This window comes from Tabrizicola sp. YIM 78059, from assembly GCF_004959785.1.
Taxonomy (GTDB): domain Bacteria; phylum Pseudomonadota; class Alphaproteobacteria; order Rhodobacterales; family Rhodobacteraceae; genus Tabrizicola; species Tabrizicola caldifontis.
This window is the reverse complement of sequence record NZ_SJZH01000006.1, coordinates 111,781-166,905: the sequence shown is the minus strand read 5'-3', so window position 1 is coordinate 166,905 and position 55,125 is coordinate 111,781. Positions and strand designations below refer to the sequence as shown.

The window sequence follows — 55,125 nt, the reverse complement described above, 5'->3', positions numbered from 1 at the left end:
AGAGCCGGCTTGACCGGATCGCGGCGCTCGGGCCTTCGGGGCGGCGCAGCGCCAGCAGGATGACAAATCCGGCAAAGACCCAGTAGCGGATCATGATGATCATCATCGTCGAGTATTCGGCCGCCAGGTGCTTGGCAAAGCCATCCTGGGCAGCAAAGGCGGCGACGGCGGCGACCATCAGCCAGATGCCTTTGGCCGGGTTCTTCGATGCGGGCAGGATGGCGGCAGTCATGATGCGTTGGTGGCTATCATGCGCCCCGTGCAGGGTGAAGGGGTGTCAGAGCCATCCCGCAGTCATGTGCCGCTTGCGGCCATAGCCCGGTCTGCGTGTAACGGTGAAGCCTGCGGCTTCCAGCGACCTGCGCACATGGCCGGCGGCGGTATAGGTGGCGAAGGTGCCCCCTGGGGAAGTGTGGCGTGCGACCTCGGCCATCAGGTCGGGCGACCATAGTTCCGGGTTCTTCGCTGGCGAGAAGCCGTCGAGGAACCAGGCGTCGGCCTTGCCCGGCCAGACTGGCAGGGTAGCCCGTGCGTCGCCGGTGACAATCTCGGCGGTAAGATTGGGGAAGCGCAGGATCCTGGCGCCCTGCGACCACTGCTCAAGAAAGGACGGTGCAAAAGCTGCAACTTCCGGGAAGTCCGCAAGCGCACGGGCGATTGCGCCGGCGGACAGGGGGAAAGCCTCGAAGCTGGTGTAGTGCAGCTGTTCCGCGCCGCGGTGTGCCAGCAGAACGGCCATGAGGTTCAGCCCGGTGCCGAACCCCAGTTCGGCGATGTGGAAGCCGTCGCGGAAACGGTCGGGCAGCCCGTTGCCCGACAGAAACACATGGCGCGTCTCGTCCAGCCCGCCGGCCAGGGAATAATAGGGGTCATCAAAGCGGCGCGAGACCGGGATCGTCCCGTCGCGCCAGTCAAGATCGGGTGTAGCCGGTTCGGGGTAGTCTGCGGCGGGCATCGGCGATAGTCCTTTCCACCGTTGCATGGTCGCGGGGCGGCGGAATGGCAAGGGTGGATGTGACGGTGCGGGGTGCGGGCATCTTCGGCCTGTCGATCGCGTGGGCCTGCATGGGGCGCGGTGCGCGGGTGCGGGTGATCGACCCCGGCGGGCCGGGGGCGGGGTCATCTGGCGGGCTGGTGGGCGCATTGTCGCCCCATGTTCCGGAGGCATGGAACGCGAAGAAGGCTTTTCAGCTGGAAAGCCTTCTGATGGCCGGGCGCTGGTGGGCGGGGGTCGAGGCGGCCTCGGGCCTGCCTTCGGGCTATGCGCGGCTGGGGCGTTTGCAGCCGCTGGAGGACACTGCGGCGGTAGAGCTTGCGCGGAGGCGGGAAGCCACGGCGCGTGTCTTCTGGCAGGGCTGCGCCGATTGGCAGGTGGTGCCTGCGACGGGGGCGCCGTGGGAACCTGCCTCGCCCTCGGGCTGGCTGGTGCATGACACGCTGTCGGCCCGGATTTCCCCCCGGATGGGTCTGGCGGCGCTGGTCGCGGCACTGCGCGCCAAGGGCGGCGAGGTGGTGACTGGCGAGGCAGAGGACGAGGGCGCGGTCGTCCATGCGACCGGGGTGGCGGGGCTGGATGCGCTGTCGGCGGCGCTGGGGCGCAGGGTCGGGTCGGGGGTAAAGGGGCAGGCGCTGGCGCTGCGCTTCGAGGCGCGCGGGTCGCCCCAAATGTTCGTCGATGGCCTGCACATCGTGCCCCATGCCGACGGGACGGTGGCCATCGGCTCCACCTCGGAAAGCCGGTGGATCGGGGACGGGCCGGATGGCCAGCTTGACGGGCTTCTGGCGCGGGCGGTAGCGGCGCTGCCGGTGCTGGAAGGGGCCGGGGTGGTGGCGCGTTGGGCAGGGGTGCGGCCGCGCGCCACCAGTCGGGCACCGGTCATGGGGCCTTGGCCGGGGCGGTCGGGGCATTTCGTGGCGAACGGCGGCTTCAAGATCGGCTTCGGCATGGCGCCGAAAGTGGCCGAGGTGATGGCGGATCTCGTGCTGGAGGGGCGCGACACGGTGCCTGAAGCCTTCCGCGTCGAGGCGCTGCGCTAGCACTGCTATGGCGGGCGGGGCGGGTCAGGGAAGCTTTGCCAGCTCCTGCACCGCCGTTTCCCGCAGCGCGCGCAAGTCGGCGATGGTCATGTCAAGCTCGGCGCGCTGGCGGTCCAGTTCGACCAGCTGCCGGTCGGCAAGTTGCAGCCAGGCCTCGAGCTGCGGCCGTTCGCCCTTTTTCCCGTAGATCAGCAGCCACTGGCGGATCTCTTCCAGCGAAAAGCCGAAGCGGCGGCCACGCAGGATCAGCTTCATGCGCGCCACCTCGCGCGGGCCGTAGAACCGCGCGCGGCCTTCCCTTTCAGGGGCCAGCAGCTCGATGTATTCATAGTAGCGCAGGGTGCGCGGTGTCACATCGAACCTGGCGCACATTTCCTTGAAGCTGAGCCTGGTCTCGGTCATGCGCTATCCTCCTGCCGCAAACCTAGGCTGACACCGGATCGGGTGCAACGACCTCGGCGGGCCTTGCGTTCCGGCCAGAGGGCGGGTTTCATGCCTGCACTCATGTCCGACACCGAAACCATCGCTCGCCAGTTCATCCAGGCCCTGCCGCATTCGCGCGCGCTGGGAATGGAGCTGGTCAGCATCGGCGAGGGGGTGGCGGTCATGGCGATGCCCTACAACCCGGAGCTGGTCGGCGACCCGCAGACAGGGGTGATCCATGGCGGCGCGGTATCGGCCCTGATGGATACCGCGTCGGGCACTGCGGTGATGTGCCATCCGCAGGCGGGGTTTTCCACGGCGACGCTGGACCTGCGGATCGACTACATGCGGCCAGCGACCCCAGGCCAGACAATCCGTGCGCGGGCAGAGTGCCATCATGTCACCCGGACAGTGGCCTTCGTCCGGGCGGTTGCCACGGATGACGACGAAAGCCGCCCCGTGGCAATGGCAACCGGGGCCTTCACCGTGGAAAGGGCCGAACGATGAAGCGGCCGGAGCCTGTCGCTGTTGTCAAGCAGCGCCGCGAGGGGCTGTTGCGCGCGCTGGTGGACGAGGTGCCCTACATCCGGTTCATGGGCATCCGGTTCGACCGGCGCGGGGATGAACTGACAGCTGTCCTGCCCTATCGCGACGACCTGATCGGCAACCCGGTGCTGCCCGCCTTGCACGGGGGGGCTACCGCAGGTTTCCTGGAGATCGCGGCGATGATCGAACTGGCCTGGAGCACGCTTTGGGAGGGGGTCGAGGCCGAGGGCGCGCTGCCTCAGGGGCCGTTGCGCCTGCCCAAGACCATCGACTTCACGGTGGATTACCTGCGCGCGGGTCTGCCGCGCGACGCCTATGCGCGGGCACGGGTGAACCGGTCGGGCCGGCGCTATGCGTCCGTGCATGTCGAGGCCTGGCAGGACAATCGCGCGCGGCTCTTCGCGCAGGGGACAGGGCATTTCCTGATGCCGGGCAGCGGGACGGCAAAGTGACCGAGGTCACCCACCGGCGCGTGTTGCGGATCGCCGGGCCGATCGTTCTGTCGAATGCCACGGTGCCCTTGCTTGGGGCGGTGGATACCGCCGTCATCGGGCAGCTGGGCGACCCGGCCAGCCTTGGGGCTGTGGGACTCGGCGCGGTGATCCTGGCGACACTCTACTGGGCGTTCGGTTTCCTGCGCATGTCCACCTCGGGCCTTGCGGCGCAGGCGGATGGGTCAGGGGACCGGGCCGAGCGTTCGGCGGTGCTGCTGCGGGCGCTTATCGTCGGCGCCGTCGCAGGGCTGGCGCTGGTCCTGGCACAGGTGGCGCTGTTCGCGGGGGCCTTCGTCATCGCGCCGGCGTCAGCACAGGTCGAGCGGCTGGCAGGCGAATACCTGTCGATCCGCATCTGGGGGGCGCCAGCCACGATCGCGCTTTATGCGCTGACCGGCTGGCTGGTGGGGCTGGGCCGGACACGGGGCGTGCTGGTCCTGCAACTGTGGCAGAACGGGGCGAACATCGGGCTGGACCTGTGGTTCGTCCTTGGTCTCGGCTGGGATGTGCCAGGTGTGGCGCTGGCAACCCTGATCGCGGAATGGAGCGGGCTGCTTCTCGCGCTGTGGCTGGCACGCGATGCCTTCGGCGCAGGTTGCCGCGAGGGGATCGCGCGGATCGGCCACCGGCCGGCGCTGCGGCGGATGTTCACTGCCAGCCGCGACATCATGGGGCGCACGGTGCTGCTGCAACTTTCGTTCACCAGCTTCGTGTTCCTGGGTGCACGGTTCGGCGATGTGACGCTTGCCGCAAATCAGGTGCTGATGCAGTTCCTGGAGATCACGGCCTTTGCCCTGGACGGCTTCGCCTTTGCCGCTGAGGCGCTGGTGGGGCAGGCGGTCGGCGCCCGGTCGGAACGCCAGACGCGGGCGGCGGGGCGGATCTGCATGCAATGGGGCATCGGCGGTGCGGCAGGCCTGGCGCTGGTCTTCGCGCTGACCGGTCCCTGGATCATCGACCTTCTCAGCACCTCGCCCGAGGTGCGGGTCGAGGCGCGCGCCTATCTGTCGTGGCTGGTGGCTGCGCCCCTGATCGGGGTGGCCGCCTGGATCTACGATGGCATCTTCATTGGCGCGATGCTGACCGGCGACATGCTGCGGGCGATGCTCTTGTCGGTCGCGGTCTATGCCGTGGCCCTTTCCATCCTGATCCCGGCCTTCGGCAACCATGGGCTATGGGCCGGGCTGATGGTGCTGAACGCGACGCGGACCGTGACATTGTGGCGGCTTTATCCGAAGGTGCCGGCCCTGGTGGCCGCGGGCTAGGGCTTGCCTTTGCCCGTATCTGCCTGCCATGATCCGGGCGCCACGGGGGGGAGACATGCGGAAATTCCTGGTCGTGCTGGACGACAGCCGCGAATGCCTGAACGCGATGCGCTTTGCCGCGCTCAGGGCCGCGCATACCGGGGGCGGGGTCACGATCCTGTCGGTCATTCCACCGGACGAGTTCCAGACCTGGGTCGGCGTGGCCGACCTGATGCGGGCCGAAGCGCGCGAGCGGATCGAGGCGCATTTCGAGGTCTTTGCGAAATGGATGCGCGACAAGCAGGGAGTGAACCCCGAGCTTGTCATCCGCGAGGGCGACCCGGTCGCGGAAATCCTGAACCTCGTGAAGGAAGATCCGGAGATCGGTGTCCTCGTTCTGGGCGCTGGCACCGACAAGTCGGGCCCGGGGCCGCTGGTCACCGCGATGAGCCGCAATTCGGGCAGTCTGCCGATCCCGATCACCATCGTGCCGGGCGACATGTCGAAGGAGAGGCTGGAAAGCATCACATGACGCGATCCCCTGCTGGACGTCCACGGGTTCGGCGGTTCCCTGCCTGGCAGGGCCGGGGACGGCGCGGATTAAGCGCGTGCTTACGGCAAACCCCTTCGGAAGGGTATAAGTGGTCCGCGACGGGGACCAGCCTGGTGTCCCCCTTTTGCCGGATTTCTGACCGATGACGACCGATCCGCGGGCATTCCTGCCCGGCCGCCCGACCCTTTCCCCCTTCACGCTGAACCTTCTGGTGTCGCTCTGGCTGCTGGCGCTGACGAACGGCACGTTCTGGGGCCATCTCTTCCGCATCTTCGATGGCAGACCGCTGACGGCGCTGGTCTTTGCCGGGGCGGTCTGGGCGCTGATCCTGTTGGTCATATCGCTTCTGGCGGTCCGTCGCGCGCAGAAGCCGGTGCTGGTGGCTCTTCTGCTGATTGCGGGGGTGACTTCGTATTACGTTGACAAGCTGGGCGTGGTCGTGGACCGCGAGATGATCCAGAACGCGATGACCACGACATTCGCCGAGTCGCGGCATCTGATCACGCCGGCCTTCCTGGGCCATGTGGCGCTGTACGGGGGGCTGCCTGCGCTTCTGGTCCTGTGGGTGCGGGTGCGGCGGGCGACGGTCTGGCGCGGGATCGGCGGTTGGGTGATGGTCACGGCGGGCGCGGCCGGCATGGTGGTCGGCCTGCTGTTCACCGACATGAAAGCCTATTCCACCGTGCTTCGTGCCGACAAGGAGCTGATGGGTTCGGTTCAGCCGCTGGCGCCGATGGCGGGCGCCCTGCGCTATGCGAAGATGATGTTCAAGTCGACGCAGATCGTCGTTCAGCCGACGGGGACGGATGCCCGCAAGGGCCCCTACCTGGCGGCAGCGGAGAAGCCCGTTCTGATGGTCATCGTGGCGGGCGAGACGGCGCGGGCGGCCAACTGGTCGCTGGGCGGCTACGGGCGGGAGACAAACCCCGATCTCGCTGCGCGCGACATCCTGTATTATTCCCAGGCCACAAGCTGCGGCACGGCAACGGCGACCTCGCTGCCCTGCATGTTCTCGCCCCTGACGAAGGCCGACTATTCCTACGAGGGCGGCCTGAGCCACGAGAACCTGCTTGATGTGCTGGCCCATGCCGGGTTCAAGGTGGAATGGTGGGACAACAACACTGGCCACAAGGACGTGGCGGCGCGCCTGCCATCGCGCACCATGACAGCGGCTGACGGGGCCGAATTCTGCCAGCCGGAATGCATTGATGGCGTGTTCCTTAAGGATCTCGCCGAAAAGGCCGCGACGATCACCGAGGATACCGTGATCGTCCTGCACCAGATCGGCAGCCACGGCCCCAGCTACTGGCTACGTTATCCGGCAGAGCGCGAAATCTTCCAGCCCGCTTGCCACACGCCCGAACTGACCGAGTGCACGACCGAGGAAATCGTCAACGCCTATGACAACACCATCGCCTACACGGACCATTTCCTGGGCCAGGTAATCGACCTGCTGGACGCGCAGGACCGCGTGGTACCGGCGATGTTCTACGCCTCGGACCATGGCGAAAGTCTGGGCGAGGGCGGGCTTTACCTGCACGGCGCGCCGGATTTCCTGGCACCCGACACGCAGACCCACGTGCCAATGGTTCTTTGGATGTCGGAACGCTTCCGTGCCAGTCTGGCGCTTGATGCCGCCTGTCTGGCCGATCGCGCGGAGCAGCCGGTGAGCCACGACAACATGTTCTCGACCGTTCTGGGCTTGCTGGATGTCACGACCACTGCCCGCGACGCGGTGCTTGATCTGGCCGGGCCCTGCCGAACCGGAGCCAGCGGATGAGCCAGCCGGAAAAGCCTGCGCGCAAGTCGGGGCTGGCGCATTTCTTTGCCGCTGCCGGCTATTCGGCGTCTGGTCTGCGGCGGCTGGCGCAGGAAAGCGCCTTCCGGCAGGAGATCGTGTTCATCGCTCTTCTCCTGGGGGTATTCGTCGTGATGGGGGCCAGCCTGCCGCAGGTGCTGGGCCTGCTGGCGCTGGGCCTGCTGCTGATCGCGGTCGAGGCGCTGAACACCGCGCTGGAGGTGCTGGTCGATCATCTCTCGCCCGATTGGTCGCAGTTCGCCAAGGATGCCAAGGATCTTGGGTCGCTGGCGGTGGCCTGCACCATTGGCGCAATCGTCCTTTATGCGGGCGTCGTGCTGATCTTGTAGGCAGGCGCTGCCGATGCACTGTTTGCATTGCTGCATTGCAGAAAATGGCCTTGGGGGAGATGCGCAGGTGGCCTACCTTGGCGGGCAGGGAGGAGCCTTGCCATGAAAGGCCCGCACCATGTCAATCCACCCTTTTCCGCGTCGACCCGCCGCGCCCCTGCCGGTGGAGCCCTATTACCAGCACGACCAGGCCACTGCGCCTGTCGTCCGCCTGCGCCCACTGACGGCGCTGGAGCAGATGTATGCCTATTGGGGATCTGACCGGGCATGACCCGGGCCTGAAGCCCGGTTGATTGCCCCGGCCGGGGCCATTCCGGGCCGGGGCCTCGCCTCAGATGGCGTAGCGCAGGATCGCGGCCAGCGAGGCCTTTTGCGGGATGCTGTCGCGGCGCACCGCCAGCACTCGCCCGCCCGAAGCCAGCACGCGGCCCGCGATCTCATCGACCACGCCATAGCTGTTGGCACTTTCCGTCTTCTCGAAGCTCACCTCGCCGGTGGTTTCGTCCACCGTGCCTGGTATGACCTCGTCGATGTCCACCAGAAGCGTATCGATCGCGCCGAAAGTGGCCGCCCGGGCGGCGCGGGCGATCTGCGTCGAGGCGCGGCCCTCGTTCTCGCGTGCGGAAAAAAGGTCATGCACCTCGCCGATGGCCTTGGCGTGCAGCGCGTCAAGGATGGGCCGCGCCTCTTCGGCCAGATCGGCGGCGGATTTGCGCACCGGGCTGGTCTTGATACCCTCGGCGGCAAGGTGGTCATGGCTGGAAACCGAGCGGAACATGGACGCCAGGGGTTCGGTTGCGGCCAGGATCAGGGGTTCCGACCGGCCCGACAGCACCGGGCGCAGCGCAGCATCCACCTTGCGGCAGAAGGCGCGCAGCAGAACGTTCTGCCCCTCGGAGCCGCCCTTGCGCTGCGAATAGCTGCGCGTGTTCACATTTGCCGTGCCCGCAGCCGAGGCCGCGTCCTTCGGCATGTCGGGAACCTTCACCTCCTGCGCGGGCAGGTCGGCAAAGACCTCGACCAGTCGCACCTCGTTTTCCGCCAGCGCCAGCACAAAGGCGTGCTGCTGAACCGACACCGCGCGGAGCAGCGGCTTGATGTGGAAGCGGTCGGACACCTGCACCATGTCGGTCAGGTGGTTCGGCAGGCGGAACGACCGCAGACTGGTGGGGGTGACGAAAACTGCAAGCGAATTGGCCTGGAACTTCCAGAACGCGTCGTCGTCCATAAGATCGTGGACCTGTTCCTCGATGGGCCAGAGCGTGCGCTTTTCTGTGCCCACGGCCTCGAGCTGTGCCATGGCCTGCTTCAGCAGATGGCCCAGTTCGATCCTGGCCGGGCCGATGTGCTGGGTTTCCGGCGTGGTGCGAAGATAGAACGAAACGGACGCCTCGCCCCGGTGGGCAACAAGTTTCCTGAGTTCCGGCGCGGTGGGAATATCGACGTAAAGCATGGATTCCTCTCTATGGTGCCCTCGGGATGTGGGTCCGGGGACGCCCGGCTTCAACCTTCTGCCCCGGTCGCCGGCAGAGCGCCGCCTTGACACGCGGGGGGCGCAAGCGCATATCCGAGTGGAACAGTCGGAGACCGCAGATGTTCATCCAGACCGAATCCACGCCGAACCCGGCCACGCTGAAATTCTTGCCCGGCCAGACCGTGCTGGAGCTTGGCACGGCTGATTTTCCCAGCGCCGAGGCTGCGGCGAAATCGCCGCTCGCCAGGCGCATCTTCGCGGCGGGCGGGGTGACGGGGGTGTTCTTCGGCAACGATTTCGTGACCGTGACCAAGGCCGATGATGTGGACTGGCAGCACATCAAGCCGCAGATCCTGGGCGCGATCATGGAGCACTTCCAGTCCGGCCAGCCCGTGATCGAGGGGGAAGCCTCGGGCGGCGGCCATGCCGAACACACGGGCGAGGATGGCGAAATCGTGCGGCAGATCAAGGAGCTTCTGGATACCCGCGTACGGCCCGCCGTGGCTCAGGACGGGGGTGACATCACGTTCCACGGCTTCGACCGGGGGATCGTCTATCTGCACATGCAAGGGGCTTGTGCCGGCTGCCCGTCCTCGACCCTGACGCTGAAGATGGGGATCGAGAATCTGCTGCGGCACTATATTCCCGAAGTCGTGGAAGTGCGCCCGGTCGCGGCCTGACCTTCCCGTGACGGCTGATCGCTCCCCTGCGGTCGCTTTTCGCGCGGCACCCCGCAGCGAGAGTGAAAACCGGCAAGAGGTGCTTCCCCTTCTGGCCTTCGATACCTCGGCCGCACATTGCGCGGCCGCGCTTCTGTTGCCGGGCCGGCTGGTCCTGCGCGACGAGCCGATGGAAAAGGGCCAGGCCGAGCGACTGATCCCGATGCTGGAAGAGGTTCTTGCCGAGGGCGGCATCGGCTGGGGCGACCTCAAGGCTCTGGCGGTCGGCACTGGGCCGGGAAACTTCACCGGTGTCCGCATTGCCGTGGCCGCAGCGCGGGGTCTGGCGCTGGGGCTTGGCATCCCGGCGGTCGGAGTGACGCGGCTGGAGGCGCTGGCCCATGGCCTGCCCCGCCCGGTGATCGTCATAGAGGATGCAAGACGCGGCCAGGTCTATGTCCAGCTTTTTGTCCCCGGCGGTTGCGGCCCGGCGCACCTGGCCGACCGGGTGGTGCCGGTCTGCCCGGCGACGGGGTCGGCGGCGGGGCCTGATGCGCTGCCCCCCGCCATGCCGCTGGTCGAGGCCATTGCACGGATCGCGGTGGAACGCGCCCGGACACCGCAGCCGCGGCCTGCACCCTTCTATCTGCGGGGGGCCGATGCCGCCCCGCCAGCCGATCCACCGCCAGAAATCCTGCCATGAACCACCTTTGCCAGGCCCGGGTGTCCCCCGCCCGCCTCCCCTTCGCGCAGGGGGGCGCCTCATGACCCCCGATGGGCTGGCCGCGCTGCACGCGCGCTGCTTCACCACACCGCGCCCCTGGGGCGAAGCCGAGTTCGCCGCCTTTCTGAACGATCCTCTGGCCTTTCTTCTGGTCGAAGGTGATGCGGGTTTCCTGCTGGGCCGTGCCGTCGCTGGCGAGGCAGAGCTTCTGACCCTTGCGGTCGCACCCGAAGCCCGCCGCCGGGGGCTCGGGCAGCGACTGGTCAGCAGGTTCCTCTATCAGGCGCGGCTGCGCGGCGCCGAAACCGCCTTTCTGGAAGTTGCGGCAGACAATGACCCCGCCAGGGCGCTTTATGCCCGCGCCGGATTCACCGAAGCCGGCCGGCGGCGCAGTTATTACCACGCGCCGGATGGGGTTGCGGTTGATGCGCTGGTGCTGCGGCGGGTGCTTTCGGATGCATCAGGCGCCGGCCCAATCTGACCGGACGGTCAAATTTCCGCAGCGTCCCGTCGGAATATCCCTTGACCGCCCCGAGCGAAGCGCCGCAATTTCTGGCGGAGTGCCAGTGTCGAGTCTTGCCCGTGGTGGGCGCGTCGGCCGCAAGCTGGCATGAAGGACAACAACAACCGACCGGGAGAATCCGATGACCTTCATGAAATCCCTGATGGGCGCCTCTGCCGTGGCGCTGGCCGCCGGCGCTGCGCTGGCCGAACCCGCAATCATCTTCGATCTGGGCGGCAAGTTCGACAAGTCGTTCAACGAAGCCGCATTCAACGGTGCCACCCGCTGGGCGCAGGAAACCGGTGGCACCTTCAAGGAGCTGGAGATGCAGTCGGAAGCCCAGCGCGAACAGGCGCTGCGTCGTCTGGCCGAAGCGGGCGCGAACCCGGTGGTCATGACCGGTTTCGCCTTCGGTGACGTGCTGAACACTGTGGCGCCGGACTTCCCCGACACCAAGTTCGCCATCATCGACATGGTCGTGGATCAGCCGAACGTGAAATCGGTCGTATTCAACGAACACGAAGGCAGCTACCTCGTCGGCATGATGGCTGCGCTTGCCTCCAAGACCGGCACCGTCGGCTTCATTGGCGGCATGGACATCCCGCTGATCCGCAAGTTCGGTTGCGGCTATGCGCAAGGCGTGAAGGCCGTGAACCCGGATGCCAAGATCATCATCAACATGACCGGCACCACTCCGGCGGCGTGGAACGATCCGGTGAAAGGCGCCGAACTGGCCAAGGGCCAGAAGGCGCAGGGCGCCGACGTGATTTATGCAGCGGCGGGCGGCACTGGCGTGGGCGTGCTGCAGGCCGCGGCGGATGAAGGCATCCTGTCGATCGGTGTGGACAGCAACCAGAACTACCTGCACCCGGGCAAGGTGCTGACCTCGATGCTGAAGCGTGTGGACAACGCCGTCTATGAAGCCTTCAAGGAAGGCGAAAACCTGGCCACCGGCGTCCACGTCATGGGCCTGGCCAACGACGGCGTAGGCTATGCGATGGACGAGAACAACGCCAGCCTCGTGACGCCCGAGATGCAGGCCCAGGTTGATGCTGCCGCCGAGAAGATCAAATCGGGCGAGATCGTGGTACACGACTACATGTCCGACAACACCTGCCCGGCGGCGACGTTCTGATCTGCCGGACACAGACTGACGGTGCCGCGCCGGTTCGCTGGCGCGGCACTTTTCGCAAGGATGCCTCGAAACCTGCGCCCCAGACGCGGCTGCATCCGGCGAACCACAGGGGGAAGCCATGGCTGCTGACGGCACCTACGCCATCGAACTGAAAGGCATCTCGAAGGCCTTCGGTCCGGTGCAGGCGAACAAGGATATCAACATTGCGGTGCCTCGCGGCACGATCCACGGGATCATCGGCGAGAACGGCGCGGGAAAATCCACGCTGATGTCGATTCTCTACGGCTTCTACAAGGCCGATGCGGGGCAGATCTTCATTGGCGGCAAGCTGACCCCGATTCCCGACAGCCAAAGCGCGATCCGCGCCGGGATCGGCATGGTGTTCCAGCATTTCAAGCTGGTGCAGAACTTCACCGTGCTGGAAAACGTGATCCTGGGGGCCGAGGACGGCCCGCTTCTGAACACCAGCCTTGCCAAGGCGCGCCAGGTGCTGGAAAGCCTGTCCCGCGACTACGAACTGGACGTGGATCCCGACGCGCTGATCGAGGATCTGTCGGTCGGCCACCAGCAGCGCGTTGAAATCCTGAAGGCGCTTTACCGCCAGGCTGACATCCTGATCCTCGACGAACCCACGGGCGTGCTGACGCCCGCCGAGGCCGACCACCTGTTCCGCATCCTCAAGGGGCTGAAGGAGCAGGGCAAGACCATCATCCTGATCACCCACAAGCTGCGCGAGATCATGGAGGCGACCGACAACGTGTCAGTGATGCGGCGCGGCACGATGGTCGCAACGGTCAAGACCGCCGAGACCAGCCCCGAGCAGCTGGCCGAGTTGATGGTGGGCCGCAAGGTGCTGCTGGAGGTCGAGAAGAAACCCGCAAGGCCGGGCGATGTCGTGCTGCGGGTCGAAGACCTGCGCGTGCGCGACGAACACAAGGTCGAAAGACTGAAAGGCGTAAGCTTCGAGATCCGGGCCGGGGAAATCCTTGGCATTGCGGGGGTGGCAGGGAACGGGCAGTCCGAACTGCTCGCGGCGCTTGGGGGCATGATGCGGGCGACCGGCAAGGTCACGCTCAAGGGACAGGATCTTCCGCTGTCCGGCCGTGGTTCGGACGGGCAATCGCGTCGCCGGGCAGGCATCGCCCATGTGCCCGAGGACCGGCACCATTACGGCCTGATCCTGGACTTTACCGCCTGGGAGAACGTGGCTTTCGGCTACTTCAACGCACCCGAATACCAGAAGAACGCACTGTTCATGGACAACAAGGCCCTGCGCCAGGACACCGCCCGCAAGATGCAGAAATACGACGTGCGTCCGCCGCTTCCCGATCTTGCGGCCAAGAATTTCTCGGGCGGGAACCAGCAGAAGATCGTGGTGGCCCGCGAGATGGAGCAGAACCCCGACCTTCTGCTTGTCGGTCAGCCGACACGCGGCGTCGACATCGGCGCGATCGAATTCATCCACAATCAGATCGTCGCCCTGCGCGACGCGGGCAAGGCGGTGCTTCTGGTCAGCGTCGAGCTGGACGAGATCATGAGCCTGTCGGACCGCATCGCGGTGATGTTCGACGGCAGGATCATGGGTTTCCGCGATCCCGACAGGACGGACGAGCGGGAACTGGGACTGATGATGGCCGGCATGGCCGGGCACGGAGAAGCGGCATGATGGTGGTCCTCTGTCATCCCCCCACCCCCATCCCCGCCCCGCGCAGGGAGAGGGAAGGCGCCCGGGACCGGCGCCCGAGCATCAGTTCCGGGGGGCGGCGCTGCCCGCTTCCCCACGTGGCGAAGGGCCGGCGAAGTGAAACTGCCCCCGCACGGATAGGGAGGGTCGCCTGATGGACCGTTTGCCGCGCTGGGCCGATGTGGTTCTTGTTCCCTTCGTCTCGCTGCTTCTTGCCGCGCTCATCTCGGCGCTGGTGCTTCTGTCCATCGGACAAAGCCCGGTGCAGGCGTTCAACGTCATGGTTGATGGCGCGCTGGGGTCGGCCTACGGCTGGGGCTACACGCTTTACTACACCACCAGCTTCATCTTTACCGGCCTTGCAGTGACCATGGCCTTCCATGCCGGCCTGTTCAACATCGGCGGCGAAGGGCAGGCACAGCTGGGGGGGCTGGGCGTGGCGCTGGTCTGCCTGGCGCTGCCGTGGCCGCACTGGACGCTTGCTTTGGTGGCCGCGACGCTGGGGGCGGCGCTGTTCGGCGCGGCCTGGGCGGCGATCCCGGCCTGGCTGCAGGCGAAACGCGGTAGTCATATCGTGATCACCACGATCATGTTCAACTACATTGCGTCCGCGCTGCTGGTCTATCTGCTGGTCGATGTGCTGCGCCCGGCGGGCCAGATGGATCCGGCCTCGGCCCGCTTTCCGGCCGGCGCCAACCTGCCGTCGCTGAACGAGATCCCGGGCCTGAACCTGATCTTCACCAAGGGTGTGCCTGCGAACGTCACGCTGTTTCTTGCGCTTGCCATGGCCGTCGTGGTCTGGGCGATACTGTGGCAGACGCGGCTGGGCTACCAGATCCGAGCCTTCGGCAAATCCGAGCCGGCAGCGCGCTATGCCGGTATCAACCCGGTCTACATCATCATGGTCAGCATGCTGATGTCCGGTGCGCTTGCCGGGATGATGAGCATCAACAACGTGATGGGCGAGGCCGAGCGGCTTTTGCAGAATTCGTCCGAAGGGGCAGGCTTCATCGGCATCGCGGTCGCGCTGATGGGGCGGAACCATCCGGTCGGCGTGGTGCTGGCCGCACTTCTGTTCGGCTTCCTCTATCAGGGCGGGGCGGAGCTTGGCCTCTGGACAAGCATTCCGATCGAAATGCGCATCGTGGTGCAGGGTCTGGTCATCCTGTTCACCGGGGCGCTGGACATGATGGTGCGGATGATGCTGACGCGGATCTTCGGCCTGTTCCGCAGCCAGAAACTGGGGGCCGCGTGATGGATTACAACACGCTTCTGCAGATCCTCGATTCCACGCTGCGCCTGGCAACGCCGCTGCTGTTGGCCTGTCTTGCGGGGTTGTACTCGGAACGCTCGGGCATCTTCGACATCGGACTGGAAGGCAAGATGCTTGCCGCCGCCATGGCTTCGGGCGCTGTCGCCTTCCTGACCGGATCGGTCTGGTTCGGCCTTCTGGCCGGGATCGGAGCCTCGCTGGCCTTTGCCGCCATCCATGGGCTGGCCTCGATCACCTTCCGGGGCAACCAGTTGATTTCCGGCGTGGCGCTGAACTTCCTTGCCTCGGGGCTGACCGTGCTGATCGCGCAGTCGCTGTTCAAGCAGGGCGGGCGCACCCCGCCCCTGACGGGCGATGCCCGGTTCAACCCGGTGACGCTGCCCTTTGCCGACGCGCTGCAAGGCGTGCCGATCATCGGCCCGTTCTATCACGAGGTGATCTCGGGCCATTCGCTGCTGGTCTATGTGGCATTGGCCATGGTGCCCCTGTCCTGGTGGGTGCTGAACCGTACGCGCTTTGGCCTGCGCCTGCGCGCGGTGGGTGAAAACCCGGCGGCGGTGGACACGGCTGGCGTCTCGGTTGTGGGGCTGCGCTTTGCAGCGGTGGCGATCACCGGTTTGCTCTGCGGGCTGGCAGGCGCCTACATGGCAACCGCGCTTCAGGCGGGCTTCGGCAAGGACATGACCGCAGGCCGCGGCTACATCGCGCTTGCCGCGCTGATCTTCGCCAAGTGGCGCCCGGTGGCGGCGCTCTGGGCCTGCCTGCTGTTCGGCTTCTTCCAGGCGCTGGCGCTGCGACCCGACGTGGTGCAGGCGGTGGTTCAGGTCAAGGTGCCGGTCCCCTTCCTGGATGCGCTGCCCTATGTGCTGACCGTGATCGTGCTGGCCGGCTTCATAGGCAAGGCGATTCCGCCGCGGGCGGGGGGGGAACCCTATGTGAAGGAACGCTGACACTCCGATCCGGGTTCCCTTCCTCTCTGTCCAAATATCCCGTGGGGGGCGGGGGGGGTGACCCCCGCAGGTCCGCCGTCAGCCGGAGGCACAACCGATGACCGATGCAGAAACGCTCGCCAGCCTGATCCGTGCCCGTGCCGGATCCGATCCTGTGCGACTGGGCCTGATCCTGGGCTCCGGGCTGGGCCACATCGCGCGTCAGGTGCGGGGCGTGGCGATCCCCTATGCCGATCTGCCTGGCTTTCCGCATGTCGGCGTCTCGGGCCACAACCCGAACCTGCATGTCGGTGATCTGGAAGGGGTTCGGGTGGCGGTCTTCGGGGCACGAGAGCACTATTATGAAAACGGCAATCCCCGGGCGATGCTGCTGCCGTTGCAGGTGCTCAGGGCACTGGGGGGCGGGGAGTTGATCCTGACCAACGCGGCCGGGTCGCTGCGCCCGGACATCGCCCCGGGTGACCTGATGCTGCTTTCTGACCACATAAACTACAACGGTCTGAACCCCCTGATCGGTGAAAAGACCGATGCGCGGTTCGTGCCGATGACGGATGCACATGACCCTGGCTTGCGGGCGGCCCTGAAGGCCGCAGCGGCGCAGCAGGGCCTGGTGCTGTCCGAGGGCGTCTATTGCTGGTATTCCGGCCCTTCCTTCGAGACACCGGCCGAGATCCGCATGCTGAAGCTTCTGGGTGGCGATGCTGTCGGCATGTCCACCGTGCCCGAGGTGATCCTGGCGCGTTTTCTTGGTCTGAGGGTCGCGGCGATATCCACCATCACGAACATGGCCGCGGGTCTGTCCGACGAACAGATCAGCCACGAACACACCAAGGCCATGGCCCCGCTTGGTGCGGCAAAACTGGAACGGATCCTGCGGGAATTCCTGCGCGGCCTCCGATGAGGCCAAAGCTGATTTGACTTCGCCGGCAAAGGCGCGCAAGCCTTTGATGATTCCGTCGCTTTCTGCCCCCAAGGGGCCGCCCCGATGCAGCTCTACCTTCCGATTGCCGAGGTTTCGGTCAACGCCTTCCTGATCCTGGGGCTGGGCGGGATCGTGGGGTTCCTGTCGGGCATGTTCGGGGTGGGCGGTGGCTTTCTGATCACGCCACTGCTGTTCTTCATAGGTGTACCGCCGGCCGTGGCTGTGGCTACCGGGGCCAATCAGGTCGTCGCCTCATCGGTCTCGGGCGTGATGGCGCAGCTGAAGCGAAAGGGTGTCGATTTCACCATGGGCTGGGTTCTGCTGGCCGGGGGGATCGCGGGCTCTGCCCTGGGCGTCTGGGTCTTCCGGCTGATGACGCGGGCCGGGCAGGTCGATCTTTTCGTGCAGCTGTCCTACGTCGTGTTCCTGGGGCTGATCGGCGCCATGATGTTCCAGGAAAGCCTGCGCAGCCTGCTGCGCGCCCGCAAGCCCGGTGCCCCCGTGCGCCGCGCCCATGTCCATTCCTGGGTGCATGGCCTGCCCTTCAAGATGAAGTTCCGCGCCTCGGGCCTGTATATCAGCGTGATTCCCCCCCTGCTGGTCGGCGCGCTGGTCGGTTTTCTTGCCGCGATTATGGGGGTCGGCGGCGGATTCATCATGGTGCCGGCGATGATCTATCTGCTGGGCATGCCCACAAAGGTCGTGATCGGCACCTCGCTGTTCCAGATCATCTTCGTCACCGCCTTCACCACGGTCATGCATGCAGTGACCAGCCAGACGGTAGACATGATGCTGGCGCTTCTGCTGATCCTTGGCGGCGTGGTCGGTGCGCAGATCGGCAGTCGTGTCGGCATGCGGCTGAAGGCGGAACAGCTGCGCATACTGTTGTCGCTGCTTGTGCTGGCGGTTTCCGTCCGCATTGCGGCCGACCTGCTGCTGGAGCCTTCCGAACTCTACTCTGTCACTGCGGGTTTGCTGCCATGATCCGCGCCCTGGCCCTGCTGCTGCTGCTTGCCCTGCCGGCTGCGGCGCAGCAAGAGCAGATCGTCGCCGGGATGAGCCAGAACCGCGTCTCGATCACCGCCGATTTCGACGGGTCGGAAATCCTGATCTACGGTGCGGTCAAGCGCGACGCACCGCGCCCGGAGGGTGTTGGCCCCCTTGAGGTCATCGTGACGGTCGAAGGACCGTCCACCCCGGTCACCGTGCGGCGCAAGGACCGGGTGGCAGGGATCTGGGTCAACAACGCCGCCGTCCGGGTGGACCGCGCGCCCAGCTTCTACGCGGTGGCGACCACCGGACCGCTGAATCACATCCTGTCCGACACCGACAACCTGCGCTACGCCATCACCATCGAACGTGCGATCCGTGCCGTGGGTATTACTGCCGAGGCCGACCGCGCGGGCGAGTTTCTGCTGGCCCTTCAGCGCGTTCGTACGAACGAAGGCCGTTACCGGCTTTTGCAGGGCAGGGTGGAGTTGACGGAAGAGACGCTGTTCCGCACCGATGTCGTCCTGCCTTCGAACCTGACCGAAGGGGAATACAAGGTTCGCCTTTTCCTGCTGCGCGACAGGCGGGTAATCGCCACCCAGGAACGGGTCATCGGAGTCAGGAAAGAGGGGCTGGAACGCTGGATCTACAACCTCGCGCAGGACCAGCCGCTGATCTATGGCCTTCTGTCGCTGGTCCTGGCACTGGTGGCGGGTTGGGGCGCCTCGGCCGCCTTCCGGCTGGTCCGGGCCTGACAGGCTGCCTCTCGTGCGACTGCGTCCCGGCCCAAGGGGTACAGGAAGTGCTGCGAAGTATGGCCCCTGGGTCAGCCCTTCTTCTTGGCCGGTGCCGCCTCCAGTGCGGCGATGCGATCTTCCAGTGCAGCGATTCGCGCCTCGAGTGCCGCGTTTTCCTCGCGCGCCTTCTGGGCCATCGCGCGGGCAGCGTCGAACTCTTCCCGCGTCACGAAATCGCGGTCGGCCAGCCAACGGTCGATGAAGCTGCGCATCGCCGTCTCTGCCTCGGCCTTCGCCCCCTGAGCCACGCCCATCGCGTTCGTCATAAGCTGGCTCATGTCGTCCAGGAACTTGTTGCGGCTCTGCATGGGTGTCTCCATAGGGCTTTGGCCCATATATGGCCCAGCGGTGCGGGGACACAAGCATGTCAGATGGCGACGGATCGCCGCCGGTTGACTCCGCCCCCCCGCCCCGCGACAAGCGGCTGAAGCCACCGGATGCACAGATGATCCCCTTTCCCGACCTTTCGCCCACCCTGTTCGAGATCGAGGTCTTCGGTTTCACCTTCGCGCTGCGCTGGTATGCGCTGGCCTATATTGCGGGCATCCTGTTCGGCTGGTGGATCATCCTGCGCGCGGTGCGAACGCCGCAGCTGTGGGCCGGTGACCCGCCGCTGACGCCGGAGCAGGTGGAACGCTTCCTGACCTGGGCGGTCGTGGGGATCATCCTGGGCGGGCGGATCGGCTATGTCGTCTTCTACGACCCCGCCACCTACATCGCCGAGCCCTGGAAGATCCCCCAGGTCTGGGAAGGCGGGATGGCCTTTCATGGCGGCTTTGCCGGGGTGGTGATCGCCGGCCTGTGGTTCTGCCGGCGGGAACGGATTCCGATGCTGTCGATGGGCGATCTGCTGGCATTGGCGGTGCCGGTGGGGCTGGGCCTTGGCCGGCTGGCGAACTTCGTCAATGCCGAGCTCTGGGGCAGGCCTACCACGTTGCCCTGGGGTGTGATCTTCCCTGGAGAGGCCGCGCAGACCTGCGAAGGCGTCATCGGCGTTTGCGCCCGGCATCCCAGCCAGCTGTATCAGGCGGCGCTGGAGGGGCTTCTTCTTGCCGTGGTCCTGACCTGGCTTTCCTTCCGCCGCGGCTGGCTGAAACGGCCGGGCGCGATCATGGGGCTGTTCCTGACCGGTTACGGCCTGGCCCGTTTCCTGGTCGAATTCGTCCGTCAGCCCGACGCGCAATTCGTTTCGCCTGGCAACCCGATCGGGTGGGCGGTGCAGGTGGGCAACTACGGGCTGACCATGGGCCAGTTGCTGTCGCTGCCGATGATCGCGGCGGGCCTGTGGTTCCTGGCCCGCGCCAGGCGCGCATGACGCCTCTTGCTCGCCTGCTGGTCGAACGTATCCGCGAGACCGGGCCGATCAGCGTTGCCGACTACATGGCTGAATGCCTGCTACACCCGGTGCACGGCTATTACATCACCCGCGAACCCTTCGGTGCGGCAGGTGACTTCGTCACGGCCCCCATGATCAGCCAGATGTTCGGTGAACTTTTCGGATTGGCGCTGGCCCAGGCCTGGCTGGACCAGGGCGCTCCTGCGCCCTTCACGCTGGCGGAACTCGGGCCGGGGCGGGGGGATCTGATGGCCGATGCGCTGCGTGCAACGCGCGGGGTGCCCGGCTTTCACGCCGCTGTCCGGGTGGTACTGGTCGAAGCTTCGCCGCGGCTGCGCCAGGTGCAGGCGAAGACGCTGGCGGCGTCGGGCCTGACACCGGGCTGGCTGGATCGGGTAGAGGATCTGCCAGACCGCCCGACCTTCCTGATTGCCAATGAATTCCTGGATGCGCTGCCGATCCGGCAATTCGTGCTGTCGCCGGAAGGCTGGCGCGAAAGGCTTGTGGGTGTGGTAAGGGGCGACCTGGCCTTCGGCCTGTCTGCGCCCCTGCCGCAGCCGCCCGATGCCCCCGCCTTCCGCAATGCGCAACCCGGTGATCTGGTCGAACTTTGCGCCCCGGCCCAGGCTGCCGTCGCTGCCGCACTGCGTCCGATCCTGGCCCGCGGGGGGCTTGCGCTGTTCATCGACTATGGCGGCTGGCGGTCGCAGGGTGACACCTTGCAGGCGCTGAGGGCGCATCGTTTCGACCCCCCGCTCGCCCACCCGGGCGAGGCCGACCTGACCGCGCATGTCGATTTCGAACCGCTTGCCGCGCTGGCCCCGGCCCACGCCTATGCCACACAGGGCGAGGTGCTTCTGCGCCTTGGGATCGAGGCCCGTGCAGCGCAACTGGCACGATCAATGACCGGCGCGCAGTTGGAGAACCACAAAGCCGCGCTTGCCCGCTTGACCGACCGCGACAAAATGGGTTCGCTCTTCAAGGTGCTGGCGCTGACCCGCGCCGGTGCGCCTCTGCCGCCCGGATTTGCCCCCTGATGCACACGATGCTGGAGATCATCACCGCAGACGCGATCCGCACGCGCCACGGGTTCTTTACCCGCAAGGGCGGGGCGTCCTCCGGCATTTTCGCGGGTCTGAACTGCGGGACGGGTTCATCGGATCAGGCCGAGATCGTGGCGATCAACCGCGCCCGCGTGGCAGAGGCGATGGGCGTCGCGCCAGATGCGCTGGTCACACTGCATCAGGTCCATTCTGCCAGGGTGATTCCCGTTACCGGCCCCTTGCTTGCCCGGCCCGAGGCCGATGCGCTGGTGACCGCAACGCCGGGCGTTCTGCTGGCGGTGCTGACGGCGGATTGTCAGCCGGTCCTGTTCCACGATTCTGCTGCGGGCGTCATCGGTGCGGCCCATGCCGGTTGGCGCGGCGCGGTGGATGGGGTGCTAGAGGCGACCGTCGAGGCGATGGAAGCCCTCGGCGCATCCCGGGCCAACATCGTTGCCGTGATCGGCCCCACGATCAGTCAGTCCGCCTACGAGGTGGGGCCGGAGTTCTTCGACCGCTTCCGGGATGAAGATCCTGAAAGCACAAGATTCTTTGCCAATGGTCCGGGTGACCGGCTGCTGTTCGACCTGCCGGGTTACGGGCTGCACCGTCTGCGTTCCGCCGGCGTCGGCCATGCGGAATGGACCCGTCACTGCACCTACCGGGACGCCGCACGGTTCTATTCCTACCGTCGGACGACCCATGCGGGCGAGGCGGATTACGGGCGCCTGATCTCGGCAATAAGGCTATAATGTGGCAAAAATCGGCGCGAAAATGCACCGTTTGCGGCGCAAGTTTTCCCCATCTCTGCCGCAATTGCCATTCACCCAATAGTTGAAAGGTGTGCAGCAGGCGGGGACTGCCATGATGATCGAAGTCAGGACAAAGCGTCGCTGGATCGTGTCGGTGCTGGAAGCTGTAGCCGAATCCCAGGATGGCCGGGCTGCCGTTCGGATCAACGCAAAGCGGCCGCGCAACCGCACGTTCCCGGCAGGCCAGAAGGGTTTCGCGATGCGGCTCAAGGCCGCGACCCGCCCCCTGGTCGATGCGGCACGCTGACACGAAGCGATCAGGCGTTCCGCGCCAGCCGTGCCTCCAGCACATCGAAGGGCAGGCCAGGCTCGTCCTTCGCGCAGCGGATCACGAGACTGGTCTTTACGTTCGCCACATGGTCGGCTTTCAGCAGTTCCTCGGTCAGGAATGTCTGAAAGGTTGACAGGTCGGGCGCCACGCATTTCAGGATGAAGTCGATCTCGCCGTTCAGCATGTGGCATTCGCGGACGAGCGGCCAGGCCCGACAGCGGGCCTCGAAGGCCGACAGGTCAGCCTCGGCCTGCGAATTCAGCCGCACCATCGCAAAGACCTGCACTTCGAAGCCCAGTTCGCGGGCGTCGATGTCGGCGTGATAGCCGCGGATATAGCCCGCCTCTTCCAGGGCGCGCACACGGCGCAGGCACGGGGGCGCGGATATGCCGACACGGCTGGCAAGTTCCACATTCGTCATGCGGCCATCGGCCTGAAGTTCTGCCAGAATCTGGCGGTCGATGGGGTCGAGCTTGTGTCCGGCCATGATGCCTCCATTCGCCGACCTACTTACGCAAGGCGCAAGGAATGCGCAATAATATTTCAATCCCAAGCAAGAAAACGCATCGCCTGGCGGCCCTCGGGCCCGGGATGGCCAGCGACGGGGGCTTTCCGCGTTCGCGGCCTGTGGCTATATCGGGGAGCGAAGAGTCAGGGGACGATCATGGGCGAGACGCGGCACACGAAGGTTCTGATCATCGGCTCGGGGCCCGCAGGCTATACCGCCGCCATCTATTCGGCACGGGCCATGCTTGACCCGATCCTGATCCAGGGGCTGCAACCCGGCGGGCAGCTGACCATCACCACCGAGGTCGAGAACTGGCCCGGCGATACCCACGTCATGGGCCCCGACCTGATGGTGCGGATGGAAGAACACGCCCGCGCGATGGGGGCCGAGATCATCAGCGACTACATCACCGCGCTCGACCTTTCGAAGCGCCCCTTCACGGCAACGGCCGACAGTGGCACCACCTACACCGCCGATGCGGTGATCCTGGCCACGGGGGCGCAGGCCAAATGGCTGGGGCTGCCCAGCGAAGAGAAGTTCAAGGGGTTCGGGGTCAGCGCCTGTGCCACCTGCGACGGATTCTTCTATCGCGGGAAAGAGGTCGTGGTGATCGGTGGCGGCAACACGGCGGTTGAAGAGGCGCTGTTCCTGACCAACTTTGCCACCAAGGTCACCCTGATTCATCGCCGTGATTCGCTGCGCGCCGAAAAGATCATGCAGGACCGGCTGTTCAAGAACCCGAAGATCAGGGTCGTCTGGGACAGCGAGGTGACCGAGATCCTGGGCACCGAGGCACCGCTTGGTGTCACCGGGGTCAGGATACGCAACGTCAAGACTGGCGAAGAAGGCGAAATTTCCTGCGACGGCTTCTTCGTCGCGATCGGTCATGCCCCGGCGTCGGAACTGGTGAAGGATCAGCTGCCCCTGCATTCCGGCGGTTATGTGGTGGTCGAGCCGGGTTCGACCCGTACGGCAATTCCGGGCGTCTTCGCGGCGGGCGACCTGACCGACCACGTCTACCGTCAGGCAGTGACCAGCGCCGGCATGGGTTGCATGGCGGCACTGGATGCCGAAAAGTTCCTTGCCGGCCACTGAGCGCTGCGGCGCAGGAATGCGCTGTCCGCGCGACATCGTGTTCTTGCCGCAGGCCGGCAGGGAGTGACGGCGTCATCCGGCTGCAAAGTCTAGCGCAGCCGCCGGCCGTCCCTGTCGAACAGCATCGCATCCGCCGCCTCAAAGCCGAGACCCACCCGGGTTCCCGGCGCCAGATCCACCTGGTCGTGCCGTTCCACGATCAGCTTTTCCCCCGTGGGTGCCGTTAGGTGAACATAACTGACACCCCCCAGCGCCTCGGTCAGGTCCACGCGATGGGTGTCGCCTTGGCCGATCCTCAGATGCTGCGGGCGCAGGCCGACCGTCACCTCCGTGCCGGCACCCGGCAAGGCAGCCGAGGTTGCCACCGTCGCGGCCAGCCCCTTCGCCGCGACTGCCCCGGCCTCGACCACGCCAGCGATGAAGTTCATCGAAGGGCTGCCAATGAAACCTGCGACAAACCGGTTGTCAGGGTCGTTGTAAAGGTCGAGTGGTTTTCCCACCTGTTCGATCCGGCCTGCTCGCAGCACAACGATCTTGTCGGCAAGGGTCATCGCCTCGACCTGGTCATGGGTGACATAGATCATCGTCGCGCCGATCTCGCGGTGCAGGCGCGCGATCTCGACCCGCATCTCTACCCGCAACTCGGCGTCGAGGTTCGACAAGGGCTCGTCGAACAGGAACACTTCCGGTCCCCGCACGATGGCCCGGCCGATGGCGACGCGCTGGCGCTGGCCGCCGGACAGGGCCTTGGGCTTGCGGGCAAGCAGCGGTTCCAGCTTCAGGATGCGCGCGGCTTCGGCGACCTTCTTTTCGATGTCGGCCTTCGGGTGGCCGGTCATCTTCAGACCGAAGCCCATGTTTTCCGCCACTGTCATGTGCGGGTAAAGCGCATATGTCTGGAACACCATCGACACCCCCCGTTCGCTGGGGTCGGCATGCGTCACATCGCGGTTGCCGATCTGGATCGTGCCTTCGCTGGTGTCCTCCAGCCCGGCAACCATGCGCAGCAGGGTGGATTTCCCGCAACCCGACGGGCCGACGAAGACACAGAATTCGCCGTCCTCCACCGTCAGGTCCACCCCGTGGATCACCTGCACATCGCCGAATCGCTTGGTCACATTCCGCAGCGTGACGCCTGTCATTCCGTTTCCTCCCTCAAGCCTGTTCGGGAAAGCGCCAGCTTTCCGCTTCGGCGGCGATCCTCGCCGCGATGTCCCTGATCGTCGGGGCCAGCGCGCCCAGCGACTCCAGGCTGTGGCGTGCCGTGGTCGAAGTCACCGACAAGGCCCCCATCACGCGCCCGGCGCGGCTGAGAATCGGCACCGCGCAGCAGATGATTCCCACCTCGTGCTCTTCACGGTCGAAGGCGTGGCCGCGGGCGCGTATCTCCTGCAGCTCGGCCTTCAGCTGTTCGGGCGAAACCAGCGTGTTCGCGGTGTGACGGTAGAAGGACTGCCGCGCCAGGGCCGCTTCCAGCGCTTCGGGCGAAAGCCAGGCCAGCATGGCCTTGCCGACGCCGGTACAATAGGCTGGACCCACCTTTCCCGCCTGCGCGAACATTTCCACCGGCTTTGCCGCGTTGCGCTTGTCAACGTAAAGCACCTGGCCCTGGTCAAGTTGGGCCAGGTGGATCGTCTCACCGGTTTTCGCGGCCAGTTCATCCAGATAGGGCCGCGCGATCGGCGCAAGCGATGACTGTGCCCAGGCAGCGTGGGCCAGACGCACCAGACGGACCCCCAGCGCATAGGTGCCCTGGTCGGGATCAAGCGTGAGCATCCCCTGATGGGTCAGCGTCTGCAGAAGACGGTAGAGCGTGGCCTTCGGATAGGCCGATTGCGCAAGAAGATCGGAAAAGCGCACCGGGCGACCATGGCGCGCCACCATGTCGAGCACATCCAGCGCCTTGCCCACCGTTCCGTCGGCGTGCCCGTCGGCCACCATACGCCCCCCTCTCAACGCCGTTGTTGACAGGCATAACGATAGCCGACATAGTTTTCAATATTCAAGACTAAGTTTCAAATAGTGAAACCAGACGGGAGGAAACCATGGTTCACAAGATCTCGGGGGCGCTGACGCTCGGGGCGGCGCTGATGCTGTCCGCTTCGGCTTTCGCGCAGGACAAGCGCGTCGTCACCTGGAACGCCGACTACGACCCGATTCCGCTAGCCGCCGCCGAAGCCCTGATCGCCGATTTCGAGGCCGCGAACCCCGACATCGACATCCAGATGACCAACTTCGACCATGAGGCCTACAAGAACGCGATCCGCAACTTCCTGACCGCGAACCCGCCGGACCTGGCCAACTGGTATGCGGCCAACCGGATGCGGCCTTTTGTCGAGGCTGGCCTTTTCGCCGACATCTCGGATGTCTGGGCAGAAAACGGGCTGACCGAGGCGCTGGCCTCGTCGGTGCCGTCTTCCACGATCGACGGCAAGCAGTACGCGATCCCCTACACCTATTATCAGTGGGGCATCTACTACAACCGCGATGCCTACAAGGCCGCCGGTGTCGAACCGCCCGGCCCCGAAGGTGTGAGCTGGGAACAATTCCTGGCGAACTGCGAGGCATTCAAGGCCGCGGGGATCGACTGCCTGACCACCTCGTCGCTTGAGCAATGGCCGGTCGCGGGCATCTTCGACTATCTCAGCCTGCGAACCAACGGCTACCAGTTCCACAGCGATCTGGCGGCGGGCAAAATCTCCTGGACCTCGCCCGAGGTCCGGGCCGTCTTTGACGAGTTTGCCAAGCTTCAGCCCTTCGTCAGCGCGGGTCACGCTGCCATCAAGTGGCAGGATGCTGCAGCGCTGCTGGTGCAGGGCAAGGCCGCGAATTTCGTCATGGGAAACTTCGCCGTCGGCGTCTTCAAGGAAGGCGGAATGACGAACGACAACCTGGGCTTCATGGTCTTCCCGGAAATCACCCCCGGCATTCCGCGGGCCGAGGAAGCGCCGACCGACACGATCCACCTGACTTCGGGTGCCAAGAACCCCGAAGATGCCAAGAAGTTCCTGGCCTTCATGGCCAGCGCCGAGGCACAGTCCAAGTGGAACGCGGCCGTGGGGCAGCTGCCGACCAACAAGAACGCCACGGTCGATCCGGCCGATCCGTTCCTGTCGGCTGGCTTCGCAGCGCTGTCGACCGCGACCGGCGGCATCGCGCAGTTCTGGGACCGTGACGCGGATGCCGAATATGCCAAGGCCGGCATGGAAGGCTTCCAGCAGTTCCTGGTGCAGCCCGACCAGCTTGAGGCGATCCTCGAGCGGCTGGAACAGACGCGCCTGCGCCTGTATCCGCAGTGATCTGACCTGGGCGGGCGCCCTTTGGTGAAGGGGGCGCCCGTATTCCGTCCAAAGGGGGGGGGCATGGCACAGGCATCGCACACCGCAACGATACGCAGGACCGGGGGGCGTCTCAGCCAGCGCAAGATCGCGCCCTGGCTGTTCCTGGCGCCAGGCCTTTTCATGTTCACGGTCTATGTGCTGTGGCCCATCGTCGAAAGCGTCACCCTGTCGTTCTACGACTGGAACGGGCTTTACAACGCGGATGGCGCGTTCACCGGCCGTTTCGTCGGCATGGGTAACTATGCCGAGCTGATGCGCGACCCGGCCTTCGAGACCAGCCTGTGGAACAACCTGAAATGGCTGGTCCTGTACATGCTGGCCCTGCCGATCGGGTTGATGATCGCCATCTTCCTGAACCAGTCGGTGCGTGGCATCCGGCTGTACAAGTCGCTGTTCTTCTTTCCCTTTGTCATCAGCCAGGTCGTCGTCGGGCTGATGTTCGCCTGGTTCTACGCCCCCAATTTCGGCCTGTTCTTCCTGTTGACCGAATGGATCACCGGCAAGGGTACTGCGATCCTTGCCGATCCCGACCTTGTCACCTACGGCATCATAGCCGCAGGTCTGTGGCCGCAGATCGCCTATGTGATGATCCTGTATCTCACCGGCCTGAACAACGTCGCCCCCGACCAGATCGAGGCCGCGCGGCTTGACGGGGCCAAGGGCTGGCGGATGCTGTGGTATGTCGTGCTGCCGCAACTGCGCCCCGCCACCTTCATCGCCGTCATCGTAACCGTCATCGGCGCCTTGCGGTCGTTCGACCTGGTGTCGATCATGACCAAGGGCGGACCCTTCGGCGAAAGCCGTGTCCTGTCCTACTACATGTTCGAAATGGCGCTGGGCGAATACGGTTTCCGCATGGGCTATGGCGCAGCCATCGCCGTGGTCCTTTTCCTGATCATGATGGTCTTCATTTCGGGCTTCATCTGGAAGATGTGGCGGGACGAGACCGAACGATAGAAAGGCGCGCCCATGTTTCCCCGTCCCATCCAGCAGGCCAGCACCGGCGCACAGTGGCTTTACACCATCGCCCTTCCCATCGCGCTGCTGATCTGGCTGTTCCCGCTGCTGGGCGTTGCGCTGACGTCGCTGCGCCCGGCGTCCGACCTTGCGCAGGGCAACTACTTCGGCATGCCGTCCGGCATCGCGTGGGAGAACTACGTCTTCATCTTCACCCAGACGCCGATGGCGAAATACATGATCAACTCGCTCTGGGTCACCATACCAACCGTGATCGGCGCGGTCAGCCTGTCGCTGATGACCGGCTTTGCGCTGGCGGTTTACGGCTTCCGGGCGAACATGCTGGTCTTCTTCATGTTCGTGGCCGGGAATTTCGTGCCCTTCCAGATTCTGATGGTTCCGGTGCGCGACATGACGCTGCAACTGGGCATGTACAACACCTGGTATGGCCTGGCCCTTTTCCACATCGCTTTCCAGACCGGCTTCTGCACGCTGTTCATGCGCAACTTCATCAAGGCTCTTCCGTACGAGCTGATCGAGGCCGCAAGGGTCGAGGGCGTCAGTGAATGGCGCATCTTCTGGTTCATCGTCCTGCCCCTGATGCGCCCAGCCATCGCGGCGCTGTCGGTCCTGGTCTTCACCTTCATCTGGAACGACTTCTTCTGGGCCACGGTGCTGACACAGGGCGTTGACAGCCAGCCGATCACCGCCGGCCTGTCCAGCCTCAACGGCCAGTGGATCGCACAGTGGCATCTGGTCAGTGCAGGCTCGATCATTGCGGCGCTGCCGCCGGTTGCGATGTTCTTCCTGATGCAGAAACACTTCATCGCCGGCCTGACCCTGGGGGCCGTGAAGTGAAGACCTTCCGCATCGATGCCGGCCCGCAGACCATCGCCCTTGCCACCGAAGGCGGCATTCCCCACGTGATCTGGTGGGGGCAAGGGTTGCCCGAAAGCGAAGACCTTCAGCAGCTGGCCCTTGCCGGGCGGCATGACCTGACCGGCGGGATGCTGGACGTGCTGCCGGCCCTGTCGCTGTCGCCCGAACCAGGGCGTGCCTTTCAGGGCCAGCCGGGGCATCTTCTGGCCGAGGCCGACGGCACGCCGCTTGCCCCGGCATTCACCTTCGACCGGGCCGAAGCGGGGCAGGGAACACTGACCCTGATTTCGCGCTCTGCCGGGCTGGTGCTGACCCACCGCCTTGTCGCCCGGCCGACCGGCACCATCACCCTGCAGACTGTGCTGGAAGCCGACCGCCCGATCCGTGTCCTGTGGCTTGCCGCCCCGGTCCTGCCCGCGCCGCAGCATGGACAGATCATCGATGTCTCGGGCAAATGGATCGGCGAGATGCAGCTGAACCGCGTGGACTGGATCCCCGGCATCCGCCTGCGCGAGGCGCGTACCGGTCGGTCGGGCCACGAACACCCGCCCTACCTCGTTCTTTCAGGCGAAGGATGCACCAACACGCAAGGGCAGGCGCTGGCACTGCACTATGCCTGGTCCGGCGGGCACCGGATGGTGGCCGAGGAACTGCCTGACGGCCGCCGCCAGATCCAGTTCGGCCACGCCCTGGGCGCCGAAACCGAACCCGGCACCCGGTTCGAGACAGCCGAGCTGATTGCCGCTTGCTCCACTTCGGGGCTGAACGGCATTGCCGCCACCTTCCAGCGCGACCTGCGTGACCGCGTGGTGCACTGGCCCGCCCCGGCCCGCCCCCGTCCCGTTCACTATAACTGCTGGGAGGCGGTCTATTTCGATCACCGGCTTGACGCCTTGGCCGAGATCGCCACCCGCGCCGCGGCGCTGGGTGCCGAACGTTTCGTGCTGGATGATGGCTGGTTCGGCCGGCGCGACGATGACACCTCGTCGCTGGGCGACTGGACAGTTGACCGCAAGAAATGGCCTGACGGGCTGAACCCGCTTATCTCTCACGTCCATTCGCTGGGCATGGCCTTCGGTCTGTGGTTCGAGCCCGAGATGGTGAACCCTGACAGCGATCTGTTCCGCGCCCATCCAGACTGGATGCTGGGGCCGCGCGAACAGACCACGGGGCGCCACCAGATGGTGCTGAACCTCTCGCGGCCCGAAGTGCGCGAAAACCTTTTTCATCAGATCTCGGCGATCCTGACCGAATACCCGATCGACTATGTGAAATGGGACCACAACCGCCTGCTGCCGGTGGTCGATGCCAGCCAGTCGCGCGGGATCTACGAGCTTCTCTCTCGCCTGCGCGCCGCCCATCCGGGGGTCGAGATCGAGACCTGCGCCAGTGGCGGCGGCCGCATCGACGCCGGAATCCTTGCCCATACACACCGGGTCTGGCTGTCCGACAGCAACGATGCGCTGGAACGTCTTCGTATCCAGCATGATGCAGCGCTGTTTTTGCCGGCCTGTATCACAGGCAGTCATGTCGGACCGCGTCACTGCCATACCTCGGGCCGGGTGCTGCCGATGGCCTTCCGCGCGTGGGTCGCCGCCCAGCGGCACATGGGATTCGAGATGGACCTGCGCGAGCTGACCGACGAAGAGGCGCTGACCCTTGCCCGCGTCACCCGCTGGTGGAAGGCGAACCGCGGCTGGATGATGGCGGGCAGCATCCTGCGGCTGGACAGTGATGACCCCGCGGTGACGGCCGAGCTTCAGCTTGCCGCGGATGGCGGTCGTTTCGTCGTCTTCGCCGGCCAGGCCGAGGCCAGCCGCCAGATGCTGCCGCGTCCGTTGCGGCTGACGGGCCTCGACCCCGAGGCGCGCTATGAAATCAGGCTGCTCAATGCCGAGGACGCGCCCAGACAGTCGCGTGGGCCGAACGCGCTGAAAGCCGGCCCCTTGACGCTGAGCGGCCGGGCCCTGATGACCCATGGCATTCAATTGCCGGTCGCCTGGCCGGCGACGATGTGGGTGGTCGAAGGAACAAGGTCATGACCGATCCGATCTTCCCTGACCTGAAGGGTCAGTCTGTATTCATCACCGGGGGCGGTGCGGGCATCGGCGCGGCGCTGACCGAAGCCTTCCTGCGCCAGGGGGCAAAGGTCGCTTTCTGCCAGCGGTCCGACGCAACGGCCTTCTGCGACCGGATGGAGGCCGCAACCGGCAACCGCCCGCTGTTCCTGCCCTGCGACATCGCGCTGACCGACCAGTTGCAGCTGACGCTGGACACCGCCGCCAGGGCGCACGGGGCCATCACCGTGCTGGTGAACAATGCGGCGAACGACACGCGGCACGACACGCTGAAGACCGACCAGGCCTTCTGGGACTGGTCGATGGCGGTGAACCTGCGGTCCTATTTCTTCGCCTGCCAGCAGGTCATCCCCGGCATGAAGGCCGCGGGCGGCGGGTCGATCATCAACTTCTCCTCGATCAGCTTCATGATGGCCGATACCGGCTATGCCGCCTACATCACCGCCAATGCCGGGATCGTCGGCCTGACCCGCACCCTTGCGCGGGAGTTCGGGCCGGACCGTATCCGCGTCAACGCCATCGCCCCCGGCTGGGTGCTGACCGAACGGCAGAAGGAGCTTTGGGTCACGCCCGAGTCGCTGTCGGCCCATCTGGCCCGCCAGTGCCTGCCCGATCCGATCCAGCCCGAGGACATGGCGGGGACGGTGCTGTTTCTGGCATCGAACGCCTCGCGCATGATGACTTCGCAGACCCTCATCCTGGACGGAGGCTATATCTCCTCATGACCGCCCTCTCTCCTGCCTGGATCGCCGTGGACTGGGGCACCTCGAATCTGCGCGCCTTCGCGATGGCGGCGGATGGGCGGGTGCTGGCCGAGACCAGTTCGAACGAGGGCATGGGCAAGCTGACCCGCGAGGGGTTCGAGCCCGCGCTTCTGCGGCTGATCGGGGCCTGGCTGGACGACCGGCCCCCGGTGGTGGCCTGCGGCATGGTCGGCAGCCGGCAGGGCTGGTGCGAGGCGCCCTATCGCGCGGTGCCCTGCACGCCGCTGGACCGGGCAGCGCTGGTCAGGGCGCCGACTGCCGATCCACGCCTGACGGTCTGGATCGCGCCGGGGCTGAAACAGGCGCAACCCGCCGACGTGATGCGGGGCGAGGAGACGCAGATCGCCGGCGCGCTGCGACTGATGCCCGGCTATGACGGGGTGCTCTGCCTGCCCGGCACCCATTCGAAATGGGTGCATGTCAGCGCGGGCGAGGTGGTCAGCTTCCAGACCTTCATGACCGGAGAACTGTTCGCACTTCTGTCCGGCGCCTCGGTCCTGCGCCACGGGATGCAGACCGAAGGCTGGGACGATGCGGCCTTCGACGGCGCGGTGTCCGATGCGATTTCGCGCCCCGAACGGATTGCCGCACGGTTGTTCACAATCCGGGCCGAGGGGCTGATCGCCGGGCTTGCGCCCGATGCCGCGCGGGCCCGGCTGTCGGGTCTGCTGATCGGGACCGAGCTTGCCGCCGCCCGGCCCTACTGGCTGGGCCAGCGCGTGACGCTGGTCGGGGCCGAGCGCATTTCCGCGGCCTATGCCCGCGCGCTGGCCGCGCAGGGCGTCGAGGCGAAGCGGCTGTCCGCGACCGACTGCACGCTGGCGGGGCTGTCGCTGCTTGCCCCCGAAAAGGTATCCGACCGATGACCCACCGCAACCTGATCGCCATCCTTCGCGGGATCACCCCGGCCGAGGCCGCCGCGGCCGCGCGTGCCCTGGTGGCAGCCGGGATCACCCGGATCGAGGTGCCGCTGAATTCGCCCGACCCCTTCGCCTCGATCGCAGCGATGGCGGCGGCGGTGCCGGGTGCCGAGATCGGCGCGGGCACGGTGCTGACGGTCGAGGAAGTCGCCAAGGTCAGGGCGGCGGGCGGGACGCTGGTCGTCTCGCCGAACTGCGACCCCGAGGTGATCGCCACCACCCGCGCCGCCGGCATGGCGAGCTGGCCGGGGGTGATGACGCCGACCGAGTGTTTCGCCGCGATCAGGGCGGGAGCGACGGGGCTGAAGCTGTTCCCCGGCAGCCTGATCGGGCCCGAGGGGCTGAAGGCCCTGCGCGCGGTGCTGCCGAAGGGACTGCCGGTCTATGCTGTGGGCGGGGCGGGACCGGCGAATTTCGCCGACTGGGCGAAGGCCGGGGCGGACGGTTTCGGCATCGGCACCGCGCTTTACACGCCGGGGCTGGCGCTGGACGAAGTCGCCGCGCGGGCCGCGCGGATCGTTGCCGCCTATGACGAGGTCTTACGATGATCTTCGATGCCCGCCCCTGCGAACTGGGCGAAGGCGCCTTCTGGCACCCGGTTCATGAACGTCTGTTCTGGTTCGACATCCTGAACCGGACCCTGCACAGTCAGGAGAAGTCCTGGACCTTTCCGCACATGGTCTCGGCCGCGGGCTGGCTGGATGCGGAGCATCTTCTGATCGCCTCGGAGGTCGGACTGCACCGCCTTGATCTTGCCAGCGGCGGCCACGAGGTGTTGGCCCATGTGGGCAGCCCGGGCACGCGGTCGAACGATGGCCGCGCAGACCGGCAGGGTGGCTTCTGGTTCGGGCTGATGGGCAAGCGGGCCGAGCCGGGCGCGGGCTCGATCTGGCGCTGGCATCGGGGCGAACTGCGACGGCTGTTTGACGGCATCACCATCCCGAACGCGATCTGCTTCACCCCGGACGGAAGCGCGGCGCATTTCGCAGATACGGCGACGGGTCGTGTGATGAAGGTCGCCCTGGATGCCGGGGGCTGGCCGGTCGGAGAGCCCGAGGTCTGGCTGGATCTGACCTCCGAGGGGCTGAACCCGGACGGGGCCGTCATCGATAGCGAAGGGCTGTTCTGGAATGCGCAATGGGGCGCGGGGCGCGTTGCCGCCTATGCGCCCGACGGTAACTTCGTGCGCGCGGTGGAAACACCCGGCGCGCCGCAATCATCGTGCCCGGCCTTCGGCGGGACGGATATGAGAACCCTTTTCGTCACGACCGCGCTTGAACACATGGACGAGTCCGCCCGCAAGGCGCATCCCGCCTCGGGCCAGGTCTTTGCCTTCCCCGGCATCGCCCGGGGCCTTCCCGAACCTCAGGTCCTGTCATGAAACGCACGCTTGGCGTATGCTATTATCCCGAACACTGGCCCGAAGAAAAATGGGCCGAGGATGCCGACCGCATGGCGGCGCTGGGCCTGACCTGGGTCAGGATCGGCGAATTCGCCTGGTCACGGATGGAGCCCGAGCCGGGCCGCTATGACTGGGGCTGGCTCGACCGTGCGATCGCGACGCTGGGCGCGCGCGGGCTGAAGGTGGTGCTGGGCACGCCCACCGCGACCCCGCCGCGCTGGATGCTGGACCGTCATCCCGACATGTTGGCCGTGGACAAGGACGGCCGGCCGCGCGGCTTCGGCTCGCGCCGGCACTACTGTTTCTCGCATCAGGGTTATCGCGCGGAATGTGCGAAGATCGTTTCCGCCCTGGCCGAGCGCTACGGCAAGAACCCCCATGTCGCGGCCTGGCAGACCGACAACGAATATGCCTGCCACGCCACGACGCTGAGCTATTCCGAGGCCGCGAAAACCGCCTTCCAGGACTGGCTAGCGCAGAAATACCAGTCCCCGGACGCGCTGAACCGCGCCTGGGGCAACGTGTTCTGGTCGATGGAATACCGCGACTTCCGCGAGGTCGGCCTGCCAAACCTGACCGTGACCGAGCCGAACCCGAGCCATGTCATGGATTTCCGCCGCTTCTCCAGCGATCAGGTGGCCAGCTTCAACCGGCTTCAGGTCGAGATCATCCGCAAGCACTCCACCGCCCCCGTCGCGCACAATTTCATGGGCGCGATCACCGAGTTCGACCACTGGAAGGTCGGGGCCGACCTCGATATCGCCAGTTGGGACAGCTATCCGCTGGGCTTCCTGTCCGACCGCATCCCGGCGGATGCCGAACACAGGCGCCGCTTCGTCCGGCAGGGCGACCCGGATTTCCAGGCCTTCCACCACGACCTATACCGAGCGGTCGGGCGGGGCCGCTGGTGGATCATGGAGCAGCAGCCGGGGCCGGTGAACTGGGCGCCCTTCAACCCCGATCCGCTGCCGGGCATGGCGCGGCTATGGGCCTGGGAGGCCTTTGCCCATGGCGCGGAAGCGGTGTGCTATTTCCGCTGGCGCCAGGCACCTTTCGCGCAGGAGCAGATGCACGCGGGTCTTCTGCGCCCCGACAGCGCCCCGGCACCGGCCTTCGGCGAGGCGGGGCAGGTGGCAAGGGAATTGGCGGCGATGTCCGAGGCCGGGACGGGACGCGCCGAAGTGGCGCTGGTCTTCGACTATGCTTCGGACTGGGCGTGGGAGATCCAGCCGCAGGGCCGCAGTTTCAGCTATTTCTGGCTGGTTTTTCATTTCTACAAGGGCCTGCGCAAGCTGGGGCTGAACATCGACATCATCCCGCCGGATACGGCCGACCTGTCGGCCTATCGGCTGGTGCTGGCGCCGGGACTGTTCACCCTGTCCGATCCGCTGAAGGCCGCTCTGGCCGCGTTCGACGGCACGGCGATCCTGGGGCCACGCGCCAATTCGCGCACGCCCGACTTTGCGATCCCGGTGCCGCTACCCCCCGCCTTGCCGGGGCTGGATGCAGTGGTCGCCCGGGTGGAAAGCCTGCCGCCGGACGTGCCGGTGGCCTTGGCGCAGGGCGGGGCGCTGGTCAGCTGGCGCGAGAAGCTGGAAGGTTCGGCCGGGGTCGTCGAGGCGGCCGAGGACGGCTGGCCAGCCATGGTGGCGGCGGGCCGACTACACTATCTGGCTGGCTGGCCGGACGAGGCGGCGCTGACCCGCATCCTGCTGCGCGCCTGCGCGGCCGAAGGAATCGAGACCGAAATCCTGCCCGAAGGACTGCGCCGCCGCGAAACGGCGACGCACCGCTTCCTGTTCAACTACAATTGCGTGCCGGCGGAATGGGGCGGGGTCACCATCCCAGCGGCCGGGGTGCACTGGCAGCCGCTGTGAGGCCGAGGGCAGAGATACCCGCGCCTGCCAGCCGACCGCGCGCCACCGGCTCTGTCTGCGCGGCAGGGTAAAGCGGAGAGTCCGGGTGGGGCCCGGCGCGGGCTCAGTCGGTAACGATCACCTCGCCCGTCACCGGCAGGAATACCGCTGCGTTCGGGCCAAGCCGCAGCCTCTCTCCTTCGGCCACGGCATGGACCGACGGGCCGACCGCGGTGCCGACGCCCGACACGGTGACCACACGGGCCACGGTGGACAGGTTGAACAGGCAAAGCAGCGCCCCTTCGCCTTCGCCCCGGACGAAGCCCAGCAGCGGCTCGTCCAGGTCAAGGAACCGGGAACGCCCGGACCGCAGGGCCTGCGATGTCTTGCGGAACGCCAGCAGCGCCCGGTAGTGTTCGAGCACCGATCCCTGGGCGCCCGTCTGCCCTTCGACGTGCCGGGCGGCCTGTTCGGGTTTGACCGGCAGCCACGGCTTGACCCTGGAAAACCCGCCATGCGGCGAGGCGTCCCAGACCATCGGCGTGCGGGTATTGTCGCGGCCCACCGGTTCCGGCCAGAAGGCAATGCCTTGCGGGTCGGTCAGTTCCTCGAAGTCGAGAGCGGTATCCGTCTGGCCAAGCTCTTCCCCCTGCCACAGGCAGATCGACCCTTCGAACGACAGCAGAAGCGCGGCAGCCTGTTTCGCAAGCACCTCTGGGCTTTCGCCATACGGCAGCCAGCGGCTGACGTGACGCACCACGTCATGATTGGAAAAGGCCCACATCGGCCAGCCATCCGGCGCGCCACGGAAGAAGCCTTCGATCCGGTCGCGGAAGAAACCGGGGGAATAGTCGTACCCCATCAATTCGAAGGAATAGCACTGATGCAGCCGCCCCGGCGCAGTGTATTCCCCCATCATGCGGATTGCATGGTGGCTTTCGCCCATCTCGCCCACGCTGGCCGCGCCGTATTCGTCCAGCAGGCAGCGGATGCGTTCCATCCACGCAAGGTTTTCGGGCTGGTTCTTGGAAAAGAGGTGATACTGCATGCCGTAGGGGTTGGCTTCGGGCTCGGTCTTGACACGGTAGTCGGCTGGATTGTCGCGCAGCATGGGGTCGTGGAAGAAGTAGTTCACGGTGTCGAAGCGGAAGCCGTCGACCCCGCGATCCAGCCAGAAACGCATGTTGCCAAGCGCCCAGTCCTGCACCTCCGGGTTGTGATAGTTCAGGTCGGGCTGGCTGGCGAGGAAGTTGTGCAGGTAATACTGCTTGCGCCGTGCATCCCAGGTCCATGCCGGGCCCCCAAACACCGAAAGCCAGTTGTTCGGCGGCGTGCCATCATACCAAGGGTCGGCCCAGACATACCAGTCGGACTTCGGGTTGACCCGGCTCGACCGGCTTTCTGCGAAGGCAGGGTGCTGGTCGGAGGTATGGCTCAGCACCTGGTCGATGATGACCTTGAGCCCCAGCGCATGCGCCCGTCCCACCAGCGCATCGAAATCGGCCAGGGTTCCGAAGACCGGGTCGACGTCGCAATAGTCGCTGACGTCATAGCCCATGTCCTTCATCGGGCTTTTGAAGAAGGGCGACAGCCATACAGCATCCACCCCGAGCTGCGCCAGATGATCCAGCCGCCGCGTGATGCCGGGCAGGTCACCCACCCCGTCGTCGTTCGAATCCTGGAACGACCGGGGATAGACCTGATAGGTCACCGCGCCACGCCACCAATCCTTCATCCAAGCCTCCCGTTTCGCCTGACGCCGTGCAGGACAGATCGTCCGGGCCAGCCTACGACGATGTCGCAACCGCGCCCATAGGTCTTTGTCCCGCAACGGCAAAGTCCGGGGCAGTCAGACCGCGACCTTGCGACAGTTGCACAAAGGGTTGTGCAGAAATCCGGCAAAACCCGGCTGTAACCATAACAAGATCGCGGTTGACCCCGTCAGAAAGCCGCCGCACCCTCCGCGCCCGAGCCCGGAGGCCTCCATGGCAAAGTCGCCCCTCATCACCCCCGTCCTGATTGCCGGCTGCGTGATCCTGATGATCTCTTTCGCGATCCGCGCCAGCTTCGGTGTTTTCCAGATCCCCATCGCTTCGGAGTTCGGCTGGCTGCGCGCCGATTTCTCGCTGGCCATCGCGATCCAGAACCTGGCGTGGGGCATCGGCCAGCCGCTGTTCGGGGCGCTGGCTGAACGCTTCGGTGATCGCAAGGCGATCGTGTGGGGGGCAATCCTTTATGCGGCGGGGCTGGTGCTCTCTGCCTATGCGGTCACTCCAGGGCAGCACCAGTTCCTGGCGATCCTGGTGGGCTTCGGTATCGCAGGCACCGGCTTCGGCGTCATCCTTGCCATCGTTGGCCGGGCGGCAAGCCCCGAGAACCGATCGATGGCGCTGGGTATCGCCACGGCCGCCGGCTCGGCGGGCCAGGTTTTCGGCGCCCCCACGGCAGAGTGGCTTCTGCAAAGCTACAGCTGGCAGACCGTCTTCATGATCTTCGCTGCCGTGATCCTGACCACACTTCTTGCGCTTCCTTTCCTGCGCAGTCCGCAGCTTGCCAGTCGCCAGGAGCTGGAGGAGAGCATGGGCACCGTGCTGATCCGTGCCTTCCGCGACCCGTCCTATACTCTGATCTTCCTGGGATTCTTCTCCTGCGGCTATCAGCTGGCCTTCATCACCGCACATTTCCCGGCCTTCGTGACGGAACTCTGTTCACCCATCGATGCAGGGTCGATGCTGGCGGGGATCGGCATCACCACCACCTCGGCCCTGGGGGCGGTGTCGATCGCGGTGATCGGGCTGTTCAATATCGTGGGCACCCTGACGGCGGGCTATCTGGGCAAGAGGCACACCAGAAAATATCTGCTGTTCTGGATCTATGCCGGACGCACCGTTGCCGCAGCGGTCTTCATCCTGCTGCCGATCACCCCGGCCAGCGTGCTGATCTTCTCGGCAGTCATGGGGGCGCTGTGGCTGGCCACCGTGCCGCTGACCTCTGGTCTTGTCGCCCATATCTACGGCATCCGCTACATGGGCACGCTTTACGGCGTGGTGTTCCTTTCGCACCAGATCGGCGGGTTCCTGGGGGTGTGGCTGGGTGGCAAGATGTATGACCTGAGCGGGGATTACACCCTGGTCTGGTGGATCGGGGTCGGGGTGGGCGCCTTCAGCGCGCTTGTGCACCTGCCGATCCGCGAACGCCCGATGCTGGCCCAGCCGGCCTGAGCGCCTGCGCCGCCAGCCCCGGGCCCGGATGGCCGGGAAAGCAGGCACCGAACCGGCGGGCAAGGCCCAGACAGGCCAGTCCCACATGAGCAGACTTGGCAAACGGATTTCCGGTTGAAATCCCGGTCAGGGTCAGCGCTCTGACTGAAGGCAGGAAGCTCTGGCCCCGATCGCGCAGCGCGGATTGCATCTGTGCCCAGCTTTCGGACATTGCCAGCGCCTGCGCGATGAAAAGACGAGGTCAAACGAGAAGCCGCTCGTCGATGACTGCGTCACTCCACGCCTTGCGGCTCTCGGTGTGTTTCACGGCCAGAAGCATCAGATCCCGCAGCACCGCACCCGCAGTCTCGTCACGCGCGCGGCACAGCGCCACGAACTGCCGCCACAAAACTTCGGCGCAATGGAAAAAGGGTCTCGGCCATGAACCGAGACCCTCGCAAGGAAGGATCAAGAAACCCTTAGCCCTTCTTCAGGACCTTCTGGCCCAGAAGCTCGGCGATCTGCACGGCGTTCAGCGCAGCACCCTTGCGCAGGTTGTCGCTGACGCACCACAGGTTCAGCCCGTTCTCGACGGTCGAATCCTGCCGGACGCGGCTGACATAGGTCGCATATTCCCCCACGCATTCGATTGGGGTGATGTAGCCGCCGGGTTCCCGCTTGTCGATCAGCATTACGCCGGGTGCCTCGCGCAGGATGTCCTGGGCCTCCTGCCAGTCGAGGAACTCCTCGGTCTCGATGTTGATCGCCTCGGAATGGCCGACGAAGACCGGCACCCGGACGCAGGTTGCCGTGACCTTGATCGAGGGGTCGAGGATCTTCTTCGTCTCGGCCACCATCTTCCATTCTTCCTTGGTCTCGCCGCTGTCCATGAACACGTCGATGTGCGGGATCACGTTGAAGGCGATCTGCTTGGTGAACTTCTTCGGCGGCACCTCGGCGACCGGGTTATAGACCGCCTTGGTCTGTTCCCAAAGTTCGTCCATACCTTCCTTGCCGGCACCCGAGACCGACTGGTAGGTGGCCACCACCACCCGCTTGATCTTCGCCCGGTCGTGCAGCGGCTTCAGCGCCACCACCATCTGCGCGGTCGAGCAGTTGGGGTTGGCGATGATGTTCCTGTTCTTGTAGCCGTGGATCGCATCGGCGTTCACTTCCGGCACGATCAGCGGGATCTCAGGATCGTAGCGGTAAAGCGACGAGTTGTCGATCACCACGCAGCCCGCCGCGGCGGCCTTGGGCGCATAGATCTTGGTCGCCTCGGACCCCACGGCGAACAGGGCAATGTCCCAGCCGGTGAAGTCGAACGTGTCCAGGTCCTTGGTCTTGAGTGTCTTGTCGCCGAAGCTGACCTCGGTGCCCAGAGATTTGCGCGAGGCCAGCGCGGCGATCTCATCGACCGGGAACTCGCGCTCGGCGAGGATGTTCAGCATTTCGCGGCCCACGTTGCCCGTGGCACCCGCGACGACGACCTTGTAGCCCATCGGGGTTCTCCTTGTCCGCCCCCGCCCTTCGGGGACGGGCGGCCCATAGCGCAAGGCGCGACCGCAGAAAAGCGGATTCGACAGGTTCCGCCGCCGGTATCAATCAGTGCGGTCGCGGGAGAACAGGTAGATCAGCAGACCCGCCGCTACGAACAGCGTATAGAACCCGAAAAGGCCGATGTACGGTGTAACCGGCGCAGCCGGAGTGACCCCGTCTACAGGCAGGGCCAGTGAGGCATGAATACGCCCGGTCACAACCTGCAAGACCCCGGCCGAGCCGATGCCGCAGAGGTTGATCAGCGCCACGCCCCTTCCCGTCAGCTGCGGCGGCAGGAAAGCGCGGCCATGGCCGATCACGATGGGAAAGGTCGCTCCGAAGAAGCCGACGCCCACGAACATCGCCGTAGCCAGCACCGGCCCGGTCGCAGGCGTCAGCCAAAGTGCCGCAAGACAGGCCAGGGTCAGCGCGTTGCCCGTGAAGATCACCCATTTCCGCGTGCCGAGCCAGCGGTCCAGCGGCCCATAGGCAAAGCTGCCCGCCACCATTGCCAGCCCCATCCACAGGCTTGCAACGCCGATCTCGGGGCGGGAATAGCCGTGGACATCGGCGAAATAGGGGCCCAGCCACAGCCCGCGTAGCCCCGCCGCAGGGGCATAGCAGACCACCATGATTGCGAAAATCGGCCAGAGTGCGGGCATCTTCAGCAGCGTCAGGTAAGACCCGCCCGCGCCGCGTTCCGCCCGCGCAGGATCGCGCACCAGTGCGGCCACGACCAGGCCGGTCAGCCCGGTTACCGCGGCCAGCGCCCAGACCGTGCCGCGCCAGCCGAAGGCTTCGACCGCCAGGGTCAGCGGCAACGAGGCGCCGATGTTGCCCAGGCTGCCTATCCCGATCGTCGCGCCCGCCAGCGTTCCGAATACGGCCGGCGAGAACTGCCGGGCAAAGATGAAGTAACTTGCCATCAGGACAGGAGAGCAGCCGACCCCGATCAGTGCCATCGCCACAGTCAGTGTCGCCGGTGAGCCGGCCGCGGCGAACAGCCCGGCCCCCACCGCCCCGACAATCAGCGCGGCGGCAGCCGTCAGCCGGGGACCAATCCGGTCCAGCGCCTCGCCCACCGGAATCTGCATCAGCGCGAAGGCCAGGAACCAGGCGCCCGAGGCAAAGGCCAGGTCTGCCTTGGTCGCGCCAAGGTCGGCCTCAAGCACCGGGGCCAGCACCGCCAGGAAGGCCCGGTAGAACTGGCTGAGGACATAGGCGAAGACAAGGGCGGCAAGGCCGGCGCGCATGACGTGCTCCCGGGAAGGTGGCAGCGGTTTTCGCAAGGGTTCCTGGCAGCTGCAAGTGCTGTTCAGCCGTGGTGCTGCCTTCAGGCGATGGTCACGGTGGCCGATTGCAGCCCGTCGATTTCCACCTTGCAGGTATCGCCGCGGTTGAGCGGACCGACGCCCGCTGGCGTTCCGGTGAAGATCAGGTCGCCGGGGCTGAGGCTGACCAGGCGCGACAGGGCCGCGATGATCGCGGCGGGTGTCCAGATCATGTCCGACAACCGCGCCTCCTGCCGGGTGGTGCCGTTCACGCTGCAGCGAAGCGAACCATCGGGCAGGGCACCGGGCCGGATCGGGCCGACGACGGCCGACTTGTCGAAACCCTTGGCCATGTCCCAGGGGCGGCGGTTCGCCTTGGCATCGGCCTGAAGGTCGCGGCGCGTCAGGTCGTTGCCGGCGGCATGGCCCCAGATCAGGTTCGGCGCGTCCTCTTCCGGGACCATTGCCCCGGCCTTGCCGATGGCAAGCACAAGTTCGCCCTCGTGGTGCAGGTTTGTCGTTGCCATGGGGTAGGGGATGCGGCTGCCCGATTCGACCACCGCATCCCCCGGCTTTGTGAAGAAGAAGGGGGATTCGCGTTCCGGCTCGCCCCCCATCTCGCGGCTGTGTTCGGCATAGTTGCGGCCGACGCAGAAGATGCGGCGGACAGGAAAGCGTTCCTGCCGCCCGGTCACCGGCAGCGTGACGGTGGGAAGGGCGGGAAAGACCAGTGCGACCAATTCAGCCTCCCACGGTTTCGCAGGGCACGGCCCGGGCCCGCAGGCGGCGGCAAGCCAGCTGCGCCTGATCCTCGGTCAGCCCCAGAAAGGTTGCCCGCCACTTGCCTCCCGACTGGGTGGTCTTGCGCAGGCCTTCGTTCAGCGTGGCGCTTTCGGCCAGTGCGGTCTTCAGCAGCGCCTTCTCGGCATCATAGCGCGAGGCGAATTCACCGACGTTCACCCCGAAATGCCGCCCGCCCGAGGTGGACATGACGACCACGACCTCTTCCGCAGGCTCGGAGGCCTGTTCTTCGGCCATTTCGACCGTGTCGAAGATCGGGGCCTTGCGGGCTGGTGCCGGCGTCATGGCATCGCCCGGCGGAAGGTGGCTTGCAGCGGCAACGGTTTCGACCGCAGTCACCTCGCTCAGGACGGGATCTTCCAGCGAAAGGCCCGGATCGGTCACCACCAGTTCGGGCTCCGCTGCTGCAAGCAGGATGTCCTCGACCGGTGGCGCGGTTTCGGGCAGCGCAAGGTCGGGCTGCGCCGCTTCGGCAACGAGTGCCTCGGTAGCACGTGCGGGCAACTCGTCAATAGCAGCAATCTGTGCCTCGGCCTCGATCAGGGCAGGCTCTGCCGCGGCCATATCCGCGGCGGTCTCGGGGCGCGGCATCGGACGGATTGCGGCAAGCCCCGGATCGGCAGGAGCAGCGTCCGCGACAAGCAGCGCGGCCTGAGCGTCGAGCGTGCCGGGCTCGGGCGCGGCCTCGGCAAGCCGGGTCTCGGGCAGCGCCGGCGGTTCCGGATCAGCAAGTGGCCCGGTTGCGGCAAGGCCGGTCGGGGCCGGTGTTTCGGCGGGCGGCGCACCCATAGCCATGGTTTCGGCCTGGAATTCCAGCGTGCCTTCCGGCGCGGGCGTGGAGGTCGCTTCGGCCAGTGCACCTTCGATCCCGGCTGCCATCGCGATCGTCACCTCTTCCGGCACGGTCGGCTTTTCGGGCCGCGCCTTGGGCCGCAGCGACCGTCGGACCTCACCCGAGATCCTTACCGTCTTGCCTGCGCCGCCTGCGGCGTCGATCTCGTCGATCTCGTCCGCGGCCGAGGCGATCAGCGCGTCGGGCGGCAGAGGGGCCGGGGCGACGGGGGGCTGTTCGCGGACCCGGTTCTTCGCCGCGCCAAAGCCGATGTCCATCAGTTCGGCCATCTTCGCGTTGCGCTGCGCCGTCGAGGTGCCGCCGAAGATGGTGGCGATGATATGCTTGTTGCCCCTGCGGGCCGAGGCCGTCAGGTTGAAACCGGCAGGGCCGGTGTAGCCGGTCTTGATCCCGTCCGCGCCTTCGTAGCTGTCAAGGAACCGCGTATTGGTGTTTCTGACCGTGGCGATGCCCGCATCGGCCGTGCGGCGCGAGAAAATGTTGTAATACTGGGGGAAATCATAGAACAGATGCCGCCCCAGCACGTTCATGTCATAGGCCGTGGACAGGTGCCCCTCGGCCGTCAGGCCGTGGGCATTGCGGAAGGTGGTGTCGTTCATCCCCAGCTGCCGCGCGGTGCGGGTCATCCGCTTGGCGAAGGTGACATGGTCGCCGCTGACCGCGTCGCCCAGCGCCGCCGCCGCATCGTTGGCCGACTTGATCGCCGCCGCGCGGATCAGATAGCGCACCGCGATCTTCTGTCCGGGCTTCAGGCCAAGGCGCGAAGGGGGCTGTGCGGCGGCATATTTCGACACGGTCACCATGGTGTCCAACGACAGTCGGCCCGCTTCCAGTTCCTGAAAGACGATGTACAGGGTCATCATCTTGGTCAGCGAAGCCGGATGCAGCCTTGTGCGCGCGTTCTTCTCGTAAAGGATCTCCCCGGTCCGTGCGTCCATGACGATGGCCGCGAAGGGGGCTGCCTGAACTGGTGATGTCACCACGAAGGCAACCACCACAAAAGCCAGAAAGATCGTGTGAAATACCCGCCCCAGAAGCGATGCCACGTCGCCCACCCTTTGCCTGCTGGCCCGGTTTTCCGGTGCCGTTTTCTGCCTCAACCGAAAGGCTAACACAGCAAACTGCATCCGAAAACCCAAAAATACCAATGGGTTTCAGGCATCAGTTCATCCAGTTGCAGGGATGCTGCACTTTCCGGGGCGCAGACCCATATCTTGAGCCCCAAAGGCAACGCAAGGCTAGGGGTTGCGCGCGGGTTTCAGGCTTTCGACAAGGTCGGGCAGGGCGCCCAGGTGGGGCAGTTCGTGAAACCGGCGATGGTTTGCCGGGGGCTCGGCGGCCTCCAGCGCCCAGGTCAGGCCGTGCGGCACATGCACGCCCCAGGCGCCTGCCTCAAGTGCAGGGATCACATCTGATTTCAGCGAGTTGCCCACCATCATCGCCTGGTCCGCCCCCGTCCCGTGCCGGGCGAAGATCGCGCGATAGGCGGCCTCGGTCTTGTGGCTGACGATCTCTACCGCATCGAACAGATCGCCCAGCCCCGACTGCGCAAGCTTGCGTTCCTGGTCCAGAAGGTCGCCCTTGGTGATCAGCACCACGCGATAGTCCGCAGCCAGGGCAGTTACCGTGGCGCGCGCATGTGGCAGAAGCCGGATCGGATGCTCCAGCATCTCGCGTCCCGCGGCGATGAGTTCGCCGATCACCTTTGCCGGGACGCGGCCCTCGGTCACTTCGATCGCGGTCTCGATCATTGACAGGGTGAACCCCTTAACCCCGAAGCCGTAATGGCCCAGGTTCCGCCGTTCCGCCGCCTCCAGCCGCTCTGCCAGGTGCTCTGGCGCGGCATGGTCGGCCAGAAGCGACATGAACCTCTCCTGTGTCAGGCGGAAGAACTCCTCGTTCTGCCACAGCGTGTCGTCGGCATCGAACCCGATCGTGGTCAGCATCGGCCCCCCGTTCACCGGCCCGAAAGCGGCCCCTTTTCGCCCGGGCAAAAAAGGCTATATTTCGCACACCAGTTGCAACCCCCGAATCCGAAGGAGCGACCACAGGTGTCGATGCGCCCCCTTATCCTGTCCGGCAATACGGATGGCAACGGGCCGGACACATCGCTTCTGACCAAGCCCAAGACGAAAACCCAGCGTCCTCCGCTTTACAAGGTGCTGTTGCTGAACGACGACTACACGCCCATGGAATTCGTCGTCCATGTGCTGGAGCGGTTCTTCGGCCTGAACCATGCCCAGGCCTTCGACATCATGCTGACGGTGCACAAGAAGGGCCTCGCCGTCGTCGGCGTGTTCAGCTTCGAGGTGGCGGAAACCAAGGTCGCGCAGGTGATGGACTTTTCGCGCCGCCACCAGCACCCCCTGCAATGCACGATGGAAAAGGAATGATCCATCGCCCCGGCATAAGGGGTCAGGGGGCCTAGGCCCCCGCTCATGCGATCCGCCCGTCTGGACATGGCGCTGGAAACCGGCGCGCTTGCCCTTCCGCCCGAGGGACGGATCGCCGTCTATCGCCCGCGGATCGGCGATGACCTGTCGGCCCTGCCGCAGGATCGTGTGGTGGTGTTGACTGGCTTCAAGCCAGACCACGACCATTTTTCCGCCCGCTACAGTACGACGCCGGCCCCGCCCTATGCCGCCGCCATCGTCTGCCTGCCCCGCTCGCGCGAGGCGGCCCGCGCGCTGATCGCCCGAGCCGCCGCCGAGGTTGCGCCGGGGGGCTGGGTGGCGGTGGACGGGCAGAAGACCGACGGAATCGACGCTGCACTCAGAGAGCTGCGTGCCCGGGTGGACCTGTCCGAAAGCCTGTCGAAGGCGCATGGCAAGCTGGCCAGTTTCCGGGTGGGGCCGGATCTGTCGGACTGGCTGCCGCGGCCCGCGACCGTTCAGGGTTTTCAGATCCTTCCCGGTATCTTCTCGGCCGACGGACCCGACCGGGGCTCGATCCTTCTTGCCGGCGCCTTGCCGGCGAAATTGTCCGGCAAGGTCGCCGACCTTGGCGCCGGCTGGGGCTATCTTGCCGCAGAGATCCTGAAGCACCCTGGCGTCAAAAGTCTTGACCTGGTCGAGGCCGAGGCCGACGCGCTGGCCTGCGCAAGGGCCAACATCACAGATCCCCGCGCCCGGTTCCACTGGGCCGATGCAACCGGCTGGCGGCCCGATACGCTGCTGGACGTTGTGGTGATGAACCCGCCCTTCCACACCGGGCGCGAGGCTGATCCCAGGCTGGGCGAGGCCTTCATCCGCGCAGCTCGCCGGATGCTGACCCCTGGCGGCAGCCTGTGGCTGGTGGCGAACCGTCACCTGCCGTATGACGCATCCCTGTCCGAATGCTTCCTTACCCACGAAGAGGTAGCCGGCGACAGCACCTTTCGCGTGATCAATGCCACCAGGCCCAGACGGGCCAATCCCTAGAGGCACTGCATGACCTTTTCCGTTTCCGGCAAGACCGCCATCGTCACCGGCGCCGCAGCGGGCCTGGGCCTCGCCATCGCCCGGCATCTGGTGGACAAGGGCGCGAATGTCATGTTCGCAGACATCGATGAAGCCAGGCTGGAAGCCGAGGTGGGCGAGGAAGCCCGCGCGGAAGGCCCGATCCGCATGTTTGTGGGCGATCTGTGCGAAAAGCTGACCATCGCCAACCTTCTGTCGGCCACGCTGGATGCCTTCGATCGGGTTGACATCCTGGTGAATGCCAACCGGCGGATGGCGGTGTCGAACCCGCTCAACCCCGAGGAGGACGCGGTCGAGGATCTGCTGCGCCAGAATGTGATGACGGCGCTGCGAATGTCGCAGCTTACCGCCAGGCGGATGATCCAGCATGCCGAACGCAATGGCGTGGAAGAGGGTGCGATGCTGGGTTCGATCATCAACATCTCGTCGATCACCGCACAGGCGACCCGCCCCGAACTGCTGGCCTATTCCATGGCTGCGGCAGCCATGGACCAGATGACCCGCTCGCTGGCCGTGGCGCTGGCGTCGAAGGGAATCCGGGTGAACGCCGTCGCCTTCGGCAGCGTGATGAGCGCAAGCCTTCAGGCGGCGCTGAAGGAACATCCCGGTTGGCGCGACCAGATCGCCGGTACCACGCCGCTGCGCCGCATCGCCGCAGCATCCGAGGTGGCCGAGGCGGTGCAGTTCCTTGCCTCTGATGCGGCAGGGTTCGTAACCGGGCAGGTGCTGACGGTGGATGGCGGTCGCAGCCTGCTGGACGCCGTGGTCCCGCCTGCGCATTGAGGCCCGGCCAACGCCTTCCCGGCCGACTGCGTCGCCTTCGTCGGAGCAATCGAGGCGAGGAGTGACGCAGGCATCGACGCGCACTTCCTGCGCGTTGGGCGGCCAGCTGCGCACAGAGCGGGGAGGCGCAATGACGCCACCCGCCTTACGCAGACAGCCAGCCGTTTACCCTGGTTGACGCCGCCTGCGTATCCACCGCACCTTTCGGCAGGATGGCCGTCACCTTGGCCTGACCGGACCGCGGGCAGACGCCCGCGCGAGGGATGTCACTCCGGGTATTGCGCCTTGCACTGGGCGATCACCGCTTCGGCCGCAAGGGCCAGCTCCTTCCGTTTGGACTTCAGGCTTTCCAGCTTTGCAGCCTCGGCATTCAGGTCGATCGCCTTCGGGCGCTCGACTGTCCGCGGGCGTTCCTTCAGGCAGGGGCGAGGCTTCAGCAGGGTCTGACCATCAACTGTCACGGACGTCAGGCAGGTATCCCAGGCTACATCGTATTCCGTAATTGTTTCAATAGCATAGCCGCGCTTAAGGTTGCCTTCGGTCTCGGCGATCAGCCGGTCCACCGTTCGCAGATCGCGCGTGCCGCGATTGATGCACTGTTCCTGCGGGGTGCCGCAGGCGAACAGAAGCAGCGGCAGGGCAAGGGCAATGCGTTTCATGCAGGCCTCCGCTCCGGGTGGAAAGCGTCGCGCCGGGGTGCTAGGCATGGCGCTGTCAACAGGTGGAGACACAAGGATGACTGATCCCTTCGACAGCCGCAAGGCCCGCGCCGCCGAGTGGTTCCGCACCTTGCGCGACCTGATCGTTGCCGCATTCGAGGGGCTGGAGGATCGGGTTCCCGGCGAAGGCGCTGCGGGCCGGTTCGAGGTCACCCCCACCACCCGGGCAGACAATGGCGGCGGCGGGATCATGAGCGTCATGCGCGGTGGCCGGGTCTTTGAAAAGGTCGGGGTCAACTGGTCTGAAGTGCATGGAATCCTGGGAGAAAAGGCCCAGCGCGCCATGGCTGCGCGGGGTGTGCCCGGCATGGACCGCGACCCGCGATTCTGGGCCTCGGGCATCAGCCTGGTGGCGCACATGCAGAACCCGCATGCCCCGGCCGTGCACATGAATACCCGCATGTTCTGGACCCCCGGCGCCGCATGGTTTGGCGGTGGGTCCGACCTGAACCCGGCCATCGAATATGCCGAGGACACCGCGCATTTCCACGCCACGATGCAGGCCGCATGCGACGCGCATTCGCCGGATTACTATGCGAAGTTCAAGGCTTGGGCCGACGAGTATTTCTTCGTCCCTCACCGTGGCCGGGCCCGGGGCGTCGGCGGGATCTTCTACGATGATCTGGACACCGGCGACTGGGAGGCCGATTTCGCCTTTACCCGTGCCGTGGGCGAGGCTTTCCTTCCCGCCTTCCTGCCCCTGGCCGAGAAACGCGCCACGATGCCTTTCACCGAGGCCGACCGGGAAACCCAGTTGCGCCACCGCGGACTCTATGCCGAATACAACCTGGTCTATGACCGCGGCACGAAATTCGGGCTGGAGACGGGTCATGACGCCAACGCCGTACTGATGAGCCTGCCACCTGTGGCCAAGTGGTATTGAGCATGGCAGACATCACCATCCGTGCGCTTTACGGTTCGGTTGTCGAGGACGAAGGCCAGCTTTTCGTCGGCTTCGCGGCGGGCGAGGACGAGGCCGAGGGCTATGTGATGTTCCGTCAGCCCCTTGAAGGCGGCCCGGTCTGGTTCGAGGTCGATGACGAGACCTTCGGTGCGGAAGAGGCCGTAGCGCAGGTCGTACGGGGGCCGCAGGGCCTGGAGATCACGCTGAGGCCCGATCAGGCAGCAACCTTTGGCTGGGCAGAACGCATCGCCGTCCGGATCGGCCCGGATTGCGAAGACGCCGAACCCGCCCTTGCCGCGCTGCGCGACATGCTCGGGTCGCGGTGGCGGGATCAGGTCTGAGGCAGGGTCTGCCTTCCGGAAATCAGGTGATTTCCCCCGGTTTGCCGATGGCAGCCTCGGCGCGCAGGGCCTGCATCAGCTCGTCCAGCGCCTTGCGGTAGCGCGCGTCGATCAGGCGGCCCTGCGGGTCGAATGCGCTGCTGGAGTCGGCCACCAGAACCTCTGGACCGGTCAGCAGGCGGGGGCGGAACGGGGTCAGCATCAGACGCAGGGCAAACTGGCTGCGGTCACCTCCGCCCCGCCCGTCGGCGGCCGAGACTATCGCCACCGGCTTGTTGCGGAACGGTGCGCCCCTGGTCCGACTGACCCAGTCCAGAGCGTTCTTCAGCACACCGGGCGGAGCCTTGTTGTATTCCGGCGTGGCAATCACGATTGCATCCGCCTCGGCGATCTGGTCGGCAAGTGCCTGGACCGCGGGCGGGATCCCGCTGGCGTTCTCGAGATCGCCGTCATAAAGCGGCAGACGCAGGTTTGCCTCGGTATGCCGGGCCTCGCCGAAGGCACGGCGGGCCTCGGCAAGCAGCAGTCGGTTGGTCGAGGCGGCGCGCAGCGCACCGGGGATGCCGAGAAGGGTAAGCATGCAGAACTTTCCGCTGTCGAAACGCAGTTAGGGCCATTGGTCGTGCCGGGCAAGTCCGGGTCGAACAGGGGCGCTGCGCAGGGTCACGGCCGGAAAGCCCGCCGCACGAAGTGTGCCGGAAAGGCGGCAGCGACCGCCGTCCCGACCATGCCCCCGCCGCCGAATGGGCCGGCGCCGCGCGCCATCGGAAAGGCACGGGAGGTGCCAACGCGACCGGTGGCGAATTTCGGTGCGCGCGTCGTTCGAAGTGCAGGAACGGCCGCGAAGCCCCGGTCCATGGCTGGCACCGGAACCTTGCCTGTCCGTTACCGCCCCGGAAATGGCCTGCAACATGCCGGTAGCGGCAAATCCCCATCGGTCGCAACGCGATTTGCGCAGAAAGCACACGCGCGAGGAATGCGCGCAACATCTTGGGGATAACGGGCAAGGTCCGGCCAGATCGTGGGGGCTTGGGTTGACTCTGGCCAGGTGCGGCCGGAACATCTGGCAAAGCGACTCGTGAGGTTTCCTTGCGCCTGACCCGGCTGCGGCTGAACGGCTTCAAAAGTTTCGTCGACCCCACGGATCTGGTGATCCACGAGGGGCTGACGGGAATTGTTGGCCCAAACGGCTGTGGCAAGTCAAACCTGCTGGAGGCCCTGCGCTGGGTCATGGGCGAGAACCGCCCCAGCGCCATGCGCGGCGGCGGCATGGAGGACGTGATCTTCAACGGCGCCGCCACCCGTGGCGCGCGGCATTTCGCCGAAGTGGCGTTGGTGATTGACAACTCCGACCGTCTCGCGCCGGCCGGTTTCAATGATGCCGACCAGATCGAGATCGTGCGGCGAATCACCCGGGATGCGGGCTCGGCCTATCGTGCGAACTCGAAGGAGGTCCGCGCGCGCGACGTGCAGATGCTGTTCGCGGATGCCTCGACCGGGGCGCACAGCCCGGCGCTGGTGCGCCAGGGGCAGATTTCCGAACTGATCAACGCCAAGCCCAAGGCCCGCCGCCGCGTGCTTGAAGAGGCCGCCGGGATCAGTGGGCTTTACGCGCGCCGGCACGAGGCGGAACTGAAACTTGCCGGCACCGAGGCGAACCTGACCCGCGTGGACGATGTGCTGGAACAGCTGGCGCAGCAGCTGTCGGTGCTGACCCGGCAGGCCAAGCAGGCCGCGCGCTACCGCGAGATTTCCGAAGAATTGCGCAAGTCCGAAGGCATGCTGCTCTGGCGCCGCTGGCGCGAGGCCGACGAGGCGCGCGCCCAGGCCGAGGCCGTGCTGCGCGAACGCCTGATCGCCCAGCACCAGGCCGAGGCGGCGGCGCGTGCAGCGGCCAAGGCGCGCGAGGCGGCCGAGGACGCCCTGCCGCCCCGGCGCGAGGAAGAGGCGATCGCCAGCGCCATCCTGCAGCGCCTCGTCCTGCAACGCGACGCACTGGGCGACCAGGAGGCCCGCGCCCTGGCGCAGATCGACACGCTGAAGGGCCGGATCGAGCAGCTGACCCGCGACATGGAGCGCGAGGCGGGCCTGAACCGCGACGCGGGCGAGGTGATCGAGCGGCTGGAATGGGAGATCGAGCAGCTGGCCCGCGCCCATGACGGGCACGACGAAAGGCTTGCCGAAGCGGTGGAGGCCGCGCGCGAGGCGGGCGCCGTGCTGGCCGAGCGCGAGGCGGCGCTGGCCGAGCTGACCGAGGATGCAGCTCGGCTGGCGGCGCGGCACCAGTCAACCCAGCGGATGCTGGCCGACACGCGGTCGGTGCTCGACCGCGCCGAGGAGCAGGCCGCCGCAGCCCGCGAGGCGGTGGCCGCCGCGACCGGGGCGCTGGAAGCGGCGGGCGAGGCCTTCGCGGCCGCCGAAGAGGCGCAGGAAGCCGCCGTGGCCGAGACAGAGGCGACCGAGGCCGCGCTGGAAGAAGCCGAGGCCGCCCGGGCCGAGACCCAGGGCCGCGAGGCCGAAGCCCGCGCCGCCCGCTCGGCCGCGGAAGGCGAGGCTTCGGCGCTGCGGGCCGAAGTCGCGGCGCTGGCGCGGCTGGTAGAGCGGGAATCGCAGGCAGGCCATCAGCTTCTCGACCGGCTTGAGGTGGAGCCGGGCTATGAAAAGGCGCTGGGCGCGGCCCTGGCAGACGACCTTCGCGCCCCCGAAGTCGGCGGCGATGCACGGTCGGGATGGGCCGTGCTTCCCCCCTACGACGATGCGCAACCCCTGCCCGCCGGGGCCGAGCCGCTTGGCGCCCGGGTGAAGGCCCCGGCGGTGCTGGCGCGGCGCCTGTCACAGATCGGTCTGGTCAGCCGTGAACAAGGCTTCCAGCTTCAGGCGGACCTGCGGCCGGGGCAGCGGCTGGTCAGTCTCGAAGGCGATCTCTGGCGCTGGGACGGCTTCCGCGCCGGGGCCGAGGACGCCCCCTCGGCGGCGGCGCTGCGCCTGCAGCAGCTCAACCGCCTCGTGCAGCTGAAGCGCGATCTGGAAGAGGTCGCCGCCCGCGCCGATGGCGCCCGGCAGGCCCATGAGGCCCTGCAGGCGCGGCTTCAGGATCTCGCCACCGCCGACCAGCGCGCCCGCGAAGCCCGGCGCGCGGCGGATGCGCGCCTGGCCGAGGCGAACCGGGCGCTTGCCCGGGCCGAAGCCGACCGCTCGATTGCCGGGGGCAAGCTGGAAGCGGCGAAGCTGGCCGTCAACCGCTTCGAGGACGAGGCGATGGCCGCCCGTGCCCGGCTGAAGGAGGCCGAGGCGGCCATGGCCGATCTGGGCGATCTGGACGCCGCGCGGGGGGCGGTCGAGGCCGCGAAGATCACCGTCGAGGCGGCACGCATCACCATGATGACCCGCCGCTCGGCCCAGGACGAGCTGCGCCGCGAGGGCGAGGCGCGGGTGCGGCGCCGGCAGGAGGCGGTGAAGGAACTCTCGGGCTGGAAGCACCGGCTGGAGACCGCAGCGAAGCGCACCGAGGAACTGACCGAACGCCGTGCCGAGACCGAGGCGGAACTGGCCGAGGCGATGCTGGCACCGGAGGAAATCGCCGCCCGGCGCGACGAGCTGGTCGAGGCCATCGCCGAGGCCGAAGAGCGCCGTCGCCGCGCCGCCGATGCCCTGGCGGAGGCCGAGGGAAGCTTGCGCGACGCGGCCATGGCCGAACGCGAGGCCGAACGCCTGGCCGGCGAGGCCCGAGAGGCCCGCGCCCGTGCCGAGGCCCGGCTGGATGCCGCGCGCGAGGGCGTGGCGCTGGCCGCCGAGCGCATCGCCGAGGAAGACGACCGGACGCCGGACGAACTGCTCGCTTCCCTGCGCACCGACCCCGACAAGATGCCCGACGCCGAGACGCTGGATCACGAGGTGATCCGCCTGAAACGCCAGCGCGAGGCCCTGGGTGCGGTGAACCTGCGCGCGGAAGAGGACGCCAGGGCGGTCGAGGCCGAATACGACGCGCTGGCCGCCGAAAAGGCTGATCTCGAAGAGGCGGTGAAGAAGCTGCGCGCCGGGATCGCGGGGCTGAACAAGGAGGGGCGCGAGCGGCTGCTGACGGCCTTCGAGCAGGTGAATGCCAATTTCTCGACGCTTTTCACCCATCTCTTCGGCGGGGGCGAGGCGCGGCTGGTGCTGGTCGAGTCCGACGATCCGCTGGAGGCGGGGCTCGAGATCCTCTGCCAGCCGCCCGGCAAGAAGCTGGCGACGCTTTCGCTGCTGTCGGGGGGCGAACAGACGCTGACCGCGCTGGCGCTGATCTTCGGGGTGTTCCTCGTCAATCCCGCGCCGATCTGCGTGCTGGACGAGGTGGACGCGCCACTGGACGACGCCAACGTGACACGCTTCTGCGACCTGCTGGACGAGATGACCCGCCGGACCGAGACGCGCTTCCTCATCATCACCCACCATGCCGTGACCATGGCCCGGATGGACCGGCTGTTCGGGGTGACGATGCAGGAACAGGGGGTCAGCCAGCTGGTCTCGGTGGACCTCAAGAAGGCCGAGGCACTGGTTGCTTGAGTCGCGCTTGACCGTTCTGCCGGTCATCGGAAACGGGCAGAACAGGTGATGGGGCGACGCCCCCTGTTGCGCTGCCCGGATCTGATTCCCCTTCACGATCCTGCGTCTTGGCGGGTGCAATGCCGATCGGGGCTGCGGCAGATGCAGCCGATGGATGATGGCAGAATCGGACGATCCTTTGGCGAAAACGAATGAGTTTTCCCGACTTGCTGCCCCTAGAACAGGGCAAACAGGAGGTCGGGCGTGCGCTATTCCGGATTTCGGGTCATTGCCGAGGCACTTACGGGGCACAAGGGCTGGAAGCCGGTCTGGAGAGATCCGGCACCCCAGGCCGAATATGACTACATCATCATCGGCGGTGGCGGGCACGGACTGGCCACCGCCTACTACCTTGCCAAGGAATTCGGCCAGTCGCGCATCGCGGTGCTGGAGAAGGGGTATCTTGGCGGCGGCAACGTCGGCCGCAACACGACGATCATCCGGTCGAACTATTTGCTCGACGGCAACGAGCCCTTCTACGAGTTCAGCCTGAAACTGTGGGAGGGGCTGGAGCAGGATTTCAACTACAACGCCATGGTCAGCCAGCGCGGGATAATCAACCTGATCCACACCGACGCCCAGCGCGATGCGTTCACCCGGCGTGGCAATGCGATGCGGCTGCATGGCGCGGATGCCGAACTGCTCAGCCGCGAACAGGTGCGCAAGATGTATCCCTGGCTGAACTTCGACAACGCCCGCTTCCCGATCAAGGGCGCGCTGATGCAGCGCCGGGGCGGAACGGTGCGGCACGATGCTGTGGCGTGGGGCTATGCGCGCGGTGCCGACATGCGCGGCGTGGATCTGATCCAGAACTGCGAAGTCACCGGCATGCGGATCGAGAATGGCCGCATCAAG

The 55,125-nt window shown here is 66.3% G+C and carries 57 protein-coding genes (2 of these 57 cut by a window edge); 40 read left to right on the top strand and 17 right to left on the bottom strand.

Features of this window, described 5'->3' with window-relative positions; genetic code table 11:
• Positions 1-232, bottom strand: partial view of a DMT family transporter gene (locus EZM81_RS10255; RefSeq protein WP_136645636.1) — the start only. Its footprint begins 653 nt before the window's first position; the window shows 232 of its 885 coding nt (coding positions 1-232); it begins with the start codon at positions 230-232; its stop codon lies off the left edge, out of view.
• Positions 233-277: 45 nt separating this feature from the next.
• A complete protein-coding gene (gene mnmD / locus EZM81_RS10250) occupies positions 278-955 on the bottom strand; it encodes a tRNA (5-methylaminomethyl-2-thiouridine)(34)-methyltransferase MnmD (protein WP_136645635.1) in 678 nt (225 codons plus the stop codon).
• A gap of 44 nt (positions 956-999) precedes the next feature.
• Between mnmD and EZM81_RS10245 the strand changes: the two genes are divergently transcribed.
• Positions 1,000-2,037, top strand: coding sequence for an FAD-binding oxidoreductase (locus EZM81_RS10245; protein WP_136645634.1), 1,038 nt, complete (start codon positions 1,000-1,002; stop codon positions 2,035-2,037).
• A gap of 24 nt (positions 2,038-2,061) precedes the next feature.
• Here the strand turns inward: EZM81_RS10245 and EZM81_RS10240 are convergent, their stop codons facing one another.
• Positions 2,062-2,439, bottom strand: coding sequence for a MerR family DNA-binding transcriptional regulator (locus EZM81_RS10240; protein ID WP_135449585.1), 378 nt, complete (start codon positions 2,437-2,439; stop codon positions 2,062-2,064).
• 102 nt (positions 2,440-2,541) lie between these two features.
• Between EZM81_RS10240 and EZM81_RS10235 the strand changes: the two genes are divergently transcribed.
• The 7 genes from EZM81_RS10235 (at position 2,542) to EZM81_RS18300 (ending at position 7,716) form a co-directional block, all read left to right on the top strand.
• Positions 2,542-2,967: a PaaI family thioesterase gene (locus tag EZM81_RS10235; RefSeq protein ID WP_135449716.1), complete on the top strand. Its 426-nt coding sequence runs from the start codon at positions 2,542-2,544 to the stop codon at positions 2,965-2,967.
• Complete coding sequence (locus EZM81_RS10230) at positions 2,964-3,458, top strand: PaaI family thioesterase (RefSeq protein WP_136645633.1); 495 nt, start codon at positions 2,964-2,966, stop codon at positions 3,456-3,458. The genes EZM81_RS10235 and EZM81_RS10230 overlap by 4 nt, the downstream gene beginning before the upstream one ends.
• Positions 3,455-4,765 carry an MATE family efflux transporter gene (locus tag EZM81_RS10225; RefSeq protein ID WP_136645632.1) on the top strand — a complete coding sequence of 437 codons (1,311 nt, stop codon included), beginning with the start codon at positions 3,455-3,457 and terminating at the stop codon, positions 4,763-4,765. Before EZM81_RS10230 ends, EZM81_RS10225 begins: the two co-directional genes overlap by 4 nt.
• A 55-nt stretch (positions 4,766-4,820) precedes the next feature.
• Positions 4,821-5,276: a universal stress protein gene (locus EZM81_RS10220; RefSeq protein WP_135449588.1), complete on the top strand. Its 456-nt coding sequence runs from the start codon at positions 4,821-4,823 to the stop codon at positions 5,274-5,276.
• Between the two features lie 163 nt (positions 5,277-5,439).
• A complete protein-coding gene (locus EZM81_RS10215) occupies positions 5,440-7,077 on the top strand; it encodes a phosphoethanolamine transferase (RefSeq protein WP_136645631.1) in 1,638 nt (545 codons plus the stop codon).
• Positions 7,074-7,445: a diacylglycerol kinase gene (locus EZM81_RS10210; protein ID WP_136645630.1), complete on the top strand. Its 372-nt coding sequence runs from the start codon at positions 7,074-7,076 to the stop codon at positions 7,443-7,445. The genes EZM81_RS10215 and EZM81_RS10210 overlap by 4 nt, the downstream gene beginning before the upstream one ends.
• 118 nt (positions 7,446-7,563) lie before the next feature.
• On the top strand, positions 7,564-7,716 hold the full coding sequence (locus tag EZM81_RS18300) for a hypothetical protein (protein WP_167850968.1): 153 nt from the start codon (positions 7,564-7,566) through the stop codon (positions 7,714-7,716).
• A gap of 60 nt (positions 7,717-7,776) precedes the next feature.
• Here the strand turns inward: EZM81_RS18300 and EZM81_RS10205 are convergent, their stop codons facing one another.
• Positions 7,777-8,898: a hypothetical protein gene (locus tag EZM81_RS10205; RefSeq protein WP_136645629.1), complete on the bottom strand. Its 1,122-nt coding sequence runs from the start codon at positions 8,896-8,898 to the stop codon at positions 7,777-7,779.
• A gap of 140 nt (positions 8,899-9,038) precedes the next feature.
• Between EZM81_RS10205 and EZM81_RS10200 the strand changes: the two genes are divergently transcribed.
• The 10 genes from EZM81_RS10200 (at position 9,039) to EZM81_RS10155 (ending at position 18,513) form a co-directional block, all read left to right on the top strand.
• Positions 9,039-9,599: a NifU family protein gene (locus tag EZM81_RS10200; RefSeq protein WP_135449595.1), complete on the top strand. Its 561-nt coding sequence runs from the start codon at positions 9,039-9,041 to the stop codon at positions 9,597-9,599.
• A gap of 79 nt (positions 9,600-9,678) precedes the next feature.
• On the top strand, positions 9,679-10,281 hold the full coding sequence (tsaB, locus tag EZM81_RS10195; RefSeq protein WP_135449597.1) for a tRNA (adenosine(37)-N6)-threonylcarbamoyltransferase complex dimerization subunit type 1 TsaB: 603 nt from the start codon (positions 9,679-9,681) through the stop codon (positions 10,279-10,281).
• 61 nt (positions 10,282-10,342) lie between these two features.
• Complete coding sequence (rimI, locus tag EZM81_RS10190) at positions 10,343-10,783, top strand: ribosomal protein S18-alanine N-acetyltransferase (RefSeq protein ID WP_135449599.1); 441 nt, start codon at positions 10,343-10,345, stop codon at positions 10,781-10,783.
• 163 nt (positions 10,784-10,946) lie between these two features.
• Positions 10,947-11,939 (top strand): BMP family protein, encoded by a 993-nt coding sequence (locus EZM81_RS10185; RefSeq protein ID WP_135449601.1) that lies wholly within the window; start codon positions 10,947-10,949, stop codon positions 11,937-11,939.
• 118 nt (positions 11,940-12,057) lie between these two features.
• Positions 12,058-13,605, top strand: a complete 1,548-nt coding sequence (locus tag EZM81_RS10180) for an ABC transporter ATP-binding protein (protein WP_135449603.1) — start codon at positions 12,058-12,060, stop codon at positions 13,603-13,605.
• A 172-nt stretch (positions 13,606-13,777) separates the two neighbouring features.
• Positions 13,778-14,878 carry an ABC transporter permease gene (locus EZM81_RS10175; protein ID WP_136645628.1) on the top strand — a complete coding sequence of 367 codons (1,101 nt, stop codon included), beginning with the start codon at positions 13,778-13,780 and terminating at the stop codon, positions 14,876-14,878.
• Complete coding sequence (locus tag EZM81_RS10170) at positions 14,878-15,846, top strand: ABC transporter permease (RefSeq protein ID WP_136645627.1); 969 nt, start codon at positions 14,878-14,880, stop codon at positions 15,844-15,846. Before EZM81_RS10175 ends, EZM81_RS10170 begins: the two co-directional genes overlap by 1 nt.
• A 97-nt stretch (positions 15,847-15,943) precedes the next feature.
• Positions 15,944-16,747, top strand: coding sequence for a purine-nucleoside phosphorylase (locus EZM81_RS10165; protein WP_136645626.1), 804 nt, complete (start codon positions 15,944-15,946; stop codon positions 16,745-16,747).
• Positions 16,748-16,831: 84 nt separating this feature from the next.
• Positions 16,832-17,752, top strand: coding sequence for a sulfite exporter TauE/SafE family protein (locus EZM81_RS10160; RefSeq protein ID WP_136645625.1), 921 nt, complete (start codon positions 16,832-16,834; stop codon positions 17,750-17,752).
• Positions 17,749-18,513 (top strand): TIGR02186 family protein, encoded by a 765-nt coding sequence (locus tag EZM81_RS10155; RefSeq protein ID WP_135449613.1) that lies wholly within the window; start codon positions 17,749-17,751, stop codon positions 18,511-18,513. Before EZM81_RS10160 ends, EZM81_RS10155 begins: the two co-directional genes overlap by 4 nt.
• Positions 18,514-18,584: 71 nt before the next feature.
• On the opposite strand, the gene EZM81_RS10150 is transcribed toward EZM81_RS10155, so the two are convergent.
• A complete protein-coding gene (locus tag EZM81_RS10150; RefSeq protein ID WP_135449615.1) occupies positions 18,585-18,863 on the bottom strand; it encodes an accessory factor UbiK family protein in 279 nt (92 codons plus the stop codon).
• A 137-nt stretch (positions 18,864-19,000) separates the two neighbouring features.
• On the opposite strand from EZM81_RS10150, the gene lgt reads away from it, so the two are divergent.
• The 4 genes from lgt to EZM81_RS10130 all read left to right on the top strand — a co-directional run bounded on the left by lgt (position 19,001) and on the right by EZM81_RS10130 (position 21,993).
• A complete protein-coding gene (lgt, locus tag EZM81_RS10145; RefSeq protein ID WP_136645624.1) occupies positions 19,001-19,870 on the top strand; it encodes a prolipoprotein diacylglyceryl transferase in 870 nt (289 codons plus the stop codon).
• The gene (locus EZM81_RS10140; RefSeq protein WP_136645623.1) at positions 19,867-20,928 is read left to right on the top strand and encodes a class I SAM-dependent methyltransferase; all 1,062 of its coding nucleotides are present in this window, start codon (positions 19,867-19,869) and stop codon (positions 20,926-20,928) included. Before lgt ends, EZM81_RS10140 begins: the two co-directional genes overlap by 4 nt.
• 8 nt (positions 20,929-20,936) lie before the next feature.
• Complete coding sequence (gene pgeF / locus EZM81_RS10135) at positions 20,937-21,686, top strand: peptidoglycan editing factor PgeF (RefSeq protein ID WP_135449720.1); 750 nt, start codon at positions 20,937-20,939, stop codon at positions 21,684-21,686.
• Between the two features lie 112 nt (positions 21,687-21,798).
• Positions 21,799-21,993: a hypothetical protein gene (locus EZM81_RS10130; protein WP_135449620.1), complete on the top strand. Its 195-nt coding sequence runs from the start codon at positions 21,799-21,801 to the stop codon at positions 21,991-21,993.
• A gap of 10 nt (positions 21,994-22,003) precedes the next feature.
• On the opposite strand, the gene EZM81_RS10125 is transcribed toward EZM81_RS10130, so the two are convergent.
• Positions 22,004-22,504, bottom strand: a complete 501-nt coding sequence (locus EZM81_RS10125; protein WP_135449622.1) for an Lrp/AsnC family transcriptional regulator — start codon at positions 22,502-22,504, stop codon at positions 22,004-22,006.
• 177 nt (positions 22,505-22,681) lie between these two features.
• Between EZM81_RS10125 and trxB the strand changes: the two genes are divergently transcribed.
• The gene (gene trxB, locus EZM81_RS10120) at positions 22,682-23,620 is read left to right on the top strand and encodes a thioredoxin-disulfide reductase (RefSeq protein ID WP_136645622.1); all 939 of its coding nucleotides are present in this window, start codon (positions 22,682-22,684) and stop codon (positions 23,618-23,620) included.
• Positions 23,621-23,709: 89 nt separating this feature from the next.
• On the opposite strand, the gene EZM81_RS10115 is transcribed toward trxB, so the two are convergent.
• Entirely contained in the window at positions 23,710-24,762 is a 1,053-nt protein-coding gene (locus EZM81_RS10115) for an ABC transporter ATP-binding protein (protein ID WP_136645621.1), read from the bottom strand.
• A 13-nt stretch (positions 24,763-24,775) separates the two neighbouring features.
• On the bottom strand, positions 24,776-25,561 hold the full coding sequence (locus tag EZM81_RS10110) for an IclR family transcriptional regulator (protein WP_135449628.1): 786 nt from the start codon (positions 25,559-25,561) through the stop codon (positions 24,776-24,778).
• Positions 25,562-25,665: 104 nt separating this feature from the next.
• Between EZM81_RS10110 and EZM81_RS10105 the strand changes: the two genes are divergently transcribed.
• The 9 genes from EZM81_RS10105 (at position 25,666) to EZM81_RS10065 (ending at position 35,838) form a co-directional block, all read left to right on the top strand.
• Positions 25,666-26,919 carry an ABC transporter substrate-binding protein gene (locus tag EZM81_RS10105; protein WP_135449630.1) on the top strand — a complete coding sequence of 418 codons (1,254 nt, stop codon included), beginning with the start codon at positions 25,666-25,668 and terminating at the stop codon, positions 26,917-26,919.
• 63 nt (positions 26,920-26,982) lie between these two features.
• Positions 26,983-27,918, top strand: a complete 936-nt coding sequence (locus EZM81_RS10100; RefSeq protein WP_135449632.1) for a carbohydrate ABC transporter permease — start codon at positions 26,983-26,985, stop codon at positions 27,916-27,918.
• A 12-nt stretch (positions 27,919-27,930) separates the two neighbouring features.
• Positions 27,931-28,776 (top strand): carbohydrate ABC transporter permease, encoded by an 846-nt coding sequence (locus EZM81_RS10095; protein ID WP_135449634.1) that lies wholly within the window; start codon positions 27,931-27,933, stop codon positions 28,774-28,776.
• Positions 28,773-30,839, top strand: a complete 2,067-nt coding sequence (locus EZM81_RS10090; protein ID WP_136645620.1) for an alpha-galactosidase — start codon at positions 28,773-28,775, stop codon at positions 30,837-30,839. The genes EZM81_RS10095 and EZM81_RS10090 overlap by 4 nt, the downstream gene beginning before the upstream one ends.
• A complete protein-coding gene (locus EZM81_RS10085) occupies positions 30,836-31,600 on the top strand; it encodes an SDR family NAD(P)-dependent oxidoreductase (protein WP_136645619.1) in 765 nt (254 codons plus the stop codon). The genes EZM81_RS10090 and EZM81_RS10085 overlap by 4 nt, the downstream gene beginning before the upstream one ends.
• Positions 31,597-32,505 carry a 2-dehydro-3-deoxygalactonokinase gene (locus EZM81_RS10080; protein WP_136645618.1) on the top strand — a complete coding sequence of 303 codons (909 nt, stop codon included), beginning with the start codon at positions 31,597-31,599 and terminating at the stop codon, positions 32,503-32,505. The genes EZM81_RS10085 and EZM81_RS10080 overlap by 4 nt, the downstream gene beginning before the upstream one ends.
• Positions 32,502-33,107, top strand: a complete 606-nt coding sequence (locus EZM81_RS10075; RefSeq protein WP_136645617.1) for a 2-dehydro-3-deoxy-6-phosphogalactonate aldolase — start codon at positions 32,502-32,504, stop codon at positions 33,105-33,107. The genes EZM81_RS10080 and EZM81_RS10075 overlap by 4 nt, the downstream gene beginning before the upstream one ends.
• Positions 33,104-33,940 carry an SMP-30/gluconolactonase/LRE family protein gene (locus EZM81_RS10070; protein ID WP_136645616.1) on the top strand — a complete coding sequence of 279 codons (837 nt, stop codon included), beginning with the start codon at positions 33,104-33,106 and terminating at the stop codon, positions 33,938-33,940. The genes EZM81_RS10075 and EZM81_RS10070 overlap by 4 nt, the downstream gene beginning before the upstream one ends.
• Positions 33,937-35,838 (top strand): beta-galactosidase, encoded by a 1,902-nt coding sequence (locus EZM81_RS10065; protein WP_136645615.1) that lies wholly within the window; start codon positions 33,937-33,939, stop codon positions 35,836-35,838. The genes EZM81_RS10070 and EZM81_RS10065 overlap by 4 nt, the downstream gene beginning before the upstream one ends.
• 103 nt (positions 35,839-35,941) lie before the next feature.
• Here EZM81_RS10065 and EZM81_RS10060 read toward each other — a convergent pair whose 3' ends face one another.
• On the bottom strand, positions 35,942-37,552 hold the full coding sequence (locus EZM81_RS10060) for an alpha-amylase family glycosyl hydrolase (RefSeq protein ID WP_136645614.1): 1,611 nt from the start codon (positions 37,550-37,552) through the stop codon (positions 35,942-35,944).
• Positions 37,553-37,802: 250 nt separating this feature from the next.
• Here EZM81_RS10060 and EZM81_RS10055 point away from each other — a divergent pair, with 250 nt between their 5' ends.
• Positions 37,803-39,038 (top strand): MFS transporter, encoded by a 1,236-nt coding sequence (locus EZM81_RS10055; protein ID WP_136645613.1) that lies wholly within the window; start codon positions 37,803-37,805, stop codon positions 39,036-39,038.
• A 241-nt stretch (positions 39,039-39,279) separates the two neighbouring features.
• Here EZM81_RS10055 and EZM81_RS18435 read toward each other — a convergent pair whose 3' ends face one another.
• The 6 genes from EZM81_RS18435 to EZM81_RS10030 form a co-directional block, all read right to left on the bottom strand.
• The gene (locus EZM81_RS18435) at positions 39,280-39,426 is read right to left on the bottom strand and encodes a hypothetical protein (RefSeq protein ID WP_211195400.1); all 147 of its coding nucleotides are present in this window, start codon (positions 39,424-39,426) and stop codon (positions 39,280-39,282) included.
• Positions 39,427-39,496: 70 nt separating this feature from the next.
• Positions 39,497-40,519 (bottom strand): aspartate-semialdehyde dehydrogenase, encoded by a 1,023-nt coding sequence (locus tag EZM81_RS10050; RefSeq protein WP_135449652.1) that lies wholly within the window; start codon positions 40,517-40,519, stop codon positions 39,497-39,499.
• Positions 40,520-40,618: 99 nt separating this feature from the next.
• Positions 40,619-41,809 (bottom strand): MFS transporter, encoded by a 1,191-nt coding sequence (locus EZM81_RS10045; protein ID WP_136645612.1) that lies wholly within the window; start codon positions 41,807-41,809, stop codon positions 40,619-40,621.
• An 80-nt stretch (positions 41,810-41,889) separates the two neighbouring features.
• Positions 41,890-42,567 (bottom strand): fumarylacetoacetate hydrolase family protein, encoded by a 678-nt coding sequence (locus EZM81_RS10040; RefSeq protein WP_248298187.1) that lies wholly within the window; start codon positions 42,565-42,567, stop codon positions 41,890-41,892.
• Between the two features lies 1 nt (position 42,568).
• Positions 42,569-44,527, bottom strand: coding sequence for a serine hydrolase (locus tag EZM81_RS18545; RefSeq protein WP_371685736.1), 1,959 nt, complete (start codon positions 44,525-44,527; stop codon positions 42,569-42,571).
• Positions 44,528-44,719: 192 nt separating this feature from the next.
• Positions 44,720-45,427, bottom strand: coding sequence for an HAD family hydrolase (locus tag EZM81_RS10030; protein WP_136645611.1), 708 nt, complete (start codon positions 45,425-45,427; stop codon positions 44,720-44,722).
• A gap of 111 nt (positions 45,428-45,538) precedes the next feature.
• Between EZM81_RS10030 and clpS the strand changes: the two genes are divergently transcribed.
• Genes clpS through EZM81_RS10015 form a run of 3 tightly spaced genes read left to right on the top strand, consistent with a single transcriptional unit; the run spans position 45,539 to position 47,722 of the window.
• Complete coding sequence (gene clpS / locus EZM81_RS10025) at positions 45,539-45,874, top strand: ATP-dependent Clp protease adapter ClpS (protein ID WP_167850969.1); 336 nt, start codon at positions 45,539-45,541, stop codon at positions 45,872-45,874.
• Between the two features lie 45 nt (positions 45,875-45,919).
• Positions 45,920-46,900, top strand: a complete 981-nt coding sequence (locus EZM81_RS10020) for a class I SAM-dependent methyltransferase (protein WP_136645610.1) — start codon at positions 45,920-45,922, stop codon at positions 46,898-46,900.
• Between the two features lie 9 nt (positions 46,901-46,909).
• Entirely contained in the window at positions 46,910-47,722 is an 813-nt protein-coding gene (locus EZM81_RS10015) for an SDR family NAD(P)-dependent oxidoreductase (RefSeq protein ID WP_135449661.1), read from the top strand.
• Positions 47,723-47,988: 266 nt separating this feature from the next.
• Here the strand turns inward: EZM81_RS10015 and EZM81_RS10010 are convergent, their stop codons facing one another.
• The gene (locus tag EZM81_RS10010; RefSeq protein WP_135449663.1) at positions 47,989-48,381 is read right to left on the bottom strand and encodes a hypothetical protein; all 393 of its coding nucleotides are present in this window, start codon (positions 48,379-48,381) and stop codon (positions 47,989-47,991) included.
• A 76-nt stretch (positions 48,382-48,457) separates the two neighbouring features.
• Here EZM81_RS10010 and hemF point away from each other — a divergent pair, with 76 nt between their 5' ends.
• Positions 48,458-49,324, top strand: coding sequence for an oxygen-dependent coproporphyrinogen oxidase (gene hemF / locus EZM81_RS10005; protein WP_135449665.1), 867 nt, complete (start codon positions 48,458-48,460; stop codon positions 49,322-49,324).
• A 2-nt stretch (positions 49,325-49,326) separates the two neighbouring features.
• Complete coding sequence (locus EZM81_RS10000) at positions 49,327-49,686, top strand: hypothetical protein (RefSeq protein WP_135449667.1); 360 nt, start codon at positions 49,327-49,329, stop codon at positions 49,684-49,686.
• A gap of 22 nt (positions 49,687-49,708) precedes the next feature.
• On the opposite strand, the gene EZM81_RS09995 is transcribed toward EZM81_RS10000, so the two are convergent.
• Positions 49,709-50,266, bottom strand: coding sequence for an NADPH-dependent FMN reductase (locus EZM81_RS09995; RefSeq protein ID WP_135449668.1), 558 nt, complete (start codon positions 50,264-50,266; stop codon positions 49,709-49,711).
• Between the two features lie 509 nt (positions 50,267-50,775).
• On the opposite strand from EZM81_RS09995, the gene smc reads away from it, so the two are divergent.
• A complete protein-coding gene (gene smc / locus EZM81_RS09990; RefSeq protein ID WP_136645609.1) occupies positions 50,776-54,231 on the top strand; it encodes a chromosome segregation protein SMC in 3,456 nt (1,151 codons plus the stop codon).
• Positions 54,232-54,474: 243 nt separating this feature from the next.
• A protein-coding gene (locus tag EZM81_RS09985) for a sarcosine oxidase subunit beta family protein (protein ID WP_136645608.1) crosses the window boundary here: on the top strand, positions 54,475-55,125 show its 5' portion. It continues 600 nt past the right edge of the window; 651 of the gene's 1,251 nt are visible here — the first part of the coding sequence; the start codon lies at positions 54,475-54,477; its stop codon lies off the right edge, out of view.

Excerpts from the sequence above, each read along its gene's own strand:
- mnmD (WP_136645635.1), bottom strand. The coding sequence starts at position 955 with ATGCCCGCCGCAGACTACCCCGAACCGGCTACACCCGATCTTGACTGG.
- EZM81_RS10245 (WP_136645634.1), top strand. The coding sequence starts at position 1,000 with ATGGCAAGGGTGGATGTGACGGTGCGGGGTGCGGGCATCTTCGGCCTG.
- EZM81_RS10240 (WP_135449585.1), bottom strand. The coding sequence starts at position 2,439 with ATGACCGAGACCAGGCTCAGCTTCAAGGAAATGTGCGCCAGGTTCGAT.
- EZM81_RS10235 (WP_135449716.1), top strand. The coding sequence starts at position 2,542 with ATGTCCGACACCGAAACCATCGCTCGCCAGTTCATCCAGGCCCTGCCG.
- EZM81_RS10230 (WP_136645633.1), top strand. The coding sequence starts at position 2,964 with ATGAAGCGGCCGGAGCCTGTCGCTGTTGTCAAGCAGCGCCGCGAGGGG.
- EZM81_RS10220 (WP_135449588.1), top strand. The coding sequence starts at position 4,821 with ATGCGGAAATTCCTGGTCGTGCTGGACGACAGCCGCGAATGCCTGAAC.
- EZM81_RS10215 (WP_136645631.1), top strand. The coding sequence starts at position 5,440 with ATGACGACCGATCCGCGGGCATTCCTGCCCGGCCGCCCGACCCTTTCC.
- EZM81_RS10210 (WP_136645630.1), top strand. The coding sequence starts at position 7,074 with ATGAGCCAGCCGGAAAAGCCTGCGCGCAAGTCGGGGCTGGCGCATTTC.
- EZM81_RS18300 (WP_167850968.1), top strand. The coding sequence starts at position 7,564 with ATGTCAATCCACCCTTTTCCGCGTCGACCCGCCGCGCCCCTGCCGGTG.
- EZM81_RS10205 (WP_136645629.1), bottom strand. The coding sequence starts at position 8,898 with ATGCTTTACGTCGATATTCCCACCGCGCCGGAACTCAGGAAACTTGTT.
- EZM81_RS10200 (WP_135449595.1), top strand. The coding sequence starts at position 9,039 with ATGTTCATCCAGACCGAATCCACGCCGAACCCGGCCACGCTGAAATTC.
- rimI (WP_135449599.1), top strand. The coding sequence starts at position 10,343 with ATGACCCCCGATGGGCTGGCCGCGCTGCACGCGCGCTGCTTCACCACA.
- EZM81_RS10185 (WP_135449601.1), top strand. The coding sequence starts at position 10,947 with ATGACCTTCATGAAATCCCTGATGGGCGCCTCTGCCGTGGCGCTGGCC.
- EZM81_RS10180 (WP_135449603.1), top strand. The coding sequence starts at position 12,058 with ATGGCTGCTGACGGCACCTACGCCATCGAACTGAAAGGCATCTCGAAG.
- EZM81_RS10175 (WP_136645628.1), top strand. The coding sequence starts at position 13,778 with ATGGACCGTTTGCCGCGCTGGGCCGATGTGGTTCTTGTTCCCTTCGTC.
- EZM81_RS10170 (WP_136645627.1), top strand. The coding sequence starts at position 14,878 with ATGGATTACAACACGCTTCTGCAGATCCTCGATTCCACGCTGCGCCTG.
- EZM81_RS10165 (WP_136645626.1), top strand. The coding sequence starts at position 15,944 with ATGACCGATGCAGAAACGCTCGCCAGCCTGATCCGTGCCCGTGCCGGA.
- EZM81_RS10160 (WP_136645625.1), top strand. The coding sequence starts at position 16,832 with ATGCAGCTCTACCTTCCGATTGCCGAGGTTTCGGTCAACGCCTTCCTG.
- EZM81_RS10155 (WP_135449613.1), top strand. The coding sequence starts at position 17,749 with ATGATCCGCGCCCTGGCCCTGCTGCTGCTGCTTGCCCTGCCGGCTGCG.
- EZM81_RS10150 (WP_135449615.1), bottom strand. The coding sequence starts at position 18,863 with ATGCAGAGCCGCAACAAGTTCCTGGACGACATGAGCCAGCTTATGACG.
- lgt (WP_136645624.1), top strand. The coding sequence starts at position 19,001 with ATGATCCCCTTTCCCGACCTTTCGCCCACCCTGTTCGAGATCGAGGTC.
- EZM81_RS10140 (WP_136645623.1), top strand. The coding sequence starts at position 19,867 with ATGACGCCTCTTGCTCGCCTGCTGGTCGAACGTATCCGCGAGACCGGG.
- pgeF (WP_135449720.1), top strand. The coding sequence starts at position 20,937 with ATGCTGGAGATCATCACCGCAGACGCGATCCGCACGCGCCACGGGTTC.
- EZM81_RS10130 (WP_135449620.1), top strand. The coding sequence starts at position 21,799 with ATGATGATCGAAGTCAGGACAAAGCGTCGCTGGATCGTGTCGGTGCTG.
- EZM81_RS10125 (WP_135449622.1), bottom strand. The coding sequence starts at position 22,504 with ATGGCCGGACACAAGCTCGACCCCATCGACCGCCAGATTCTGGCAGAA.
- trxB (WP_136645622.1), top strand. The coding sequence starts at position 22,682 with ATGGGCGAGACGCGGCACACGAAGGTTCTGATCATCGGCTCGGGGCCC.
- EZM81_RS10115 (WP_136645621.1), bottom strand. The coding sequence starts at position 24,762 with ATGACAGGCGTCACGCTGCGGAATGTGACCAAGCGATTCGGCGATGTG.
- EZM81_RS10110 (WP_135449628.1), bottom strand. The coding sequence starts at position 25,561 with ATGGTGGCCGACGGGCACGCCGACGGAACGGTGGGCAAGGCGCTGGAT.
- EZM81_RS10105 (WP_135449630.1), top strand. The coding sequence starts at position 25,666 with ATGGTTCACAAGATCTCGGGGGCGCTGACGCTCGGGGCGGCGCTGATG.
- EZM81_RS10100 (WP_135449632.1), top strand. The coding sequence starts at position 26,983 with ATGGCACAGGCATCGCACACCGCAACGATACGCAGGACCGGGGGGCGT.
- EZM81_RS10095 (WP_135449634.1), top strand. The coding sequence starts at position 27,931 with ATGTTTCCCCGTCCCATCCAGCAGGCCAGCACCGGCGCACAGTGGCTT.
- EZM81_RS10085 (WP_136645619.1), top strand. The coding sequence starts at position 30,836 with ATGACCGATCCGATCTTCCCTGACCTGAAGGGTCAGTCTGTATTCATC.
- EZM81_RS10080 (WP_136645618.1), top strand. The coding sequence starts at position 31,597 with ATGACCGCCCTCTCTCCTGCCTGGATCGCCGTGGACTGGGGCACCTCG.
- EZM81_RS10075 (WP_136645617.1), top strand. The coding sequence starts at position 32,502 with ATGACCCACCGCAACCTGATCGCCATCCTTCGCGGGATCACCCCGGCC.
- EZM81_RS10070 (WP_136645616.1), top strand. The coding sequence starts at position 33,104 with ATGATCTTCGATGCCCGCCCCTGCGAACTGGGCGAAGGCGCCTTCTGG.
- EZM81_RS10065 (WP_136645615.1), top strand. The coding sequence starts at position 33,937 with ATGAAACGCACGCTTGGCGTATGCTATTATCCCGAACACTGGCCCGAA.
- EZM81_RS10060 (WP_136645614.1), bottom strand. The coding sequence starts at position 37,552 with ATGAAGGATTGGTGGCGTGGCGCGGTGACCTATCAGGTCTATCCCCGG.
- EZM81_RS10055 (WP_136645613.1), top strand. The coding sequence starts at position 37,803 with ATGGCAAAGTCGCCCCTCATCACCCCCGTCCTGATTGCCGGCTGCGTG.
- EZM81_RS10050 (WP_135449652.1), bottom strand. The coding sequence starts at position 40,519 with ATGGGCTACAAGGTCGTCGTCGCGGGTGCCACGGGCAACGTGGGCCGC.
- EZM81_RS10045 (WP_136645612.1), bottom strand. The coding sequence starts at position 41,809 with ATGCGCGCCGGCCTTGCCGCCCTTGTCTTCGCCTATGTCCTCAGCCAG.
- EZM81_RS10030 (WP_136645611.1), bottom strand. The coding sequence starts at position 45,427 with ATGCTGACCACGATCGGGTTCGATGCCGACGACACGCTGTGGCAGAAC.
- clpS (WP_167850969.1), top strand. The coding sequence starts at position 45,539 with ATGCGCCCCCTTATCCTGTCCGGCAATACGGATGGCAACGGGCCGGAC.
- EZM81_RS10020 (WP_136645610.1), top strand. The coding sequence starts at position 45,920 with ATGCGATCCGCCCGTCTGGACATGGCGCTGGAAACCGGCGCGCTTGCC.
- EZM81_RS10015 (WP_135449661.1), top strand. The coding sequence starts at position 46,910 with ATGACCTTTTCCGTTTCCGGCAAGACCGCCATCGTCACCGGCGCCGCA.
- EZM81_RS10010 (WP_135449663.1), bottom strand. The coding sequence starts at position 48,381 with ATGAAACGCATTGCCCTTGCCCTGCCGCTGCTTCTGTTCGCCTGCGGC.
- hemF (WP_135449665.1), top strand. The coding sequence starts at position 48,458 with ATGACTGATCCCTTCGACAGCCGCAAGGCCCGCGCCGCCGAGTGGTTC.
- EZM81_RS10000 (WP_135449667.1), top strand. The coding sequence starts at position 49,327 with ATGGCAGACATCACCATCCGTGCGCTTTACGGTTCGGTTGTCGAGGAC.
- EZM81_RS09995 (WP_135449668.1), bottom strand. The coding sequence starts at position 50,266 with ATGCTTACCCTTCTCGGCATCCCCGGTGCGCTGCGCGCCGCCTCGACC.